Source organism: Sneathiella sp. D3-11 (genome assembly GCF_055809395.1).
In genome coordinates this window covers 1,733,874-1,789,614 of sequence record NZ_CM147911.1, presented here as the reverse complement: position 1 = coordinate 1,789,614, position 55,741 = coordinate 1,733,874, and the positions used below count along the sequence as shown (strand labels likewise).

Sequence of the window (55,741 nt, the reverse complement as noted above, 5' to 3'; positions counted from 1 at the left end):
CAAAGGCAATATTGAGTACGACATTCGCCGTTTTCCGGCCAACGCCTGCCAGTTTTTCAAGTTCTTCACGAGTCTGGGGTACTTCGCTGTTGTGATCGCGTATCAAAGCCTCACAGAGCTTGATGACGTTCTTCGCCTTGGTTTTATAAAGCCCGATGGTCTTGATATAATCGCGCAGCGTATCCTCGCCGAGGTCAAGAATTTTCTCTGGCGTGTCGGCAATGGCAAACAGTGGCCCTGTCGCCTTGTTCACCCCGACATCCGTCGCCTGCGCCGAGAGGACCACCGCGACAAGCAATGTGAAGGAGTTGACATAATTCAACTCCCCTTCCGGTTCGGGATTATTTTCTTCAAGGCGGCGAAAAAATTCGCGGATATCGGCTTTTTTCATCCTATGTTATTGGCATAGGTGGAATTTATGCGCAATAATCAATCTGGAGGATTGAGCGATGCCGACAGTGGATGACAGAATGGAAGAAGATGACGCGCAGACTGGCGCGGAAGGGTCTTTCTTTATGTCGCTTCATCCGAACCGCAGTCTGTCGCAATCTGGCTTTGTTATCCTGATGAGTAGTGTCGCCCTTATCAGCTTCGTTTCCGGGCTGTTGTTCCTATCAATGGGCGCTTGGCCGGTTTTTGGTTTTTTTGGACTAGACGCGCTATTGATCTATTACGCTTTCCGGCTCAATTTTCGTGCGGCCCGGCGCTATGAGACGATAAAAATTCACAAGGACCTGTTCACTATTACGCGCATTGCGCCCGATGGTGCAGAGAAAATAGAGGCGTTCGATGCCTATTGGTCGCGGACGATGATCGAGCGGGGGCAGCTATGTGTGACGAACCGGGGCAAATCCTACGAGATTGGCAATTTCCTCGGTGAGGATGAGAAGATCGAAGTTCAGGGGCTGATCGCGACAGCTCTTGATACGTACCGCAAGGGCGGCGTTCTTCAGTCGCCGAGCCCGAGCACGTCCATCATATCGTAATTTCCAGCTGGTTTGTCTTTCGCCCAGAGCGCCGCACGCACGGCACCACGGGCAAAGATGGAACGATCTCCTGCTTTGTGGGTCAACTCGATCCGTTCATTCTCGGCGGCGAAGATCACCGTATGATCGCCCACGACATTTCCACCGCGCAACACCGCATAACCGATGTCGCCGCGCTTGCGAGCGCCGGTGATACCGTCCCGGCCGCGATCAGCTACATTGTTATGCTGGACGCCGCGTCCGGCGGCGGCGGCCTTTCCGAGCAGCAAGGCTGTTCCCGACGGAGCGTCGACTTTGTGATGATGGTGCATCTCAAGGATCTCGACGTCAAACTCATCATCCAATATGGCGGCGACTTTCCGCGTGAGCTGGGCGAGTAGATTGACACCGAGGCTCATATTCGCACCCTGAACAATCACGGCACTGTCACCACAAGCGGTAATTTCCGCCTGCTGTTCATTGCTGAGGCCTGTTGTTCCGATGACAAGGATTTTACCGCTCTTTGCGGCGAGTTTCGCATGCGCGACAGAGGCGGCGGGCGCAGTAAAATCAATCACCGCATCGGCTTCACCAAAAAGATTTTCTGTGTTCTCAGCAATCAGAATGCCGGAGGGTTCCAACCCGGCGAGAGCATGGACATCCTTGCCAATGTCTGGGGAACCTGCAGGTTCTGTCCCGCCGCAAATCTCGCAACCTGCGGTTTCGCTCACCTGTTTCACCAGCATCCGGCCCATACGGCCTGCCGCGCCAACAATACCAATTTTCAAATCGCTCATGTCACAATACCCTTTTTATCGCGCCACAGGATGTAGCACAGTCGGACGATTGTGGCGAGATGGTATTGAAGTAGAGGTTCGCTAGTCTTTCAGGTCGGCAAGGAAATCCTTAACGCGGGAAAAGAAGCCTTCGGATTCAGGGCTATGGGCACCCTTGCCCTCTGCCTCGAATTCCTTCAACAACTCCTTTTGGCGTTTGCTTAGATTGACCGGCGTTTCCACGATCGTGTGGATATACATATCGCCATGGCTATGGGAATTCATGATCGGCATGCCCTTGCTGCGCAGCCGGAACTTGCGCCCTGACTGGGTGCCTGCGGTAATGCTGACCTTTGCGCGCGCGCCCTCCAGAGTTGGGACCTCAATATCGCCACCCAGCGCCGCGGTTGTGAGTGGAATGGGAACACGGCAATGTATGTTCTGACCATCGCGCTGGAAAATCCGATGATCCGCGACAGTCAGAAAAATATAAAGATCGCCGGGCGGTCCGCCACGCATGCCCGCCTCGCCCTCGCCGGAGAGGCGAATGCGGTTGCCGTCATCGACGCCGGCCGGAATATTGACTGAAAGGGTTTTTTCCTTGTTCACTCGGCCCTGTCCATGGCAAGTTTTACAAGGGTTCTTGATAACCTGCCCTTGCCCCTGACAGGTTGGGCAGGTCCGCTCTATGGTGAAGAAGCCTTGCTGCGCACGGATTTTGCCCATTCCCTGACAGGTATCGCAGGCTGCCGGTTCTGATCCAGCTTCCGCGCCCGACCCGTCACAGCTTTCACAAGGTGCGGTTGTCGGGATTTTCAGTTCCATTTTTTTGCCGTGATAGGCATCTTCAAGGGAGATTTCGAGGTTATAGCGCAGGTCAGATCCACGTGGGGCGCGGCTGCGGCCACTTTGCTGGCCGCCCATAAAATCGCCGAACAGGTCTTCGAAAATATCGCTGAACCCGCCGCCAAAGCCCTGAGCGCCACCGGGGCCGCCACCATTTTCAAAGGCGGCATGACCATATTGGTCGTAGGCACTGCGCTTTTGCGGATCTTTTAAAATTTCGTAGGCTTCATTGACTTCCTTGAAGGCGGCTTCTGCACTGCTATCACCGGGGTTGCGGTCCGGATGATATTGCATCGCCTTCTTGCGATAGGCGGATTTTATCACAGTGGCGTCAGCATTGCTTTCCACCTCAAGTATTTCGTAATAATCGCGTTTGGCCATTAGTATCAATCACTTAACGAATGCCGCCTCGATCCGGATTTTTGGGACCGAGGCGGTATGTTTGGAAGACAGGATTTTAGCGGTTTTCCTCTAATAAATCCTTATTTGTCTTTTTTATCTTCGTCGACCTCTTCGAAGTCAGCGTCGACGACATCATCATCGGAGGCTTCGCCTTGTTCCTGGCCTTCGGCACTCGCTTCGCCCGTCTCTCCACCCTCTTGCGATTGAGCATAGAGTGCTTCACCGAGCTTCATCGACGCTGCCTGTAACGCTTCCATCTTGGCCTTGATGGCCTCGACGTCGTCGGCTTCCTTGGCTTCTTTCAGCTCTTCGAGTGCAGTTTGGATCGGCGCCTTGACGTCGTCGCCTACTTTATCACCGGCCTCTTCAAGGGTTTTCTCCGTCGCGTGAACAAGGCTATCGGCCTGGTTCAAGACTTCGACTTTTTCCTTGCGGGCCTTGTCTTCGGCGGCATGCTCTTCGGCGTCCTTGACCATTTGGTCGATATCAGATTCGCTCAAACCACTGGAGGCTTGAATCTGGATCTTCTGTTCCCGACCCGTGCCCTTGTCTTTCGCCGAAACATTGACGATACCGTTCGCATCAATATCGAAGGTCACCTCGATCTGAGGCACACCACGCGGTGCCGACGGGATCTCGGTCAGGTCGAAGTTGCCAAGCAACTTGTTGTCGGCCGCCATCTCGCGCTCACCCTGGAACACCCGGATGGTCACGGCCTGCTGGTTGTCTTCGGCAGTTGAGAAAGTCTGGCTCTTCTTCGTCGGGATCGTTGTATTCCGGTCGATGAGACGGGTAAAGACACCTCCCAGCGTTTCGATACCGAGGGAAAGCGGTGTCACGTCGAGCAGCAGAACGTCTTTCACGTCACCCTGTAGAACGCCTGCCTGAATGGCGGCACCAATAGCGACCACTTCGTCTGGGTTCACGCCCTTGTGGGGTTCGCGACCAAAGAAGTTTTTAACGGTTTCGATAACCTGCGGCATACGGCTCATGCCGCCAACGAGAATGACTTCGTCGATTTCGCCTTTTTGCATTCCAGCGTCTTTCAGCGCTTTCTCACAGGGAGCGAGCGTGCGCTTGACCAGATCTTCGACTAGACGTTCGAACTGTGACCGGGTCAGTTTGAGCTGCATATGCTTCGGGCCGGAGGCATCCGCCGTGATAAAGGGCAGGTTAATTTCCGTTGACTGGGAGGATGACAGCTCAATCTTCGCTTTTTCGGCGGCTTCCTTCAGGCGCTGCAATGCCATCTTGTCAGAGCGCAGGTCAATGCCCTGCTCCTTCTTGAACTCATCGGCGAGATAGTCGACCAGTTTCAGGTCGAAGTCTTCACCACCGAGGAAAGTATCTCCATTTGTGGAGCGCACTTCAAAGACGCCATCACCGATCTCAAGGATGGATACGTCAAACGTACCACCACCCAGGTCATAAACCGCAACGGTCTGGTTCGCTTTGTCCATGCCGTATGCAAGGGCCGCGGCTGTTGGCTCGTTGATAATACGCAGGACTTCAAGGCCGGCGATCTTGCCTGCATCCTTGGTTGCCTGACGCTGCGCGTCGTTGAAATAGGCAGGAACCGTAATTACGGCCTGACTAACGGTTTCACCAAGATAGCTTTCTGCTGTTTCCTTCATTTTCTGAAGAATGAAGGCTGAAATCTGGCTTGGGGAGTATTTCTCGCCGCGGGATTCAACCCAGGCGTCGCCATTGTCGGCCTTGACGATCTCGTAAGGGACCATCGCTTTATCTTTTTGAGTAGTTTTATCGTCGAACCGGCGACCGATAAGCCGCTTGATCGCGAAGAAGGTATCTTGCGGGTTTGTCACCGCCTGACGCTTGGCGGATTGTCCGACGAGCTTTTCGCCGTCTTCCGTAAAGGCGACCATTGATGGAGTCGTCCGCGCGCCTTCTGAATTCTCAATGACCTTTGCATTCTTGCCATCCATAACGGCGATGCAGGAGTTGGTCGTTCCCAAGTCAATTCCGATTACTTTAGCCATCATATCCTCTTTAATATTGGCAGATCAAAATAGCCAACTTATGCACCATAGTGATCCCCAGGATTTAAAACGTGTAAGTCTGTTGCCGTGTATATAAGTTCGAAACAAATTCAGTGCAAGGGCCGGAGTGGCCGTGCATGGACATAAAGTTAAATTTGCGAAAAGTCGAAGCGGCCCAAAATGGCGGTATGTCTGCCATGCTTAATCCTCACTTTACCTTGTCACCGGGCTCTGATACGAGCAATAGAAGATATAATCAAAGATCATAACAGGGAATCCGTGTGACGTCCGAACCACCCAGCCGCGGCAATCGCGCTGCCTCCAGCTTATTTTCGCCGGATGAAACCCGCGGACTATTGAGTGCGTTTGGCGCCTTCCTCGTCTGGGGCTGGTCGCCGGTGTATTTTAAATGGCTCTCGCATGTTTCGCCGATAGAGATTATTTCCCATCGTATCATCTGGTCTTCGGTGCTGGTTCTGTTGCTAATTGCATCAACCCGCAAAATCGGCCAGCTTTTGGAAATCTACCGGGATCCGCGCCGGCTTTACGTCTTTGTGCTGACCACAGTGCTTATTGGGGGTAACTGGTTGACTTTCGTCTGGGCTATATCCAACGATCGCATTTTGGAAGGAAGTCTCGGTTATTATATTAATCCTCTGGTTAATATCGTGCTTGGCATGATTTTTCTGGGTGAGCGGGTCAATAAATGGCAGACGGTGTCTATTTTATGTGCTGTCGCGGCGGTAACCATCCTGACGATACAGGTTGGCTATCTGCCTTGGATTGCCCTTGTTCTCGCATTTTCCTTCGGGTTTTATGCCCTGCTTCGCAAGAAGGCCGGTGCGGACAGCGCCGTTGGACTGGTTGTCGAAACAACCTTGTTGTTTCCAGTGGCGCTCGGGTTTCTGCTTTATTTGACGTTTACTGCGGATCCCGCGACCTCAACGGAAACGCCAACAGGGTTTCTGTTTGATACGAACACTTTACTGTTGCTGATCGGGACAGGCGTGGTGACGGCAACACCGCTTATTCTTTTCACGACTGCGGCAAAATACCTGAAATTCACAACGATCGGCATATTGCAGTATCTCTCGCCGACCATGCATGTTTTTATCGCGATATATCTTTACAATGAACCGTTCGATCAGTCGCGGCTGTTTGCCTTTGCACTGATCTGGCTTGGATTGATTATTTACAGTGTGGATGGCTACCGGGGGCGGCGTCGCCCCGCGGCACAATAAGGTGTAACTTCTCGGCTACACCTTCTCATCGACATGGGCGTCGGTGCGTTTCTGGCCGCCCTTTGACACCCCGACCATGGCCGGACGCAGGAGTCGGTCAGCAATTACGAAGCCAGCCTGTGTCACCTGAAGGATGGTTCCCGATGGCACGGAAGGGTCTTCAATCTCATACATTGCCTGGTGCAGGTTCGGATCGAATTTTTCGCCTTTGGGATCGATTCTCCGGATTTGGTGTTTTTCCAGCGTGTTGAGAAGCTCTGATTCTGTCATTTCAATGCCGGGCAATACATTCTTCACATCCGGATTCTCGCGAGCGCTATCAGGAATGCTTTCAATTGCGCGCCGGAGGTTATCGGCAACCCCCAGAATATCACGGGCGAATTTTGTTACCGCATATGTGTGGGCATCCTGTTTTTCACGCTCTGCTCGGCGGCGCATATTCTCGACATCCGCCATTGCCCGGAGCAATTTGTCTTTTAAATCGGCTATTTCAGCATCTTTCTCGGCGATGATATCAACTTCGCCTGCTTCTTCGTGCATACCGGTTTCGGGGCTTGCGTCTTCCGCGCCCTGTGCCGAGGCGTCTGCCGCTGCTTGTGCTTCGTTTTTCATCTTTTCACTCTCCTCCTGATCGTTCAGGGGGGGCTGCTTCTGTTCGTTCATTCTGTCTGCTTCCTAATCCAGCAATTTACCGATTACCTTTGCGGTATAATCTACCATCGGAACGATACGCGCATAGTTTAAACGCGAGGGACCAATGACTCCAATGGCGCCAACGATCTGTTCCTGACTGTTCTGGTAAGGAGAAATAATCATTGATGTGCCTGAAAGCGAGAAAAGATTATTCTCCGACCCAATAAAAATTTTCACGCCGCTTCCCTGCTCAGCCAGTTCCAGCAGCTTTATCCGCTCTTTCTTGACTTCCAGTGTATCGAACAGGTCCTTGATTTTTTCAAGATCTTCAAGGGCCTGCACATTCTGAAGTAGGTTGGCGTGACCCCGAACAATGAGCGTCTCCCCACCTCCCCAGCTCGCAATATCATGGGCGATCAAATCCTGTGTTAATTCATCAAGTTGCGCCTGATGATTGTCGAGTTCACGCTGAATTTCCTGTTTGGTTGCCTGCAAGCTTCGACCGGAAAGTTTTGCATTGAGGTAATTGGCCGCCTCTCGCAGCCCTGAATCGGTAAGACCCGGCGGCAGTTCAATGGTCCGGTTCTCGACCATGCCATTTGCAGTCACAATAATCACGAGTGCCCGGTCAACTCCAAGCCGCACAAACTCTATCTGTTTGATTGAGCTATCACTTTTAGGGGCAATCACCAGCGATGCGCAGTTGGACAGGCCAGACAGCATAGAGGAGGCTTCGGTGAGCATTTCCTCCATGTTTCGTCCATCAACCGCACAGCGGGCCTTGATATCAGACCGTTCTGCCTCGGTCAGGTTGCCAATCTCCAGAATGCCATCGACGAAAAGCCTGAGGCCTTGTTGTGTCGGCAGGCGCCCAGCCGAGGTATGAGGGGAATAAAGAAGGCCCGCATCGGCGAGATCCGCCATCACGTTGCGGATCGAGGCCGGGGAGAGGTCCAGCTCGCTGATCCGTGACAGTGTGCGTGAGCCGACGGGCTCCCCGGTTTGCATATAAGTTTCCACTATATGCCGGAAGACATCTCGGCTACGGTCGTTAAGTTCCTGTATTGTCATGTCGATTTCGTCATGAAACGTCTAATCCCTTGTTGGTCTAGAATGTAGTGACGCGGGAGGCTTGCGTCAATCTGGCACAGCGGTTACAACAAGCGCCAATCTTATTTCATCGATTAAAGGAAGTCTTATGCGCCCTTCTGGCAGAGCCCCCGATCAATTGCGCGACATTGTTATGGAACCCGGTTATGCCAAGAATGCGGAAGGGTCTTGCTTCATCAAATGCGGCGATACTCATGTACTCTGTACCGCAAGTATTGAGGAGCGAGTGCCGCCTTTCCTGCGTAACACGGGAAAAGGCTGGGTGACGGCGGAATATGGTATGTTGCCCCGTTCCACCGGATCGCGCATGGGTCGGGAGGCAGCGCGTGGCAAGCAACAGGGCCGCACCGTTGAAATTCAGCGTCTGATTGGCCGCTCTTTACGGGCGCTGGTCAATTTCGAAGGCTTTGGTGAACGTCAGATCACGGTCGACTGCGATGTGATTCAGGCCGATGGTGGGACACGCACGGCGTCTATTACTGGCGCCTATGTTGCGCTCTATCAGGCCTTTGACAAGCTTGTCGAGCAGGGGAAAATTCTTGAAATCCCAATGAAAGGGCAGGTGGCGGCTGTTTCCTGCGGTATTTACAAAGGTACGCCCGTTCTCGATCTTGATTATCCCGAAGACAGCAATGCGCAGGCCGATGCGAACTTCGTCCTGACGTCTGGGGGGCAGATCATCGAAATTCAGGGTACGGCCGAGGAAGATCCCTTTTCCGAAGCCGAATTTGGATCTCTTTTCTCACTCGCCAAGAAGGGTGTGACGGAGCTATGTGCCCTGCAGCGTCAGGCCCTCGGCATTTGAGTGGCCACCGAAAATTTGAGGGCGGAAAACTGGTCGTTGCCAGCCATAATCCGGGCAAGGTGCGCGAAATCGGTGAACTGCTATCCGCCTTCGACGTGGAGCCGATCTCAGCGGGCGCATTAGGTCTGCCCGAACCTGTCGAGGATGGCGACACTTTTATCGCCAATGCCGAGATCAAGGCGCTTGCTGCGGCAAAGAGTGCGAATATGGTGGCGCTCAGCGATGATTCCGGTTTTGCGCTGGATGCACTTGATGGTGCGCCGGGCATTTTTTCCGCGCGCTGGGCTGGTCCAACGAAGGATTTTTCCGTTGCCATGCAAAAGGTTGAGGACGAACTCAAGAAACGTGGCGCCATGACGCCTGAGAGGCGCAAGGCCCAATTCATCTGCGCACTCTCGCTCGCCTGGCCGGATGGTCATGTGGAGAGTTTCGAGGGCCGGGTCGTCGGCACCGCTGTCTGGCCACCTCGCGGAGACCAGGGATTTGGCTATGATCCTATTTTCCTGCCCGATGGCTATCAGGTTACCTTCGCGGAAATGGAGCCGGAAGAAAAGCATGCCATGAGCCATAGGGCTGATGCCTTCCGACAACTGATAAATGCCTGCTTTAGCCGAGAATAGCACCCCCGATCCCGGATTTGGCCTTTATTTTCATTGGCCCTTTTGCCGGAAGAAATGCCCTTATTGCGATTTCAACAGCCATGTGCGCGAAGCAGTGGATCAGCACCGCTGGACGGCGGCACTTTTGCGGGAATTGGATTATTTCGCGGATCAAACGACGCAAAAATCGCTGACCAGTATCTTTTTTGGCGGCGGGACCCCTTCGCTTATGACGCCGGAGACAGTTGCGGCACTAATTGAGGGCGCGCGGTCGCGATTTACTTTTGCCGATGACATCGAGATCTCGCTAGAGGCTAATCCGACGTCCGTTGAGGCGTCTTCGTTCGCGGGATATGGTGATGCCGGTGTGACGCGCCTATCCCTCGGAGTGCAGTCGATGCGTGACGAGGCGCTAAAATTCCTCGGGCGGGAACATACCGCGGGGGAAGCTTTACAGGCGATCGAATTGGCGCGAAAGAGTTTTGCCAATATTTCCTTCGATTTAATATACGCACTGCCGGGACAGAGTGTTGCGGATTGGCGATCCGATCTTGAGCGGGCACTTATCCTTGCCGGGGACCATCTCTCGCTCTATCAGTTAACAATTGAGCCGAATACCGGCTTTGCCGGGGCGGTCAGGCGCGGTGAATTTGCTATACCGGTTGAAGAAAATGCCGAGGAACTGTTTGAGGTAACGCAAAACATTTGCGCTGATGCCGGACGACCTGCCTATGAAATATCAAACCATGCCCGACCCGGATATGAGTGCCGCCACAATCTCACTTATTGGCGATATGGTGAATATATCGGTGTCGGCCCCGGTGCGCATGGACGGGCGATGCGAGAGGGCGTGCGGACCGCATTTCAGCAGAAAAAACGTCCGGAAAGTTGGCTCGAAGCCGTAGAGACGGCAGGCCACGGCACCGATATAACCGAACCGCTCATTCACCGTCTCGAATGCGCGGAGGAAATGTTGCTGATGGGTCTGCGCCTTGACGAAGGAGTCTGGTTCGAAAATTTCAGCGCCGCTATCGGCGCGCCCATGCAAGAATTTCTACGACACGACAGACTGGCTTCCCTCGTCGAAGCAGGGTTGATGGAGATGGATGATCAGAAGCTCCGCGCCACAGAGCGCGGCCGCCTTGTCCTCAATAGCTTATTGCCGGAAATACTAGTTTAACGCAGGAGCGAAGCTTTCCGGTTCCGGCTCGAGAACCAGCTGCTTTTTCGGCCCGACTTCCAGAACGGCAAGGCCACGTTCCGCAATGCCATTCTCGGGAAAGCGGAAGATGCCGTCATATCCGGTAAAACCGCTCGGGTTTTCGATGGCATCCCGTGAAAAGCGAATATCGGCAGGATCAAGTGCCATTACCCCCGCCAGCGCCATGGCGTCATAGGCAAGGCTGGCAATGCGCGATGGTTGATAGCCATAGAGTTCAGTAAATCTTTTCTGAAAAGCGGCCGCTTTTTCAGGTGCTGGCGCGGAGAACCAGCCGCCGACCAGTGCCGGTTCTGCCGATAGGGACGGGTCTTCCCAAAGCCCGGTGCCGATGAACTGCACGACTTCCGGGTCGACGTCGTAATAAGAAACCAAGGACGCCAACTCTTTTAGCCGAGCGCCTCCTTCAGGGATGATTAAGGCATCGAATGTCACCTCGCCAAAGGTATCCAGTTTCTCTAGACGTTTGACATAGGCTTTTGATTCGGCATCTTCCTTGGCTGCGTATAGTTCGATTTCCTTTTCCAGCTGCTTTTGCCGTAGCCCGTAATCGCCCAGTATTTTAGCGATTTCATGCAGATCCTGTGATCCGGCGGGAACATCAGTCGGATAGCGCACCGTACGATCGAGGGAGAGGCCAAGTGCTGTACTTGTCTCGGTTACATTCTTGACCACCGCATCACCATAAGGAGAATTCGGGGCCAGAACCGCAAAATTAAACAGGCCTTGCCGATAGGCGAATTCCATCGCCCGTTTAATTTGCTGCCCGACCGTCAGGCCCATGACATAAACGCCATCCCCGGCCACCGTTGTGTCCGTGGAAAAGGTGATAACATTGACGCCGCGTTCGCGCGCGAGGGGGCGCACCGTCGCGACGGAGGAAGAAAAGAGGGGGCTCAGGATAAGCTCCGCACCTGACACCAGCGCTTCCGCCGCCGCGCTTTCCGCGCCGCGTGGCGTGCCTTTCGTATCGAGGGGGAGCAGTTCAAGCTGGCCATTTCCAAGATCGAAAAGGGCGATATTCGCCGCGCGCAACAAATCATTACCAACGGCGGCGGTCGGGCCAGAGAGCGGCAGCAGAATGGCAATCTTTATTTTCTCTTCCGTCAACGCCTCCGGAGCGCGCAGACCAATAACGGCGGGCGCAGGCTCAATCAGGCGGACAAGTGGGTCAACTGTCGGGGTGTCTGAAAGATCTTCGGTTGACGGTGTGCGTTCCGGCGGGAGCAGATCCTTCAGATCTTGGGTGGCGGTTGTATTTGTGTTATCTTTTGGCTCGATCTCGGCGATTTTTGCAGGCTGACATGCTGTTAGGATAAAAGCCAACAGGCTGACAAGGCCAACATAAGTCAGTGAGTTCCGGTTTCGTTTAAGACATGACGTCATGGCAGATTTCGCGGGAAACAATTTTTCACTCCGTATGTCTTTTTGTGAAATTCCTAGCCCAAAAGACTAGGTAACCCCTGTATGGGGAGCAAGCAAATTGTTGATTACGGCATTATAAACAGGATGATGAGGCGACATTTTGGCACATCTAACAAAAGAAGCGCTGAAACATAAACGCCGCCGTGCCTATTTCAGGGGCCGCACTGCCGAATATCTGGCGGCAACGGCGCTTCGGATGAAGGGATACCATATTGTCGCCCGAGGTTATAGAAAACCGTTCGGTGAAATAGATATCATCGCCCGGCGCAACAACCTTCTTGTCGCCGTTGAGGTCAAAGCCCGGCCGCGAATCGCGGAGGCAGCAGAAGCCATCAGTGCAAAACAGAAACGCCGTATTTCACGTGCGCTAGAGGCCTTTGTCATGGAACGGCCAAAATTCGATGGCTTTAATGTCCGCTTCGATGTGCTGCTTGTCACCTCCTTGTGGAAATGGCCGAGCCATATTGAAGGGGCGTGGGAATAGGGGTTGAAGAGACCCTTTAAACGGAAACGAATTGGATTTATAGTGCCGTGACAATCATAGTTAAAGGCGTATCGGAATGAAATTTGTTGCTTATGCTCTTCTTGTCTTATCGTCCTTAATAGCGCTGAGCGGTTGCACCCCAACGGTGATCCTGGGTGGGGCGGCAATCGGAGGCGTTGCGGTCGCGGAGGAACGCTCCGTTGGGACGGTGATTGATGATGCAACCATCAAAACGCAGGTCATGAACGCCATCTTCCAGAAAAGCGAACCGATGTTTACGTCGACTTCGACGACTGTCATTGATGGCGTCGTTCTGATCACGGGGGAGGTGCCGACGCCAGAGGATCGGGTGACACTGACGCGTCTGATATGGGGCGTTAAGGGTGTGAAGGAAGTGCATAATGAGGTCAAGGTTGCGGATAGTGAGACGGTTGGCAGCTTTGCCTCTGACAGCCTGATCACGACAAAACTGAAACTGCAGCTCTTGCGCGATCCGGAGATTTTGAACATCAATTATTCGGTCGAAACAGTGGATGGAACAGTCTACCTGATGGGGATTGCTCAAAACGAGGCAGAACTGCAGCGGGTGAAAAATCATGCGAAAGAAATTTCCGGTGTCCGCCGCATCGTCAGCTATGTCAAAATGAAATCAGAGCTGAACTCAGCTTGAACTGATTGTCCGGGCGGGATAGGGTCCCTCTCAACAAACCAAGCGGCGCATCACTTTATAAATAAAGGTCGGGAATAATGAGTCTTGCCGTAGCCATTCAGATGGATCCCATCGAGAACGTAGATATCAACGGGGACAGCAGTTTTGTCCTCGGCTTGGAAGCGCAAGCGCGCGGCCATGGCCTCTATCATTATGGTCCGCAGGATATGTCCTTCTCGCAAGGGCGTATTATTGCAAATGCCCGCCCGGTCCAGTTACGGCGTGAAGCGGGAAACCATTTCACCGCGGGAGAGGCGGAACGGATCGACCTTGCCACTGTAGATGTGGTGCTGATGCGGCAGGATCCGCCGTTTGACATGTCCTATATTACGGCGACCCATTTGCTGGAGCATATCCACCCGAAAACCTTGGTGGTGAATGATCCGGTGAGCGTCCGCAACGCGCCGGAGAAGCTTTTCGTCACCCATTTCGATGGTATCATGCCGCCAACGCTTATCTCCTCCAACCTTGAGGAAATAAAGGGATTTCGCGCCGAATTTAAAGATATCATCATCAAGCCGCTCTATGGCAATGGCGGCGCGGGTGTATTCCATCTCAAACCGGAGGATGAAAATCTGACGGCTCTTTGTGAGATGTTCACACAATTTTATCGTGAGCCGATGATCGTACAGAAATACCTTCCCGAAGTACGTGAAGGCGACAAGCGGATCATTCTTGTCGACGGCGAGCCGGTCGGCGCCATCAATCGTGTGCCACAAAAAGGTGAGGTTCGCTCCAACATGCATGTCGGCGGGCAGGCCGTTAAATCCGCTCTCACCAAGCGGGAAGAAGAAATCTGTAAAGCTATTGGCCCTGCGCTGAAGGAACAGGGCCTAATCTTTGTCGGGATTGACGTAATTGGGGACTACCTCACGGAAATCAACGTGACATCACCGACGGGACTGCAGGAGATCAATCGCTTCGACGGTGTGAAGTTGGAGGCAACCATTTGGGATTGCTTAGAAGAAAAGGTCAGCAATTCCGCTTCTTGCTAGTTTTCACAAACCTAAATTTTAACCATGAAGATTCTTTCGGCACATGCTATCGTTGTGCGCATAATGATATGTTGAACCGAAAGTTGACATGCAGGCGAAGATAAAGACCGTGGCCTTTCAAGGGCTGGAGGTGCGCGAAGTGGATGTGCAGGTGATGATGGCCTCTGGCCTGCCTGCCTTCACCGTTGTTGGCCTCGCGGATAAATCCGTTGCGGAAAGCAGGGAGCGGGTGCGCGCCGCGCTCACTTCCCTTGGTATTGGTCTGCCGCCCAAACGCATCACTGTCAATCTCGCGCCGGCTGACCTCCCAAAAGAGGGTGCGCATTATGATTTGCCGATTGCACTTGGCATCCTCGCCGCGATGGGCGTTCTCCCCGCTGAGGAACTTGATGATTATTATGTCTTGGGCGAACTCTCACTCGATGGCAGCTGTAATCCGGTAACTGGTATTTTGCCTGCTGCCGTCGCTGCGGTGGGAGAGGATAAGAATATCATCTGCCCGGAAGCCTCGGGACCTGAGGCAGCCTGGGCCGGTGATCTGAATGTGTTGGCGCCCGCAAACCTTCTCGCGCTCATCAATCATTTCAAGGGCACGCAGGTGCTTACCCCGCCTGCCCACGGTGATATTATTGATGAAGCACTGTCACTGAGACTTGAAGATATCAAGGGGCAGGAAACGGCGAAGCGCGCCCTCGAAGTAGCGGCGGCAGGTGGGCATAACTTGTTAATGACGGGGCCGCCGGGCTCCGGCAAGTCGATGCTGGCGGCGCGACTTCCTGGTCTGCTCCCACCGCTCGACGCGGCGGAGGCGTTGGAGGTTAATATGATCTCCAGTATCGCTGGTGAAATGAAGGAGGGTCGGCTTTCTCGCCGGCGTCCCTTTCGTGACCCCCATCATTCCGCGTCGGTTGCCGCCATGGTCGGCGGCGGGCGCGGAGCGAAACCGGGGGAGGTTTCGCTCGCCCATCTGGGCGTTCTGTTCCTCGATGAATTACCGGAGTTTAACCGGCAGGTTCTGGAATCCTTGCGTCAGCCGGTGGAAATCGGCCGGGCGGTGGTGGCGCGGGCCAATCTGCATGTCACTTACCCTGCGAGTATGCAGTTGATCGCGGCGATGAATCCTTGTCGCTGCGGTCATCTTGACGATGCGTCACAGGCCTGCGCCCGGGCGCCAAAATGCGCTGTTGAGTATCGTTCCCGCATTTCCGGTCCGATGCTCGACCGGATTGATATTCACGTGGATGTGCCCGCTGTATCTGCTGCTGATTTGACGTTACCATCTCCGACCGAGACAACCGAGATTGTTGCCGCCCGCGTGGGCCGGGCCCGCGAAATTCAACGCGATCGCTATCAGGGTATCGATCATGCGACGCCGATCCGCACAAACTCGGATGCGGAAGGTGAGGTGTTGGAACGTTTTGTCCAGCCGGATAAATCGGCGACCGCGCTTTTGCAGGATGCTATCGGCAAGCTAAAACTTTCTGCGCGCGGGTACCATCGGGTTTTGAAAGTCGCGCGTACCTTGGCCGACCTTGCCGAGAGCGAGCCCGTCACCCGATCCCATATCGCCGAGGCGCTGGAATACCGCCGCCGCCTCGCGATGAACGGCTAGCGCTATTTATCCTTATTGACGTCGAGGGCTTCCAGATGGCGGCGGGCTTCGTCGCCTGCGGGGGTGTTGGTCGCAATTTCCAGAACTCGCAGCCAATCTTTGCGCGCCAAATCCCGTTTTTCCGCCGCCTCATAGAGGATGCCACGTTCGATCAGGGCGTCCAGCTGATCAGGCTCCAGCGACAGGGCGAGTTCCACGTCCTCTAACGCACGGGCATTATCGCCCAGATGCCGCCGGGCGGCAGCTCGAAAAGTAAGTGCATCGGGGCGCGCTGGGTCAAGTTTGAGGGCAAGGTCAAGGTCATCGAACGCACGTTTGTAGTCGCCGACCTTCGCCATGATACGGCTTCGGTCGACAAGGAGGTTGATGTTTTCGGGTTCAATCTCCAGTCCCGTCGTGGCGACGGCGAGTGCGCGCTCATACTCTTCCGCCAGCAACCAGACATTGGTCGCCTGAGTTAGTACGGGAACGAGTAGAGGGGAGCCGGCCCCCTGCATATCCTCCGCCAGTTCCTCCAGTGTCAGGGCCGCATGGTCATATTTCTTCATCGCCACAAGCGCGAGCGCAACACAATGACGGGCCGGAAAACCACCGCCTGCATCGCGCCAGGCAAGGGCAGATTCAAAAGCTTTTTCCGGTTCTCGCCGGGTCAGGGTCAGGCAGGCTTCATACTCGCTTTCCTGCGTCCGCACACCATCAGGTGCCCCCGCTGCCGAAGTGAGAAGTGGCCGGGCGGCCAGGGATATGGTAAGTGCCATAAAAAGGGTTAAAAATCGCGCGAACATGAAATGCCTTAAATTGGTCTTGATTCGACCCTACATGCCGAATACAGGATTGATTACATTGGGAGTTCTACCATGAACAGACTGGTTGTTGCCACTATCGCTTTTCTAAGTTTCGTCCCCCTTGCGGCGGCGGAAATGCCTCATCGTTCCCATATGATGCAGGATCAAGTTGTTCTAAATTTGACGACGGAAGGGTGGGTCAAGACCGATACCGCCAGAGTGTCGGCCTATGTTGAACTTGTTCAGCAGGAAGAATCGGCAGATGCGCTAAAAAACCGTATTGATGGATCGCTGCAATCCCTCGCCAAGGATGTGGACTGGCGCATTACGTCTTCCCGTCAACAGCTTGATCAGACCGGGCTTAATCGCTGGTATGTAAGCGCGGAGGCGCGTATCCCCGAGGCGGCGCTGGCCGGTCTTCAGGATCGCGCAAAAAAAGCGAGTAGCCCGGGATATAAGGTGACGATCTCTAACGTGGATTTTACACCGTCATTGGCAGAGTTTGAGCAGTTGCGCGGGGACTTGCGAGCGCAGATCTATCAGCAGGCCCTTGATGAAGTGGCGCGACTGAACAAGGTAATGTCCGGCGGGGAGTATCATGTCCGCAAGGTCGATTTCGTTCAGACCTATCCAACACAAAACATGGATGCGTCCCCGCGGACAATGATGATGAAGTCCAATGCCGCGACAGAATCTTCCGGGTCGCAGGGTGGCGCGGAGCTTTTGGTCTCCGTCAAGCAATCGGTGTCGGCGCTGATCGTCCTTGGCCGGACTGACATGCCCAACCCGAAACAGGAGTAGCATGGACAAAAGGTTATTCTGCTTTGGCTTCGGCTTTACGGCCTGCCAGATCGCGACAGACTTTCCAAATTGGCGGGTGATGGGAACGGGCCGGTCCCCCGCTGATGACGCGACGCAGAGGGGCATTCCCCTCTACCCCTTCCGCCGGGATCAGCGGATAGAGAATTTCAATGATATTGCGGCAGATGTGACTCATATCCTCCTTTCCATCCCGCCCGACGAGATGGGAGACCCGGTCTATGATGTGATGGCGTCGGAACTCCTACGCCTTAAGAATTTGCAGTGGGTTGGATATTTGTCGACGACTGGAGTGTATGGCAACTTCAATGGTGGCTGGGTCGATGAAGAAAGTCCCTATAATCCTTCCGGGGAGAGAGGGGGAGGCGAATGCGGGCGGAGCAGGCTTGGCTCAGCCTATATGAGGCAAACGACTTGCCGGTTCATATTTTCCGCCTGCCTGGAATTTATGGCCCGGGGAGAAACCAGCTGGTGTCGTTGAAAAAAGGGAAGGCCCGGAGAATCGCCAAGCCGGGTCAGATATTCTCACGTATCCATGTGGCTGATCTGGCGGCGATTCTTATGACCTCAATGGAAAAGCCAAATCCCGGCGCAATCTACAATATTGCCGATGATGAACCGGCACCGCCGCAGGATGTTGTTGCCTATGCAGCTGAACTTTTGGGGATCGCTCCCCCACCTTTGATTGACTTCGAGGATGCTGACCTTAGCCCTATGGCGCGTAGTTTCTATTTGGACAGTAAGCAGGTCAGTAACGCAAAAATTAAATCAGAGCTTGGGATTTCGCTCAAATTTCCTACCTATAGGGAGGGTTTGGCGGCTTTGCTTGATGGTGAAATCGGTATATAACCATTCTCTAGACTGTTTTTTGACAGCCGTATGGATCGGTAAATGGCACGAACGAAATGCTTTAATCGCGACGAGGCGCTGGAAAAGGCCATGCAGGCTTTCTGGGCCAAGGGCTATGAAGCGACCTCCGTTCAGGACTTGGTTGACTGTATGGGCATCAACCGGGGCAGCCTTTATGATACTTTCGGTGATAAGCATCAGTTGTTTCTGGAGGCGCTGGATCAGTATGGCACAGGCGCGCTCTTAAGGACGGACGTCCTGCGTCAGGATGGCGATGCCCGCGAAATTCTGTCCAGGTTCATGTATGTCTTTATGCAAAAGCAAGTTATGGACCCGAAGCGCCGGGGCTGTTTCATGACCAACGCAGCGGTTGAGCTTTGCTCCCGCGATGATGAGTGCGCTGAACGTGTGCGTGTCTTTTTTGAGGACATGGAAGACGCCTTAAAAGAGCTGATCAGCCGCGGCCAGCGCGACGGAACTTTCAAGACAAAGCGCGACGCGGCCAGCCTTGCCGCCTTTTTTGTAGGTGTGATGCAGGGAATGCGGGTTGTTGGTAAAGTAAACCCGAACGAGAAAGTTCTCGGTCCCATGGTAGATGTTGCGCTGACGGTTCTGGATGGCGAATGACTGAATTCGGCATTAACCTGTGGGGCGCGACATTCCAGGCGATCTCGTTCCTCTGCCTCATGGCAATTCCTTGGACGGATGGTAAAATCCGGCTGATTGTGGCGTTGGTTGCGGCGGCAGGACTTCTCTCGATACTTGCTTTCCAGTTTTATATCGGTGTTGTAAAGCGTGATTATGGCTTGGGCATGGACCTGATGCTGGTCACCATTCTCAATGCCCTCCTGTATTTTGCAATCAGCTGGGGGCTGGAGCGTGTGTTCCGCCTTTATCTTCTCAAACGAAAGAAAGACCGGCAACCGCCCGTATCATGATCTGTTCATAATATGGGCTATTAGGGCCTTGGCTTCCGGGCTGTCCCATTCCGCCGGGCCGATAAGGCGGCCGACTTCTTCCCCTTCGGCATTAAGCAGTATGCTTGCCGGCAGGCCGAAAACCCCGGCATTGCGGCCGGACTTGACTGTTTTGTCGTTTAGCGCAGCCAAGTTTCTGATCTTGCGCTTTTCAAAAATCTCTTCACTTTTTCCATGCCTTGCAGGTCCTGACCGATCGCGAGCACTTCAAAATCCTCACCACCAAGTTCACCCTGCAGCCGATCGAGGCTTGGCATTTCCTTCTTGCATGGCCCACACCAAGTCGCCCAAAAATTGACAAGAAGAACCTTTCCCTGATAGTCGGAAATCTTTTCTTCTTTTCCCGCTGCATTCAGGAAGGTGAAATCCTTAAATGGACGCGGTGTCTCGTTCGGGGCGAAATTCTGCATCTCCCCGGTCAGCAAAGCGCTCAGATTTTCCGAGAAAGCTGTTGATGTTCCCGCCACAAGCCCTGTAAATGTAAGCAAGAACAGCAGGCCGGTGAATTTCATGGGTTTTGTCATCATATTTCTTAAACGTCCAATTGTTACAAAGCGAGCCCGAAAATGAGCGCAAATGAGCTTTGGGGTGGCAGATTTGCCAAAGGCCCCGCCGAAATTATGGAACGGATCAATGCCTCCATTGACTTTGACCGTCGGCTCTATGCCCAAGATATAATGGGTTCGATGGCGCATTCCAGTATGTTAATGGCCTGCAATATCATTTCCGAGGAAGATGGTAAAAAAATTCAGGACGGATTGCAGACAATTCTTCGTGAGATCGAGGCGGGGAATTTCAAGACCGACCCGGCGCTGGAAGATATCCACATGCATGTGGAGGCGCGTCTGCGCGAGCTGATTGGTGATGCAGCGGGACGGCTTCATACGGGGCGGTCGCGCAATGATCAGGTGGCGACGGATTTCCGGCTCTGGGTGCGTGATACCATGGATCATCTGGACGGAGAGCTGGTGGATCTAGTGGACGCCCTTCTTGAGCAGGCCGAGGCCGAAGCCGATACCGTCATGCCGGGCTTCACCCATTTGCAGGCGGCACAGCCGGTCACTTTCGGTCATCATATGCTCGCCTATGTGGAGATGTTCGCGCGTGATCGCAGTCGGCTTAAAGATGCACGGGTGCGCCTTAATGAGAGCCCGCTTGGCTCGGCGGCGCTGGCCGGGACATCTTTTCCCATCGACCGGGAGATGACGGCCAAGGCACTTGGCTTTGATCGACCAACTGCCAATTCGCTGGACGGCGTGTCGGACCGGGATTTCGCGCTGGAGTTTCTGAGTTTTGCCTCTATCTGCTCGATGCATTTGTCGCGGTTGGCTGAGGAAATCGTTATTTGGTCGAGTGCGCAGTTCCGCTTTGTTGAATGTTCTGACAGCTTCTCGACCGGCTCCTCCATCATGCCGCAGAAGAAGAACCCGGACGCGGCGGAGCTGATCCGCGGTAAAGCCGGGCGGAGCGCCGGCGCTTTTACTTCTCTTCTGATGATGATGAAGGGTCTGCCTATGACCTATGGCAAGGACATGCAGGAAGATAAGGAGCCGGTTTTCGATGCCGCCGACAATCTTCAGCTCTGCCTCGCCGCCATGAGCGGGATGATCCGTGATATCAAGGTCAATGGCGATGTGATGACCGCGGCGTCTGGAGCGGGCTTTACCACGGCCACCGATCTAGCCGACTGGCTGGTGCAGAAACTGGATATGCCCTTCCGTCAGGCGCATCATGTGACAGGCGCCCTTGTAAAGCTCGCCGAAGAGAACACATGTGGGCTTGAAGATTTGTCCCTTTCGCAGATGCAGTCGGTGGAGAGCGGCATTACGGACGATATTTATAAGGTACTCGGTGTTCAGAATTCAGTTGCCAGCCGCGTAAGCTATGGCGGCACTGCACCATCCCGTGTACGGGAACAAATCACGCGCTGGCGTGAAAAACAGGGCCAGGAAGGGAGCAAGAAATGAAACGTTCATTTATGATGATGCTTGTCGTCTTGCTGACCACCTTGTCGATTTCAGCCTGTGGTGTGAAAAGCGCCCCCAAGTACTCACCGGATACGCAAAAATCCGAACAGAAGAAAAGCTAAGTTCAGAAAAGATTGCCGACAAATGGATCATTTCACCTATAAGAATGGCGAGCTTTATGCCGAAGATGTTGCCCTTAGCGCCATCGCTGAGACGGTGGGCACACCGTTTTATTGCTATTCCACGGCAACGCTCGAGAGGCATTACAAAGTATTCTCCGGTGCGTTTGATGGGGCGAATGCGCTCGTCTGCTATGCGCTGAAAGCTAATTCCAACCTAGCCGTGATCCGTACCCTTGCGAATCTGGGGTCGGGTGCTGATGTCGTATCCGAAGGGGAGCTTCGCCGTGCGCTGGAAGCCGGTATTCCGCCCGAGAAAATTGTGTTTTCCGGTGTCGGCAAGAAGCCGGAAGAGATGCATTATGCGCTTGAGGTGGGTATTCATCAGTTCAATGTGGAATCAGAGCCTGAAGTTCGTATCCTGAGTGAGGTAGCGAGCAGCATGGGCGTCAAGGCGCCCATCACCTTCCGCGTCAATCCGGATGTGGATGCAAAAACCCATGCCAAAATCTCAACTGGCAAGGCCGAGAACAAATTCGGTGTGCCATGGCAGGACGTTTCCCGCATCTATGCTGAGGCGGCGGCGCTGCCCGGGATCGATATCAAGGGAGTGGATGTCCATATCGGATCGCAACTCACCGATCTTGAACCCTACAAGAATGCGTTCAATCGCGTACGGGAACTTGTGCAGCAGCTCAGAGCCGAAGGGCATGACATCTCCCGCGTCGATCTTGGCGGCGGGCTTGGCATCCCCTATGACAGTACTATTCCGCCGGCCCCGACGGCCTATGCCGCTGTTGCACTGGAGGCATTTGGTAATCTTGGCTGCCAGATAATCTTTGAGCCGGGCCGCCTTATTGTCGGGAATGCTGGTGTGCTGGTATCCGAGGTGATTTACATGAAGCAGGCGACGAAGCGCAAATTTGTCATTCTGGACGCCGCAATGAATGACCTTATCCGGCCGGCAATGTATGACGGCTTTCACCAGATCGACCCGATCCGGGAGGATCAGAAGCTTGGGGAATACTCCCTTGCCGATGTGGTGGGTCCGGTCTGTGAAACGGGTGATACATTCGCGCGGGAACGCGATATGCCGGATCTCGCGCGCGGTGATCTTGTTGCCTTTCGAAGTGCCGGGGCCTATGGCGCGGTCATGGCCTCTACCTATAATACGCGGCCTCTTGTGCCCGAAGTTCTGGTGAAAGGCGATCAATATGCGGTGATCAGAGCGCGGCCAAGCTTGGATGACTTGCTGAAACTTGATATACTACCGACATGGCTCGAGGGGTGAATCGAGGATGAATGCAGCGTCGCAGCGACACAAGTGATAGAGGGTATGGATTAGGGTTCGAAATCCGTATCCTGCTTGCGAAGGTCAACCTTCTTCTTGAAGGAATTTGGCGGCATGGACGGCTATTTTTTTGTCTCGTTGGGTTATTTCTCGGCCTGTCTCTCCTTGATATATGGTCCTTTAGCGCAGGGTGGTTGCACCTTCTCGCATTGATTCTTTTCTGTGTTGCGACCCTTTACAGCCTTTATAAGCTCGCGCGAAATCTGGAAGCGCCGACAAGAAGCCGTGCCCTTCAGTATCTGGAGCGCCGCAATCGGTTGGGCCACAGGCCGCTTCAATCTCTTGGCGCGCATTCCGAGGCGGAAAAATTCAACAATACCGAATCCAGTGCCATGTGGCGGGTTTATCAGAAGTCCTTACGCCAGTATTTGCGCGGATTGAAGGTTGGGCCGCCGCGCCTTGATATGGGAATAGAGGATACTTACGGCTTCCGGGCAATTGTGATCCTTCTTTTGGTGGCAGCCTTTGTGATTGCCGGACCAAATTCGACGGACCGACTTGTTGCGGCTGTCACGCCATCCATCGGCACGCCGTCGGTCCCGGTTGAGGTGACTGCCTGGATCACTCCGCCCGCCTATACTGGCCAGGCTCCGATATTGCTGACTAACTCGACAAGTGAAGAGGCAACTGCGCAAACATTTATTGTGCCGGCGCAAAGCAGTTTTATCGCCAATGTATTCGGCGGCGGGCGCGGTACACCGGCCCTGTTGGTCGGGGAAGAGCGAGAGGAATTCGGCGCCTCGGATGTGCGGAATTTCCAGATCGAGACCCGCTTTGATAAATCGACAAGCCTGAAAATCGAGAAGGATGGTGATGTCATTGCCAGTTGGCAGTTGACTGTTATTGCAGATGAGATACCGACGGCGGCGTTCCTCAATAATCCGGAAGTCACCGAAAGAGCCGCTTTCAAGATGCAGTATCAGGCACAGGATGATTATGGTGTGGAAAGAATTGGCGGCGAAATCACCCGTGATAGCAGTGACAAAAAGATCGAACTTGTGCTGCCGACACCGGGGCGAGGCTCGAAGAAAGTAATCAGCAAAAGTTATCATGATCTGACGGCGCATCCCTGGGCCGGACTTCCGGTTAAGCTGACACTATTCGCGGAGGATCAGATCGGGCAACGCGGATATTCAGATGCCATGTCCTTCACTCTTCCGGAGCGAAACTTCTTCCATCCGGTTGCTAAAGCGCTCATAGAACAACGTAAAAATCTGGTCAGCGATCCTGAGGGAAACAAGGAGAATGTCGCGATTGTATTGGAGACCCTCACCCTCCTGCCGGATAGTGTTAATAATGATGTGACCGTCATGTTATCTCTCTCTACAGCTCAATCAATTCTGGTGATAGGGAAGGACCAGAGCGACATTGACGATGTAGTGGATATGCTCTGGGATACTGCGCTTCGCCTTGAAAACGGCGATTTGTCGCTTGCCGAAGCGGCTTTGCGGGAAGCGCAGGAAGCCCTGATGGAAGCGTTGAACAACAATGCCAGCGATGCAGAGATTAAGCGCCTTGTCGAGGAACTGCGTGCCGCCATGGAGAATTTCCTTCAAGCTCTTGCGCAGCAGGCGCAGCCCATGGATGAGCAAGCGGCCGGCGATCCAAATAGCCAGGATCGGTTTATCGAGTCGCAGGATTTGCAGAAATTGCTCGATCAGATTGATCAGTTTGCCCGCGGTGGGGCCCGTGATGCCGCGCGGCAATTGCTGAGCGAACTTCAGGATATCATGGAAAACCTGAAGACAGCTGAAGCGCGGCAACCGTCCGCCAGTCAGCAGGCAGCGCAACAAATGCTCAATGAGCTTGGCAAATTGATGCAGAAGCAGCAAGAGCTGTTGGATGAGACTTTTCGGAAATCCCAAGGTAGTCAATCACAGCAGGAAAACAGAAACAGCCAACAGGGCCAATCTGGCCAACGGGGCAATCTGCAGGATTTAGCCGAAGTTCAGGAGGCGCTGCGCCAGATGCTGGGTGACTTGATGGGTCGGCTTGGCGAAGAAGGGGAGATACCGGGGGCACTTGGTCAGGCGGAACGATCCATGAACGATGCGCGGGATGCTCTGGGCCAAGGGCAGGGACAATCCGCCCTGCAATCCGAGAATAATGCGCTTGAAAGCCTACGCCAGAGGGCAGAATCGCTGGCGCAACAAATGATGCAGAACGGTCAGGGAGAGGGTACTCAGTCCGCCGGGCCCGGACAACCGGGTCAGGGCCGGGATCCGCTTGGCCGTTCGATGACGGAAGAGGATGGTCAAGGTCGGGACGCCGGTAATGCGCTGATGCGCGGCGAGGCGAATGGTTTGAGCAAAAGCCGCTCCATCCGTGATGAGCTACAGCGCCGGCTTTCCGATCCGGCGCGCAGCTATATTGAACGCGATTATCTGCAACGCCTGCTCGATATTTTCTAGGGCGCCTTGCAAATTCTGGTATAAATTCTCGCCATGACCCAAGATCATCCGTTTGCGCAATATGTCCGCATTCTCGGCAAAGGTCCGAAGATGTGGCGGGATATGACTTTTGACGAAGCGAGAGCCGCCATGAATATGGTGCTCTCCGGCGAGGTCGAGCCATTACAGCTTGGCGCGTTCCTGCTATTGCTGCGCCGCAAGGGTGAAACGGGCGCAGAACTCGCCGGTATGGTGGCCGCTGCACGCGATCATTTTCTGGAGCGGGATGTTGCGGCAAAAGTGGATTTTGACTGGCCATCTTACGCGGATCGTCATCGGCAGCAGCCCTGGTTTATCCTTTCCGCCATCCTTCTTGCTGATCAGGGGTACAAGGTATTGATGCATGGCATCGAAGGCTATACCGATGGTTATGCGCCGACACGACCGGGCCTCGCCGTATTTGGTGTGCCAGAGGCTGCTTCTCTTTCCGACGCGGCAGCATGTCTTAGTGATAACAACCTCGTGTATATTGGGTTGGAGAAATTCTGCCCCTCAGTACAGGCGCTTTTCGAGTTGCGCCCCCTGCTTGGTGTGCGGACGGCGGTGAATACATTCGGGCGGGATATCAATCCCTTCAGTGCGCCTTATCAGCTTCAGGGAGTATTCCATCCGCCTTACAAGGCCTTGCATCTTGGAACAGTAGAGACGCTTGACCAACCCAACAGCTTGATATTCAAGGGTGGCGGCGGCGAAGTACAGCGCAATCCGATGAAGCCTGTTCTCGCCGATGCGCTGGTGGGCGGCGAGGCGACGGTGCAGGAATGGCCGGCAATGACAGAAGAGAATGTCTATAAATGGCGGGAAGAAGATCTGTCGCCAGAGCGGCTCCTCCATCTCTGGCAAGGGAGTCTTGATTTGCCGGTGCCTATCCTTGCGGTCATCGGCACCCTTGCCTTTGCCTTGAAGCTTGCGGAGCCAGCCCTTAAAATCTGCGAGGCTGAGGCACATGCCCGGGAAATTTGGGAAAACCGCGATAAGAAACGGTTCGGCTAAGTCTAACTGTCCTTCTCATACCACCATAAATCGGCACTGGTTCCCCAGTAGGAGGGGACGGCCGGTAGTTTGATTTCCGGCCAATGCGCTAGCCATTTTTCATCCGTATAATAGAGCGGGATGACATAATGTCCGTTGAGCAATACGCGATCAAGGGCGCGCGCCGCATTAACCAGCGTCGCCCGATCCTGTGCGGTGGCAATCTGTTCGATCATGGCGTCAACGGCGGCGAGGCGGATGGCCGGATAATTCCGCGTGCCGGGCGTTTCAGCAGCGTTCCGGCTCCAGTAGAAAGCCTGTTCATTCCCGGGTGAGAGTGACTGGCCCCAGCTATTGATGATTATGTCGAACTCATACTCGGTCAGGCGGTTCTGATAACTTGCCGTATCGATCTGGCGGATATTACTCTGGATGCCAAGAAGTTCAAGATTCCGCTGAAACGGGGAGATCATCTTGACGTAGTCGGTATTATTGATCAGAAATTCGATCTCGAAGGGGCGACCAGTTTCCTGATGGGTTAGAATGCCATCTTTAATCTTGTAACCTGCAGACAGGAGTAATTGCCGCGCTATTTTGAGATTAACGCGCGCCCGGCCCGAACCATCCGTTTTGGGAAGGCTAAAAGCGTCGTTAAATACGGCCTCAGGCAGCTCATCCGCGAAGGGGGAGAGCACGTCCCGCTCGGCATCCTTGATTATGCCCTTTGCGGCAAGTGGGGAGTTTTCGAAAAAACTGTGCGTGCGCTTATAAAGACTATGCAGGATATTGGCGTTTACCCATTCGAAGTCAAAGGCGTGGGTCAGGGCCTTGCGGACACGCAGATCAGCAAATTTCTTATGCCGTGTGTTAAAGACAAAGGCGAGCATTGGTGCGGGTATGCTGAGCTTCGGGGTTGATCTCTTGTACTCAGCACCTGACTGCCAGCCATAGCTCGCGGTCCATTTGGCTGCATTACTTTCGAAGCGGGCATCAATATTGTGGGATTTGAAGGCCTCTAGCGCGACGTCGTCATCGCGGAAATAGTCATAAATTATCCGCCCGAAGTTATGTCGGCCTTTGTTTTGCGGCAGATGCCAGCCCCAGAAATTTTCGTTTCGGCGATAGATAATGCGCCGACCGGGTTCGATTTTCTCAACCAGATAGGGGCCTGACCCGATCAGGGGGGTGAGGGAGGTTTTATCAAAACTGGTCTCTAAAAGCTCCGATTTTGGCAATACGCTCATCAGCCCCATAATAAGTGGCATCTCGAAACGTCCTTCCTCCTCGAACGCAAATCGAACGGAGAGGGGGAAAGAATATCGGCCTTTGTCACCTTACGGTAATAGAGTTGAACATTCGGTCGCCCCTGTTCGCGAAGGGTTTCGTATGAACTCAGCACATCCTCCGCCGTGATGGGGGTGCCGTTCGAGAAGCGCGCTTTGGGGTTGATGTGAAAGGCAATCCAGCTGCGGTCCGGCGCGACTTCAATGGCTTCGGCAATATTTGCGTACAGGGTGAAGGGTTCATCGCGGGACCGTTCCAGTAAAGTCTGATAGACATCGCTGAGCCCGCGCGGGGTGACTCCTTTCAAAAGAAAGGGGTTAAGGCTATCAAAGCTGCCAATGTCGCTAAGGCGCAGTGTCCCGCCAATTGGAGATCCTGGATTGACATAGTCGAAATGCAAGAATCCGGCAGGATATTTCGGTTCTCCATGCATGGCGATGGCATGGTGTTTTTCAGCAGCTTGTGCCGGACCCGCACAACCGAAAAAAAGGGCTATCAGGAAGAGGAGGAGTGAAGAATGTTTTTTCATATGCAAACTACGTCGCCTTGCTGCGAATGATTTTGGCAAGCCTATCGATCAATTGTGGCATTTCTTTTTCCGCTGTGCCGGCAAAGCCAAGAATAAGACCGGTCTGGTCTGTCGGCAAATTGTAAAATCCGGAAAGGGCCCGTACAAGCATGCCCGCCTTGGCGGCGTCGCGCTCCACATCCTTATCATTGATGCCGGGCGGCAGATAGGTGACAAGATGCATGCCCGATTCCTGTGGTGCCACCATAATGATATCACCTAGTCTTTCATGTAGCAGCGAGAGTAGATGTTTCTGCCGTGCTTCATACAAAAGCCGGGTACGCCGGACATGGGCGGCGAGATAGCCCTCATTGATGAAGTCCGCAAGCGCTGCTTCGGGTACTGCAGGGGAGTGGCTGTCAATATTCTGGCGAAGACCGAGGAACACATCCACCAGATCCTCCGGTACCACCATATAGCCTACCCTTAGGCCGGAAAACATAACTTTGCTCATGGTGCCGACATAGAGCACCCGATTGTCATCATCGAGGCCTTGAAGTGAAGAGAGGGGTCGCCCCGCGTAACGATATTCGCTGTCGTAATCATCTTCCAGGATAAATCGCCCCTCCTCTTTCGCCCATTTCAGAATATCCAGCCGCCGGGCGAGCGACATTGTCTGGCCCAGCGGATATTGGTGGGAGGGGGAAATACAGGCAAGGCGGGCTGCGGGCGATCTTTCGCGCGCGCGCGTGAGGGAAAATCCCTCCTCATCAACGGGAACGGAGATTGGAACAGCCCCGGCGGAAAGGATGGCATCGCGAATGCCGGGATAGCCCGGCTCCTCCATCCAGACAGCCTCGCCCGGTTCGGCAAAGGCACGCACCACCAAATGGATAGCCTGCTGCGATCCGGAAAGAATGACTACCTGATCGGGATGGCAACGAACGGCGCGGGTCTGTCCAAGGTATGAAGCAAGGGCCTCGCGTAGAATTTTAGCGCCGCCAACGGGATTATCGACCAGATATTCGCGTCCTGGTCGCCGCCAGTGGCGAGAGAGAAGGCGTGCCCAGTCCTCAAACGGGAAGGTTTCAAGTGCGGGTAGCCCCGGGGAGAAAGGCAGGCCCCTTTTCTCTGAGGAACGTGTCTTGCCCAGGAAAGGCGCGGCCATTTTCGAAAGATAGATTTCCCGTGTCTGAACGCCCGGCGCTTGACCTTTCGTCTTGCGCTGCAGCAAATCGTCGGGAAGTTGATCCGACACGTAGGAGCCGGCTCCGATGCGGCTGATAAGATATCCTTCCGCCATCAGCTGATCATAGGCGCTCAGCACTGTATTGCGCGAAACATCGAGATCGGCGGCAAGAGACCGACTGGAAGGTAAGCGCGTGTCAGGCCTCAGCCGACCGTCAAGAATTGCCTGACGCAGCGCCAAAAAAAGCTGTTGATGCAGGGAAACGGCGCTCTTTGGGTCGAGGGTTAACGTCTGCAGCTGTGCATTCTTGAGGCGACGGGGCATGGGAACCATTTAAATTGGTTTGTAATTCATGGAAATTTTACAAAAATATCAGACCAATACCAAGTTATATTTCGGCGACGGCTTCTTTCTGATCAAGTTTTCTTGTCCGCGGTTGCATTCTTCAAAAAATGCGCGAAATAATAAACAGCGCCGATCTTGTGTATGAGGAGATGAAAATGACGGAAACAACAGAAATTGCTTATTTTGGCGCCGGTTGCTTTTGGGGTGTCGAGGCGGCATTTCGACAAGTATCGGGCGTGAAGGAAACCGTTGTTGGATATCAAGGCGGCAACACGGCAAATCCCACCTATGAAGATGTTTGCACTGGGCGCACACAGCATGCGGAAGTGGTTCAAGTAAGGTTCGATCCGGCCGTGGTGAGTTTTGAGGACCTCCTCAATGTTTTTTGGCAGAGCCATGATCCGACGACATTGAACCGGCAGGGGCCGGATATCGGCACGCAGTACCGCAGCGCGATTTTCTATCGAAATGACGACCAGAAGGCAATTGCCGAAGCCTCAAAAGAGGCGCAAGGAAGACACGGGCTGTTGCGTCGACCGGTCGTTACGGAAATTTCACCGGCGCTCGATTTTTATCCGGCGGAAGATTATCATCAACAATATCTGGAAAAGCGCGGGCTAGCGACCTGTCGTATCTAGGGGCTAAAGGCGTTTAGGCAATCCGTTCCGAATGACCCTCAAACCCGATTACTGTCGCGGTCAGGTTGAGACTGTTATCGTAGGCGGAGATGGCTTGGCGGTGGACACGTGCAGAATCACCCTCGATCGTTGCGTCATCCTGCTGGGCTAGCTGCTGTGCAAGAAATGGTGCTGAATATGGAGTGTGGGCAACAGCACCGGGGGCGCGGGATGATGTAAAGGTGCTGTGAATTTCCCGAAGCCTGACGGGGACCTGCGCCATGCCTTTTTCGGATCTAATCTCATCGCGGGCGTGACGCTGCTGTGCATTAACGGACGGTACTTCTTCAACGCGCACGTCATCTTGGTCCGCCGGAGTGCTTTTCCGGGCAAACTGCAGAGCGCCGCCATCATTACGTTTCGCTGGCGGTGGAAGAATATTTGAAATGGTCCGCGTAACGTCCATCAATATCCGGTCCCGGACAAGTTTAAAATTCAGAAGTAATCGGTCTTCATTCTGAAGCCAATGACAATGGGGGCGACTGATTCTCCGTCAGCCCAAACTAAGGCCGATTATTTTGAGGGTAAATCCGCAAAATAATCTTAACAAAACCTATAGTTATAAAAATAATTTAACATAAAACCGGCGAAAACACAACTCCCGGCGCTATTTCTTGTCGCCCATTTCATCAATGCGCTTTTGCATGGACTTCAACTGATCCTTGAGTTCCTGCATCATCTCGGCGGTTTGATCAGGTTTCTTTTGTGCAGAATCTGTTGGTTTCTCAGTTTCTGCGGTCCCCTCCGTACCGCCAAATAAAGTAGGGGGAGAGAACATACGCACCGCCTGGCTGAACATTTCCATATTCTTGCGCCCCATTTCCTCAAACTGCTGGAACATGGGATTGGCTGTCAGGTTCCCGGGCAGGACTTCCCGCATCTTGTCCTGATTGTCGGAGAAAGACCGCATGGACATTTCGAGATAGTCCGGGACCACGGTTTGCAGGCTGTCGCCATAATAGCTAATCAGTTGGCGAAGGAAGTTGATGGGAAGAAGATTCTGACCCTTGGCTTCTTCCTCGAAGATTATCTGGGTCAGGACTGACCGCGTAATATCATCATTCGTCTTCGCGTCAAATACAACGAATTCAGTCCCTTCCTTGACCATACGGCTCAAATGATCCAGCGTGACGTATGATGACGTGGCAGTATTGTATAACCTGCGGTTTGCATATTTTTTAATGACAATTGGCTTTTTGTCATCAGTCTTTTTTTCAACCACGGCGTCTCCTAACTTATGCTGGAAGATATTTATGCGCGTATTTTCACCTGTATTTGCTGCGCTGCGCAAGTTTATTGTGCAACGCCGTTGGTAAATAATGCATTATAAAGTCGAAATAAAGCATATCGCCAAGTGGCAACCCGACCGCGCTGGCATATATAAAGTAATATGATATGCAGCGGTGACGGCAGGAATGAGATCCCAGACTGTAACTATATTGCTGGAACAGGTGTTGGCGAATGAGTATTAACGCCCAGAATAATAACAGTTCGATAGCCTCGCGGACTGGTCCGCGCCCGTTGGCGCTCCATCTGGGGTTGGCGACCACATCTGTCGCAAGCTCCTTGGCGCTTCTTCCGCTTCGTCAGAAAGATACCGTCTCTCCGGCACCCGCTTCGTCTGCCGCGCGGGGTAGTTCGCTCGACTTCGGATCTATCGAATATGGACCTGAGATGCTCAAACAGCTTGCTGATCAGGGCAGTGAACAGGTGAAGGAAATGATCAAAGGCATTCGCCTATATCACGATCATCCCTACCACCGGGAACCACGCAATCGGCCAGTTATCTGGCAGTGCGGCACGACCCAACTGCTGGATGGCGCGCCTGATGCCCCAGATACTGCGCCGGTTGTGCTATTGGTCCCATCCCTTGTCAACCGGGCCTACATTCTAGATCTTATGCCCGGACGCAGCCTTGTAGATTATCTCGCGGCCCGGGGGATGCATCCGCTCCTGCTTGACTGGAATGCGCCCGGTGAGAGGGAGCATGGATTCGATACCGCCGATTATGTAACTGAGCGTATTTGCCCCGCGATAGACTTTGTGTCTGTAGCCTATTCGAAAGCCTCTCTTCATCTTGCGGGTTACTGCATGGGGGGACTCTGTCGGTCGCGGCGGCAAGGCGGCGGCAGGATAAACTTCAAAGCTTCATCGCCATTGCGGCGCCTTGGGATTTTCACGCGGAGTTTGGCGGTCAGGCAAAGGCACTTTTCGAACAGCGGGAAATGTGGGCCAATATTCTGGCAGGATTCGGAGAATTACCCGTGGATCTGCTGCAAACGCTTTTTGCCAGTCTAGACCCAAACCTTGGGCTTCGAAAGTTTAGCAAGTTTGTGAGTATGGACATGACGTCCGATCAGGCACAGGAATTTGTTGCCATTGAAGATTGGTTGAACGATGGTTATCCGCTCGTCCGACATGTGGCCGCGGATGTCTTTGATAAATGGTATGGTCGGAATGAGCCGAATTTGTTGCAATGGGCGGTTGACGGGAAAATTGTTCAGCCGCAAGATATTACCATAGCATCTCTTATCGCGGCTCCAAAAACTGACAAGATCGTTCCTCGACCCTCCGCGCTTGCGCTGGCGTCCGCTTTGCCATCCGCGACAGTTATCACCCCGCCGTCGGGACATGTTGGTATGATGGCGAGTGCGAAGGCACAGGATGGTTTATGGCGTCAATTAGGCGATTGGATCATGGCAAATTGAGTTTTTGAGTGATGAAATAAGAAAAAGGGTTGCGGTTCCGAAAAACTAAGGTTATTTCGTATGAGCAGGAAAAATGATTGGAAAATTTCTCATACGAAGTGATTTTTGAATTAAAATTACACATTCGAAACAGGAGAAATAAATTATGGACGTTGTCATTACTAGTGCGGTCCGCACCGCTGTTGGTTCTTTCAATGGTGCACTGGCGCCATTGGATGCTCATAAACTTGGCGAGATTGTTATTAAGGAATCGCTGGCTCGATCAAAAACGGATGCATCTGAAGTTTCCGAAGTTATTCTGGGCCAGGTGCTGAATGCAGGTGAAGGCCAGAACCCGGCACGGCAGGCCTCTGTCAATGCCGGTGTCCCTTATGAAGTTCCGGCATGGGGCGTAAACCAGCTTTGTGGTTCGGGCCTACGTGCTGTCGCTCTTGGTTATCAGGCTATTCTTAATGGTGATTCTGCAGGTTGTCGTTGCCGGTGGTCAGGAAAGCATGAGTCGGGCACCTCACTGTGCGCATTTGCGTAACGGTCAGAAAATGGGCCCACTCGAATTCACGGACACCATGTTGAAAGACGGACTGATTGATGCCTTTCATGGGTATCACATGGGCAACACGGCGGAGAATGTTGCCGCCAAATGGCAGATCACCCGGGAAGCGCAGGATGAATTTGCCGCGGAATCGCAGCGTAAAGCCTCAGAGGCTCAGGTCGCGGGCCGTTTTAAGGACGAGATCGTTCCGGTCACCATTTCCACGCGCAAAGGTGAGATTGTTGTGGATCAGGATGAATATATCCGCGGCGGAACGACGGCTGAGAAGTTGGGCGGACTGCGACCTGCTTTCGCGAAAGACGGCTCCGTTACGGCGGGCAATGCTTCCGGCATTAATGATGGTGCAGCTGCCGTTGTACTGATGACGGCAGAGGCCGCTGAAGCAAAAGGGCTGAAGCCCCTCGCGCGGATTGTTTCCTGGGCGCAAAGCGGTGTTGATCCCGCGATCATGGGCACAGGTCCTATTCCTGCGAGCCGCGCCGCGCTTGAAAAAGCGGGCTGGACGACCGACGATCTAGACCTTGTTGAGGCGAACGAAGCTTTTGCCGCGCAGGCTTGCGCGGTGAATAAGGATCTTGGCTGGGATACCAGCAAGGTCAATGTGAACGGTGGTGCCATAGCCATCGGACATCCGATTGGTGCATCGGGTGCTCGCGTGTTGGTCACGTTGCTGCATGAAATGCAGAAGCGTGATGCGCATAAAGGACTGGCAACACTTTGTATCGGTGGCGGTATGGGTATCGCCATGTGTGTTGAACGATAGCTAACTAGGGACAAAAGGGGGCAGAAAATGTCGAGAGTAGCAATTGTAACGGGCGGTACTCGTGGAATTGGCGAGGCCATTTCCATCATGCTGCATGAGAAGGGTTACAAAGTTGCCGCGAACTATGGAGGGAATGACGAGCGGGCGAAGGAGTTTTCGGACCGCACAGGCATTTCTTCCTATAAATGGGATGTATCAGATTTTGACGCCTGTACCGAAGGGGTGGCCAAAGTGAAGGCAGATCTCGGTCCGGTAGAGATAGTTGTCAATAATGCAGGCATTACCCGAGATGGAACACTGCATCGGATGACTCAGGAAAACTGGCAAAAGGTGATCGATACCAATCTTGGCTCCTGCTTCAATATGTGCCGGGTAACAATCGACGATATGCGTGCGGCAAAGTTTGGCCGTGTAATAAATATTGGGTCGATCAATGGTCAGGCCGGCCAGTATGGGCAGGTTAACTACGCGGCGGCAAAATCCGGTATTCATGGCTTTACCAAGGCCATGGCTCAGGAAGGTGCGGGGCAGGGCATCACAGTGAATGCCATTGCGCCGGGTTATATCGATACCGACATGGTGGCGGCGGTGCCGGAAAATGTGCTGGCTAAAATCGTTGCCGGTATTCCGGTCGGGAGGCTTGGCAAGGCATCTGAAATCGCTCGTGGGGTTTGCTTCCTCGCTGCGGACGACGCCGGCTTCATTACCGGCTCGACACTCTCGATCAACGGTGGTCAGCATATGTATTGATCCCTGATCTGTACGGTTGTAATTGAAAGTGGCATGGCGCCGGGAGACCGGAGCCATGCCATTTTCTTTTTCGGACAATTCGGACTAATTCAGGGGCGGTTATACGATGAGAGGACGAACGATAGCGAGCCTTTGCGGCCTTGGCGCAATCCTGCTGTGGGCACTTCTGGCCCTGTTTACGGCAGGTACAGCTCAGGTGCCGCCATTCCAGCTCACGGCGATGACGTTCGGAATAGCTTTTGTTAGTGTGTCCCTGAAATGGTTGTTCTATCGTCAGGATATCCGGCCATTGTTCAAGATACCGGCTGGCCTTTGGGTGCTTGGGGTTGCGGGCTTGTTCGGCTATCACTTTTTCTATTTTCTGGCACTTAAAAACGCTCCGGCGGCAGAAGCAGGCTTGATCGCTTATCTCTGGCCGCTGCTGATCGTCCTGTTCTCGACGCTGCTGCCGGGAGAGCGGTTTTACTGGTTCCACCTGGTTGGCGGGTTGATCAGCCTAGTGGGCGCAGGCTTGCTGATCACCAAGGGCGCCACATTGGAGATCAGGCCGGAATACAGCACGGGCTATCTCGCTGCCATTCTCTGTGCTTTTATCTGGTCAAGCTATTCGGTCTTGAGCCGGAGATATTCGGCGGTCTCTTCCGACGTTATCGGTCTTTTCTGCGGAATAACGGCGCTCTTATCGCTTGGCTGCCATGTCCTGTTTGAGGTGACGCTCTGGCCCGAGGGTGCTCTACAATGGTTGGCAGTTCTGGGCCTGGGTATTGGTCCCGTCGGCGGGGCTTTTTTCCTCTGGGATCGCGGGATGAAGCACGGAGATATCCAGACGCTAGGCGTACTGTCCTATCTCTCGCCCCTGCTCTCCACCCTGATCCTGTTGGCCGTCGGCGTGGCCAGCTTTTCCTGGTCCCTGATTTTTGGGTGCCTTCTTATTACTGTTGGCGCACTCGTCGGTTCGCTGAAAATACTGCGGGCGTTATGGACGCCGGCAAAACCTGACTAAATCGTAGGGGCCCAGTCTTTCGGCGCCATCTCGAACCCGTCAAACTCGAAACCCGGCGCAACTGTGCATCCGACAAGCGTCCAGTCCCCGTTTGAGTGGGCAGCCTGCCAGTAGCCTCGTGGAATGGTGATCTGTGGTCGCTGCTCATTGAAAAGGTCCGGGCCCAAAATCCAGTCCTCCGCCGGGGCGTCCTCCGCAGCCATGGAGAGTGTGAGCGATGCGCCCGCGTAATAATGCCAGATTTCCACGGCATCGACACGGTGCCAATGGGACCGATCTCCCTTTTCAAGCAGATAATAGATCGCCGTTGAAAGCGCGCGTTTGCTATCCGGCAGAGTCAGGTCATCACGGAAGGTTTCGACGAAATGCCCGCCCTCCGGATGGGGCTGCATATTAAGACGCTGGATGATATCGGCGGCGGTCAGGGTCATGATTTAGAAACTGTCCTTGCGACGGCGGGTTTCGGCGAATACCTCCACTGGATCGGCGCCGCTTAGCTCCAGTTCCGACGCCAGAACCGGGTCATCCGCGCGCATAAAGGGGTTGGTTTCCTTCTCCTCTCCAAGGGTGGAAGGGACTGTCGGAATATTCTTCTTTCGCATCTCGACAATCTTGGCAAAGCGTTCTTGCAGCGCTTCGTTCCTGGGGTTCACCGACACAGCAAAACGGCCGTTTGCTTCGGTATATTCATGGGCGCAATAGACTTTGGTTTCATCGGGAAGGTTGCGGAATTTGCTGATGCTCTGCCACATCTGCGCAGGTGTCCCTTCAAACAGCCGTCCACAACCGAGAGCAAACAGCGTATCCCCGCAGAAGAGCGCGTCTGACTCCTCAAACCAGTAGGCAATATGGCCGACCGTATGACCCGGCACCTCAAATACATGCGTCTTTTGGCTGCCGAATTCGAAAGTATCGCCTTCTTCCACTTTGATATCGATCCCCGGAATGCGCGCCGCATCATTCTTTGCGCCAACAATCGTGCAGCCCGTCTTCTCCTTAAGTTCCAGATTGGCACCTGTATGATCCGGATGATGATGGGTATTGATGATATGGGTTAGCGTCCAGCCAAGTTCTTTCAGCTTACCCAAGACCGGATCAGCGACAGCGGGGTCGACAACGCCAACCAAACCGCTTTCGGGGTCCCGAAATAAATAGACATAATTGTCACTTAGGACAGGAATTTGGTGAATTTCCAGTTTGCTCATCAGTTGTTCTTTCGAAATTGCGCTTTTTTGTTAAGTTTCCATTTCTATATTTTATGGCAGTATAACACCATGCTCAGACCCGATGTTATTGATTTGCGGAATTTTTACCACAGCTCTCTTGGGCAGATGGTCCGCCGCACGATTGGCCGCAAAATCCGGCTGATGTGGCCGGATCTGAAAAATTTCCGGGTTCTCGGCATTGGTTATGCTACGCCTTTTCTAAATCCGTTTCGCGCGGAGGCAGAACGGGTTATCTCCTTCATGCCGCTAGAGCAGGGGGTCATTCAATGGCCGCGTGAGGGCAAAAGCCTCGTCAGCCTTGTGGATGAGCACACTTTGCCACTCCCTGATTCTTCTATCGATCGTATCATCTGGGTGCATGGACTTGAAAATGCGACCGATGTTGATTTGATAATGCAGGAGCTTTGGAGAGTCCTCACTTCGACGGGAAAACTGATGGTCGTGGTGCCAAGTCGGCGCGGTCTTTGGTCGCGGACGGAAAACACACCCTTCGGCTATGGTCGCCCCTATAGTGACAAGCAGCTTAACCGTCTTCTGCGGGATAACAGCTTTACACCGGGTGAGCGGCAGGGCGCCCTCTATATGCCGCCTAGCAAATGGCGGCTTAATCTGCGCCTATCGAAAGCATGGGAGAATGTCGGTGAAAAATGGTGGGGGCATTTCTGCGGTGTCCGGATTATGGAAGCGGAGAAACAGATATACGCGCTGACAGAATTACCCGAACGTAAAACACGTCGGCGACCGGTTATCTTGCCGGCGGCCCGTCCTGTAATTGCCAGAAGGCAGTCCCGGCAGGCGAAATAAAAGATCTAGGAATTTTTTGAGAGCATAAAAATGCAGTCCGCGCCGAAGAAATTAGCGAAGCTGCCATAGGTCGAGCGGGTCATCACATCGCCCGATGCCTTGACGATGACCGATTGTTCGATTTTGACATCCATTTTTTCGCAAAGTGCGGTGAAATCCGTGAGCGTGCAGAAATGGATATTCGGCGTTTCGTACCACGGAATATCCAATGAATTCGTCATCGGCATCCGTCCCTTGACTGCGAGATAGGCCCGACAACGCCAGTAGGCGAAATTCGGGAAAGAGACAATGGCGCGCCGCCCGATGCGAAGAAGCTGTTCCAGTACAACATGCGGCTGATGCGTAGTCTGCAAGGTCTTGCTCAAAATCGCATAGTCGAAACTGTCGTCGGGATAATAAACAAGATCCGTATCGGCATTCCCCTGCACCACGGAAAGCCCGTTCGCGACACAGATGTTCACACCCTGCTGGCTAAGTTCAAGACCGCGACCTTCGACTTCCTTCGTTTCGGCGAGATGGGCAAGAAGCTGCCCGTCATCGCAGCCGACATCCAGAACCCGGCTGCCTGGCTCGACCATTTCCGCAATCAATTGCCAGTCAACGCGGATGTCCCGCTTGGGCACAAATTTGATAGGATCATTCATGAGACCAGGCCTCGGCTTTTTGCACTCGACTGCAGGAATCCATCAATTGTTTTGAACATTTCCGGTGTATCGAGCAGGAAGGCGTCATGGCCCTTGTCTGTCTCAACCTCTACAAAGCTGACATTCGCTGCTGCCGCGATCAGCGCATGGACAATATCCCTGTTTTCGGATGTCGGAAATAGCCAGTCACTCGTAAAAGAGACACTGCAGAAGCGGGTTTTCGTTCCTTCAAACGCATTGGCGAGCGCACCACCATTATCCTCCACCAGATCAAAATAATCCATGGCCCGGGTGATATAGAGATAGGAGTTCGCATCGAACCGGTCGACGAAATTGATTCCCTGATACCGCAGATAGCTTTCAACCTGGAAGTCCGCGTCGAACCCGTAAGTGAGATTATCTCGATCCTGCAAGTTACGTCCAAATTTCCGGTGGAGCGCTGCCTCTGAAAGATAAGTCACATGCGCGGCCATGCGTGCAACTGCCAAGCCGGCTGTCGGTTTCGTATCACTTGCGTAATAATCACCACTCTGCCAGTTGGGGTCGGCCATTACTGCCTGACGACCAACCTCATGGAAGGCAATATTCTGTGCACTGTGGCGTGCGGCACAGGCGATGGGAATCGCGCTGAATACCCGGTCTGGATAGGCGCTGGCCCATTGCAGGGTTTGCATACCGCCCATGGAACCGCCGATTACACTAAACCAGCTTCCGATTTCGAGATAATCCTGAAGCAGTGCCTGGGCGCGGACCATATCTCCGATGGTAATGATTGGGAAATTCAGGCCAAATGGTTTGCCTGTCTTCGGGTCGATATCGGACGGGCCTGTCGTGCCCATGCATCCACCAAGGACATTGCTGCAGACAATAAAGTATTTATCTGTATCGAGAACCTTGCCCGGGCCAATCATTATTTCCCACCAACCGTTCTTGCCGGTAACGGGTTGGCGACTGGCGGCAAATTGATCGCCGGTCAGGGCATGACAGACCAGAATCGCATTTGATTTCTCCGCATTCAGCTTTCCATAAGTGCAATAGGCCATATTGATGGCCTCCAGCGTCACGCCGCAGTCCAGCTTGAGCGGGGTCTCCTTTCCAAGGATAATAGTCTGATTATCCGACTGTGGAGGATTTATAGACACTTATGCTACTCTTTTCCCGCAAATGGATTAGAAAAATCTTTGTTTTGAATGACTTTGCTGTTAGCTAGTGCGGCGGGGTAAGGTATGTCAATATATTCTTTGCCAAATCCGGGGCTTTGTGGTCCAATTTTGACAAAACAGTCTGTAAGTTCAGGTAACGATAGTGACAATAAAAAATACAAAACTGGAAGCGCTGAGGGCTGAGATTGACCGGCTGGATGCGGAACTTTTGTCGGTTCTGGAAAAGCGGATCGCAATTGTCGAGGATATCGCCGCGGCGAAAAAAGGAGATGGCAAGGCTATTGCCTTTCGCCCGGGTAGAGAGGCATCCATTCTCCGTAATATATTGAAGGCGCATTCCAGCAAGCTGCCTGACACGGTTATTGCGGCGATTTGGCGAGAATTAATTGCAGCAGTTGGCTGGATGCAGCAGCCATACTCGGTTTCCATAACCGCGCCTGATAAATCCGTTGGCTACTGGGATTTGGCGCGGTTTCATTTTGGCTCAGCGACGCCAATGAAGTTGCATCAGCTGCCAACGGTTGTCCTGCGGGAGGTTTATGAAAACCCGTCGACTCTGGGCGTGCTTCCTTGGCTGACGCGGGAGCGCGATACCTGGTGGACACAGCTTGCGCAAGGCGGGGAAAATGTGCCCAAGATTCTGGCGGCGCTACCTTTCCTTGATAATCCGTCCGGCGGATTTGAGGATTTGAACTCCCTTGTCATCGGTCAGGCGGAACCGGAGCCCTCTGGCGATGATGTGACCTTGATGGCTCTGGCCACCAGTGAAGAGGTGAGCCGCGCGCGGCTCACAGAAAATCTTACGAAGGCGGGTCTCAGCGGTTATTGTGCGGATTCCCGCACGCCCGATGCGGGGGAAGGTGACTGGCTCCATCTTATCGAAATGCCCGAATTTGTTGCGAAAACAGATCCACGCCTGGTTACACTAGGGGAGATCGGTGGCGAAAGCTTTATTAAAGCCGTTATTCTTGGCGCATACGCCGTTCCCATCAAATAAAGAAATCCACTACCCGAGTTGAAAGAAGTTCAATGACGACACCGGTTCCACAGCCAGGTATTATGACTATCTCCCCCTATGTTGGCGGCAAATCCAAGGCGGGTGAAAATCAGAATGTTGCCAAGCTCTCTTCCAATGAATCGCCGCTCGGCCCGAGCCCGAAGGCGGTCGCTGCGATTGAGGCGGTTGTTGCAAATGCTCATCGATACCCCGATGGTGGCTCGCTCCTCATAACGGACGCGATTGCCGAAGTGCATAATCTGGATGCCGCCCGCATTGTCTGCGGAAACGGATCGGATGAACTTATTTCCCTGTTGAATACGGCCTATGTCGGACCCGGGGATGAAGTGCTGTTTCCGGAGCATGGTTTCCTGATGTATGCCATTTCTGCGGCCGCGGCGGGGGCAACACCGGTGAAGGCTCCGGAAATTGATCGCACTGCGGATGTGAACAATCTGCTTGCGGCGGTGACAGAGAAGACAAAAATTGTCTTTCTCGCTAATCCGAATAACCCGACAGGCACTTATCTGCCACATTCAGAAGTGGTGCGCCTGCGTGAATGTCTGCGCGATGACATTCTTCTCGTGCTAGATGCGGCCTATGCGGAATATGTTAGCCGTGATGATTATCGTGCAGGGGTCGAGTTGGTCGATACCCACGATAATGTGGTTGTGACCCGGACTTTTTCAAAGATCTACGGCCTTGCCGGGCTGCGCCTCGGTTGGGCCTATTGCCCCCCGGCGATCGTTGATGTGCTGCACCGCGTGCGCGGGCCGTTCAATGTTAATGCCCTTGCCCAGCGCGGGCGGAGTTGAAGCCGTTCGTGATCAGGCGCATATCGAAAAGGCGCGTCAGCATAATGATAAATGGCTGCCAATCCTGACACAAAGCTTTCGTGGAATGGGATTGGGTATTACCCCAAGCGTCGGTAATTTCCTGCTCATCGATTTTGAGGAGAGTGGAAAATCCGTTGCCGATGCCGAAGCGTATCTTGCGAAAAAGGGTCTGCTGCTTCGCGCGGTGGCCGGATATGGCCTGCCGACCTGCCTGCGGATGACAATCGGGCAGGATGATGAAAACCACGCAGTGATAGAGGCGCTGAGCGAATTTCTCGGCAATTAGAGTATGACGGAAGTAAAATTCAAACGGCTGGCTTTGATCGGTATTGGCTTAATCGGATCTTCGATAGCTCGCTCTGTGCGTCAGCATAACCTTGCAGATGAAATTGTCTGTGCGGCGCGCACGGCGGACAGTCGCCGAGTTGCGAAGGAACTCGGCATCGTCGATGCGGCCTATGAGAGCCCCAAGGAGGCCGTTAAAGGTGCGGATCTTGTTATCCTCTGCACTCCTATCGGCACCTATGAGGCACTAGCAAAAGAGATTGCGCCGATGCTCGAAAAGGGTGCGATTGTCACTGATGTGGGCTCTGTTAAGGGGGCCGTGGTAAAGGCTATCGGCCCTAATTTACCGAGCCATGCCGAATTTATCCCGGGCCATCCGGTTGCCGGAACAGAAAAGTCAGGCCCTGCAGCAGGTTTCGCCGAACTTTTTATCAATCGCTGGCTCATCCTGACGCCATGCGGGCAGGCAAGCGATGCGGCGGTCGCGAAACTGTCGGACTTCTGGGCAGCAATGGGCAGCAAGGTTGAGATTATGGACCCGGATCATCATGATTTGGTCCTCGCCATCACGTCCCATATTCCACATCTGATCGCCTATAATATTGTCGGGACGGCAGATGATCTGGAAGACGTCACTCAGTCTGAAGTGATTAAGTATTCAGCCGGTGGTTTCCGCGACTTTACCCGTATCGCCGCTTCCGATCCGACTATGTGGCGCGATGTATTCCTGCATAACAAGGAGGCTGTGCTGGAAATGCTCGGTCGCTTTACTGAGGATTTGACCGCGTTGCAGCGGGCAATTCGGCGCGATGACGGGGACACATTGTTCAATATCTTCTCGCGGACGAGGGCGATCCGGCGGCAGATTATTGACGCCGGACAGGAAACGCCGGAACCGGATTTCGGTCGTGTTCACACTTCTGTGGACACGCCAAAGAAATCCGAATAGCGTCTATTTGCTCCCGATAACGGCGCCGAGCCGCATCAAATAGACGGGTCCGAGATAAACGCCACCATCCCGCGCCGATAAAGGGAGCGAGATATAGCGTTTGCCGTCGTCCTCTTCTCTTGCCAGTAGCCCTAAGCCAAAACCGATAGTGCGGGCGGCCTTTGCATCTATCTGCCGTGTTTCCGTCAGTGCCGCGAGAATCTTCTCATACCCCGAAATTCGGGTCTTAAGCTCCCCCAGAGGGCGCATCCGGTCATCCAAGGTGAGCGCACCATTTCCGGTGATGGCGCCATGGCCCCAATCAATATTGAGCGCCTCTATGTCGATAAACCCGCCCTCATCGCGCCATTTGGTGAGGGTATCGGCGGCTGGAAGTCTCTGTACCTTGCCATAGAGAATGGAGGAAAGAGAGAAATCCGTTATTCGCTTTCCGAGCGGGAAATCATCCATCCCCTCTATCACCATGTTATCGGCGCGGACAGCAATCTGCTGGCCTTCCATTCTTTCGGTGCTGGTTTTTTCGTCTGAACTTTCAGGTCGTTTTGGGCGACCATGAAGCTGCAGTCGCTCTGCCGTGACCAGTGGCCGCCATGGACGGTGCTGCCTCAAGCTCCTTGATATCAATGGCGACGGTGCGCATTCGACCATCGATATTGAAAGTTGCACTGCCGAGTGCGGAAGCAGCCGTGAAATCAAGTCCTCTTTGCAGGCCTTTTTCCAGCCAATCGGCTCGGCCCGTGCCCTCTATACCGAAAATCACATGATTTATGCGCCATGGCTCTACCACGGCCCAGAAGGTTGGAACATTTATGCTTGGTGCTTGTTTATGGGATGGATTAGCGACAGAGAGCATCTCTGCCGTGACCCTCACCCGATAGGGGAAGCCCGATGTGACCAGCGGCTCGTGGCTGATTTCATAGCCTTCGCTGATCCGTTGTTCACGCCATCTGTCGGCAATTTCCACAAGCTTGTCCGCCACATGGTGCCACCAGTAGACATAACCACCGATAACAAGGATGAGGGCCAAAATTCCGCTATAGAGAATACGCATCGCCGGTCCGGGTTGATTGCTTGTGAAACGCTTATGCACTCTATATAGAAAGAACTTCAGCAGTTACAGAATTTCCTTACCTCGGCCTCGCATGCATCATGACAGATAATTCCAGTCAGCTTACTGACGGCCTGTTTATAAAGGCGATGCCAGTTATCTTCGTCTTTCTATGGAGCACGGGCTTTATCGGTGCGAAAATGGGTCTGCCCTATGTCGAGCCGATGACATTTCTCGCCCTGCGCTTCGGCATTTGCGTTGCACTGATGATCCCATTCGTGCTGATGACCCAGACACGCTGGCCCGCGCGCGGCATTGATTATTTTCATATTTCAATCGGGGGCCTCCTGATGCATGGCGGTTACCTCGGTTTTGTGTTCCTATCCATCTCAAAGGGGACGCCAGCGGGTATTTCCTCTCTTATTGTGGGGATACAGCCGCTTTTCGTGGCGGCGCTAGCCGGGGTTTTGCTAAAGGAGAGTGTTTCTTTACAGAAATGGGTTGGTCTTTTGCTGGGGCTCCTTGGTGTTTTTCTCGTGGTTTTTAACAAGCTTTCGATCGGGGAAGGAACGCTTTTTGGCATGAGCTTTTCCTTTATCGCGCTGATCAGCATTTCTGCGGGTACCCTCTATCAGAAGAAATTCTGCTCGCACATGAATATAAAAAGTGGGAACCTGATTCAGTTCATGGTCGCCGGAGTTTATTTTTATCTCATGTCTCTCTTGTTCGAAACAGGAGAAGTTATCTGGTCAGGAGAGTTGGTTTTTGCCCTGCTCTGGCTCGTCATTATTTTATCACTTGGCGCCATGACGCTTCTCTACATCCTGCTGCGAAGAGGAGCGGCGGCAAATGTGTCCAGCCTCTTTTACCTGACACCGCCCTGCACAGCGGTGGTTGCCTATTTCCTGTTTGATGAGACGTTGGGCGCACTTGCCTTGATCGGAATGGGGATTGCCGTGGTTGGGGTGGCGCTTGTTAATTTCCGGGTCAACAAGGCGAGAAAGACATGACGCGAAAATTTGATTTGGTATTGGAACCGGACCTTCCGCCCGTTGATTATCCGCTACCGGAACTGCCTGCGAATGAAGATCTCTGGATTTTTGGTTATGGCTCGTTAATGTGGCGGCCTGGTTTCGACCACCTTGGTATTCAGGATGCCCAGCTTTATGGTTATCACCGCGCTTTCTGTGTGACCTCCGTCGTGCATCGGGGAACGCGGGAGAATCCGGGGCTTGTGCTAGGGCTTGATCGTGGCGGCTCTTGCCGTGGGAAAGGAATCCTGTGCCCATCGGATATCCGGGAACCGGTAATCGATTATCTTTATCGGCGGGAAATGGTGACCAGTGTTTATCGACCCAAGACAGTGCGGATCAGGCTTTTGCAAGATGGCACTATGGCGTCCGCGCTTACTTTTGTTGCTGATCCGGGCCACGAGCAATATTGCGGCAAACCGTCATTGGGAGAGGCCGCAAAGATTATTGCCCGCGCCCATGGTCGAGGCGGCCCCAATGTAGATTACCTGAAAAGCACGCTGACGCATCTCGATGAATTTGGCATTGCTGACGGCCCGCTTCACCGCATTATGGCGTTGATCGAAAAGGACAGCTAGCTTGCGAACAGCTGGTCCATATTCTTGAACGCCTTTAACTCGATAGCATTTCCGGCAGGGTCGGCGAAGAACATCGTCGCCTGTTCGCCAGTCTCTCCCTGAAAGCGGACGTAAGGCTCGATAATAAAATTTACGCCCGCCTTGGTAAGGCGGTCAGCAGTGTTTTGCCACTTATCCATCGACATCACCAATCCGAAATGACGGCAGGGAACGCCATGGCCATCCACTGTACTGGTTCTGGCTGTGCCGAGTTCTTCCGGCGCGAGATGGGCGACGATTTGATGACCATGGAAATCGAAATCGACCCAATCGTCGGAACTACGGCCTTCAGCACAGCCCAGCAGTCCCTTGTAGAAACCACGCGCGGCCTCCAGATCATCGACGGGAAAGGCCAGATGAAAAGGGAAAATCGGTTTGTCCGTCATAGTTATCTCCGTTGCAGAATATCGCGCGTTAATAGCGGTCTTTACGCCATGTTGAAAGTGATATTACGGTCAGCTGCATTTGGAAAAGCCGCATGCCGTGCAGGTATCGCAGCCTTCGATCCTCAGTAATCCGGCCTCGCCACACTGCGGACATTGCCGGAGCAGACCTTCTTTCGGCTTGCTTGTACCTCCCGCGGCCATTGAGACAGCCTCGCTTGCTTCTTCTTTTTTGCCCTCTGGTGGTGGGAGAAAGCCGATCTGGATCATGTGGGTCTCGATCACCTCGCCGATCGCCGCAAGGAGGGAGGGGACATATTTGCCCTTCACCCAGCGCACCGCCGCGCGGATCAAAAACGGCCTTCAACTCACCCACAACGAAACTGACGTCGCCGCCACGGCGGAAAACAGCAGAAATCATGCGGGTCAGCGCGACCGTCCAGGCGAAATGCTCGACATTTTTGGAGTTGATGAAAATCTCGAACGGGCGACGGCGGCCGTCCTGAATGATGTCATTAAGTGTTATATATATGGCGTGATTACTCTCCGGCCAGCGGAGTTTATAGGTCTGACCGGGCAATGTGCCGGGCCGGTCCAGTGGTTTCGTCATATACACAATGCCACCCGCCTCGAAACTGTCGGAGGGTTTGCTATATGGTACATCGAGTGGCAAGTCAGGCTGCGCACTTGCCTTCGCATCATCCTTCTTTACTTCAAGCACTGCGCCGGTGATATCATTGGGTCGGTAGGTGGTGCAGCCTTTGCAGCCCTGCTCATAGGCTTGCAGATAGATATCCTTGAAATTCTCAAAATTGATATCCTCAGGGCAGTTGATGGTTTTCGAAATTGAGCTATCGATATATTCCTGCACGGCGGCTTGCATCCGCACATGATCTGGCGGGGTCAGCACTTGCGCATCGACAAAGTAGTCGGGAAGAGGCGTATTGGCACCCTTCAATCGCCGGAATAGGCGAAGGGCATAATCGGTTACTTCCTCAGATTTGCGCGTATCGTCCGGCATCAGAACATTGCGGGTATATGAAAAACTGAAAACCGGTTCAATCCCGCTTGAGATATTGTCCGCGAGAAGAGAGATCGTACCCGTCGGCGCAACGGAGGTAACAAGCGCATTGCGAATGCCTTTTTCCGCAATCGCTTCCTGAATATCCTTATCGAGGGCACTAATCGTTTCCCCGGCAAGATATTTTTTCTTGTCAAAGAGCGGGAACGCGCCTTTTTCCGCGGCGAGATCGGCAGACGCAAGATAGGCGGAGCGCTGGAGTTGCGCCATCCATTTGCGAGTGAGAGCCAGCGCCTTGTCTGAGCCATAGCGCACGCCGCACATGATAAGTGCATTGGCAAGACCTGTAATACCGAGGCCGATGCGGCGCTTCGTGCGGGCCTCATTTGCCTGCTCGGGAAGCGGATAACCGGAGACATCCACGACATTATCCATCAGACGGATTGCATCGCGGACAACGCCATCAAGTTTTTTAAGATCAATGGCAGCCTTCTTCTCGAATGGATGGGCGACCATTCTGGTGAGATTGACTGATCCCAGCAAGCATGCGCCATAGGCGGGCAGGGGTTGCTCCCCGCAGGGATTAGTACCGGTGATGGTTTCGGCATAATATAGGTTATTGCGGGCATTGATGCGGTCGATAAAGATAACACCGGGCTCCGCGAAGGCGTAGGTTGAGCGCATAATCTCGTCCCATAGCTCACGAGCCTGCACCGTCTTATAAAGGGTGCCGTCAAAACGAAGTTCCCACGCATCGTTCTTCTTGACCGCCTCCATAAAGGCATCTGTCACCAGAACGGAAAGGTTAAACATCCGGAGGCGACCGGGATCCTGTTTCGCCTTGATGAAGTCGAGAATATCTGGATGATCACATCTCATCGTCGCCATCATGGCGCCACGGCGGGAACCTGCGCTCATAATCGTGCGGCACATACTATCCCAGACATCCATAAAGCTGAGCGGGCCGGAGGCATCGGACCCCATACCATGGACCGGCGCGCCTTTCGGCCGGAGAGTCGAAAAATTATAGCCGATCCCACCCCCTGCTGCATGGTAAGCGCGGCTTCCTTCAGATTGTCAAAGATTGATGACATGTCATCATCGATATCGCCCATGACGAAGCAATTAAACAGGGTAACCTGCCGTTCTCGTTCCGGCGCCGGACAAAATGCGCCCTGCGGGAAGAAATTTATAGTCTTCTAGGAGGGCGTAAAAGCGATCTTCCCATTTTTCCCGATTTTCTTCTTTTTCTGCGGCGGCCATGGCGCGGGCGACACGCCGCCAACTATCCTCGATTGAGCGCTCCTTGACGCTATCATCGGCGGATTTGAAGCGATACTTCATATCCCATATCTGTTGAGAGATCGGGGCGACAGGCGACATTGTGCACCTTCATTTTAGAAAAAACTCATCCTAATAAATATAGTAGCAAAGGGGTCTTACGTAAAATTTAATATGAGGACCGATACTTATCAAAGATATTTCTCGCGCCCCTCTGCGACCATGGCCTCGGTTTTATCTTCAATGCGGGATTTAAGTTCCTTCATGAAGGTTTTGCGGTCTATTCCGGCGGCGATTGGTGGTAGAAACTCGATCACCATGACGCCGGGCCGACAGAAAAAGCTCTTGCGCGGCCAGAAAAGCCCCGTATTGAGAGCAACGGGCGTAACTGGCTGCTGCAGTTTCGTATAGAGTGCGGCGATGCCGGGCTGGAAAGGAAGGTCCTCATCCAGCGGGGAACGTGTCCCTTCCGGGAAAATAACGATGGGGCGGTCATCCTCAATTGCTTGCTGAGCTTGCGATAACATGGATTTCAGCGCCGCCGCATGACCCTTGCGGTCCACAGCAATCATCTTTGTCTTGCGGCAATACCAGCCATATACCGGAATGCTAAGGAGCTCTTTTTTCAGGATAATCGCCGGATCGTCCGTGATGAGGTGAAATATCATGGTCTCAAACGCAGATTGATGCTTGGCTGCAACAATCGCGGCTCCCTTGGGAAGATATTCCTCTCCCTGATTTCCAGCTTGAGGTTACATAGGGTGCGAAGGAGAAACACAATGCCGCCAGACCAGATCCGCTGACCCAGTACAATCCACTTCCGGTCAAAGGGAAGAAAGGGCAGGAAGGCCAGGTTCATGACCGTAGACCACGCAAAAAAGCAGATAAAGAAGGCTAGGGATCTAATTTGGGTCAATCTGTCCTCTTTCGGTGCCTAATCGTCAAGCCTTGCCCGGACAAGGCTAAAGACATATTTGTTGAATTCTCCAGCGAGTACCATAAAGGCTCGCGGGTTTTTCCACCAACCGGTCAACTCAAGCGTATCACTGGCGACGGGATAGGCAATCAGATTAATATCCGGCATCTGGCGTTTCAGCTCCACAAGGCTGCGGGGCATATGATACGCGCTGGTGACAATGGCCAGACTGTCGAAACTATTCGACTTGGCCCAAAGAGACGTTTCATACGCATTACCCTCCGTATTCCGGGCAAGGCGACCTAGATCGACACAGCAGTTCATTAATTCCGAGCTTTGCCCCGTAGCCTGCCGCAATGTTTCACGTGTAACTTTCGAGTTCACGCCGGATACCAGCAATCGCGCGCCCTCATTTTCCTTCAGGAGATCAAATCCTGCCGTCAGCCGAGCTGGTGTGCCAGTCAGGACGACAATGCCGCCGATGTTATGAGGGAGCGAAGGCGGTCTATTTTCAACATCTTCCATGAAAGTGAGAAAGGCACCTGTCCAGAGGCAGAGGAAGATAAAGACAAGGGCGAATATTATTCTCCAGCGAAAGGGCATATATTAGAACCTTCCCTCAAGAATGAAATCTGCGGCCTCATCAAGGTCGTTCGCGACATGGACAGGCATAAGATCACGCGATAGCCCTTCTGCTAAAGTTTTTTGACCCTTTCCGGTCCGGACAAGGACCCGATGGCAGTCCGCAGATCGAGCCGCCTCGATATCACGTGCGCTATCCCCGATAAAGATACTTTCTTTAGGAGAAACCTGATACTTCCTCATCGCTTCGAAAAGCATTCCGGGGCCGGGTTTGCGGCGATCGGTCGCAGCCCAGGGAGCATCAGGCGCGAATAAGATATCGTCCAGCTCCCCGGATAGCTTTGCCAGATGATCGCGTAGCTTACCATGAATGGCCGTTAGTTGCTCTTCATTGATTATTCCACGGCCGATACAGGACTGGTTGGTGACAATAACCAGCCTGTGTCCATGCGCCTTAAGCCGGGCTATTGCTTCCAACGCTTTTGGAATGAAGATCAGCTCTGCCGGGGATTTTACGAAATCCGCGCGGTCTTCATTGATCACACCGTCTCTGTCAAGCAATACAAGCATACTACATCATCCGACGAAGCGACTTTAATACAACCCGTCGGACGGTATATTTCGTCAGCAAGGCCACCAATAAGGGGAGTAACAGCAGGGCAATCGCTCCTTCGATACCAACTGTGAGCGGGGGTAGCATCGACGCCTCCAGCGATCCAACAAGAAAATTAAAAATAAACATGACAATGATGGCGACGATAAGGCCCGGCACGGCCCCGAGGAGGCTCAGCCTGGAAAAATAATTCTGGAATTGTTCAGCGATGTAGTTGTCGCGCGCACCGATCAAATGCAGAACCTGAATAACTTCCGCATGCATAATTAACCCCGTGCGGACGGCAAAAATCACGATAATCACGGTTACGCAGCCGATCAGCAGCATAATTCCCGCCGCCAGAAACTGAATGGAGCGGCCGAGAAGGACCATTTTGTCAAGCCAGGGCCGGTGTATGTCAAGCCTTGCTCCCGGAACAGCCTCGGCCAGTTTTTTGTTAAGCGCGGCAAGATCGATGGCGCTGTCCTCTGCGATAATCACCTCGATCAGGCGGGGAATGGGCAGATCGCCGAGCGATGCATTTTTGCCAAGGAATGGTTCCAGCAGTAGCAGTGTTTCTTCCTGCTCGATCGCCCGGGCAGTGGCAACGCCCGGCGTGTTTGAAAGAAGGGCAACGGCATCGGCAACCTTCTTATCAAGATCTGCGACGGGATCGAACGCGATTTCCACAGTCAGGTTGTCCGTCAGGGTTTCAGACCAGTCGCTGATCGCGTTACTTAAAGAGAACAGCCCACCGATGGAAAGAGCCGCAAGAAAGATCATGGCGGAGATCACGACGGGCAGATACCGCGTCGATACATCTTTTTCCAACTGCAATTCCGCGGATTTACCGAAAAACTGTATCATGCCGGATCCTTGCTGAACTGCGAGGGAAGTTCGTCCTGCGCGCGGGTGGTCAGCATACCGTCTTTGAGGATCATGACCGGGTTACCAAATCGCTTGATCAGTTCCAGATCATGAGTGGCAACAACAACCGTAGTGCCGATTTTATTAAGCTCCTGAAAGAGATACATAAGCCGTAATCCCATTTCAGCGTCCATACTGCCGGTCGGTTCATCGGCGATGAGGAGCTGTGGCCGGTTGATCACGGCACGCGCGATGGCAACCCGTTGTTTTTCTCCGCCGGAGAGGGTCGGGGGTTTTGCATCCACCTGGCGGCCAAGGCCCACCCATTCCAGCAGTTCGGCCACATGCTGGTAAACCTGATCGTTTTTCGCACCGGCAATTTTGAGCGGTAAGGCCACATTCTCGAGTGTTGAAAGATGATCGAGTAGCCGGAAATCCTGGTAAACCACCCCAATTTTTCGCCGCATTCCGGGCAGGTCTTCGCGGCTGAGCGTAGAGACTTCCTTATTGAAAAGCGTCACCAGACCGCGACTCGGCCGATGTGACAGGGCAAGCAATTTCAGGAGGGAGCTTTTACCGGCTCCCGTGGGTCCCGTCAAGAAGTGAAAGGACCCGGGCCGCAGGTGAAAGTTGATATCGCGCAATACTTCAGGTCCCAGCCCATAGCGCATGCCGACATTTTCAAACCTGACCAAACTGTCCTCCCAAAATTACGCGGCAGAATATAAACTATGATAGATTTATCAGCCAGTCTTGTGCATGTCCAAGCAAACGCCTATAAAAAAGAAACTTTAATTCGTGAGCTGGTGTCCCTGGCCGATGATTCTAACCTGTTCTAGTTGCGCAACCCGTTATTCGATTGACCCGACGACGATCGGTCCGGAAGGCCGTGCGGTTAAGTGCGCCAAATGCGGCCATAAATGGCGCGAGTTCCCACCAGAGGACACGCCCAAGAAAGTGGTCGCTGACCCTGCCCCTGAAAAACCGGAAATTGAAGCTCCTGTTGCTGTGCCGGATCAGGGGATGAGTATCGAACAGATGACAGCGGCGAAGGCTGGTGCGGCTGTCGCTGGAAGTCCCGGCAGGAAGCGGCGTTGGATCGCTTGGGCTCTCCTCCTTCTGGTTTTGGTCGGACTTGTTTGTGGAGCCTATTTTGCCCGTAATTATGTGGTGCAAATTTGGCCCGGATCCGCCGCCGCTTATCAATATCTGCAGATAGATGTAGAAACCCAAAACATGCTAGGCCTTGAAATACATGACTTGAAAACGAAGTCGGTATTGCAAGACGGCGTGACGACGCTGACTGTGTCGGGCGTGATAAAAAATGTTACCGAGAGCCCTCAACCTGTGCCGCGTATTAAGGTCGCCCTCATTGATGAGGTGGGGCAAAGCGTTTATAGCTGGACGACAACTGTTGAGGATCCAGTGGTTCCACCCTGGGGCCAGATTGAGTTCTCCAGCAGTATGAACCAACCGCCGGAAGAGGCAAAGAATGTTAAGGTCGATCTGGTCGACCCCGAGAATTAAATCCGTCACGATCTTTTGTTTGAATGCGGGTACACATTGATCGCGTATTGAAAGGGCTACCATGAATATCGCTGATCCCAAATCAGATATTGAAATCCTCTTTGCGAGTGCGGATATCGCCAAGCGGAATGAAGAATTGGCGGAGGAGATTGCCAAGTCCATGGGTCCGGATATCCTGGTTATTGCCGTGCTGAAGGGAAGCTTTGTGTTTGCGGCGGACCTGATCAGGGCATTGCATCATGCGGGGGTCAAGCCGCAGATTGACTTCATGGCGCTTTCCTCTTACGGCGATAAAACCGTCAGCAGCGGAAATGTGATGATTACCCGCGATATCGTGGATACGGTCAAGGGCCGCAAGGTGTTGCTGATCGACGATATTCTGGAGTCTGGTCGAACTATGGCGTTCGCGACTCAGGAGCTTCTCGATCGTGGGGCGGATACGGTAAAAACCTGCCTGATGCTGGACAAAAAAGGAAAAAGAGTTTCCGGGTTCGAGGCAGATTTCGTTGGCTTCGACTGTCCTGACCTATTCGTTGTCGGATATGGTCTTGATTACGCTCACTATTACAGGGAGCTCCCTTACATAGGCCATATCGTCAAGCATTGAACGGAATATAAAGATGGCGCGAATATTGATTGCAGAGGATGAGGCCGCTCTTCGGGAGTTTGTCAGTCGCGCCTTGACCCATCATGGGCATGATGTCGTCGCTGTGGCAGACGGCGCGGAGGCGCTGGCGACCCTGCAAAAAGGGGAAATGTTCGACCTTCTGCTCTCAGATATTGTGATGCCGATAATGGATGGCATTGCACTTGCGCTTAAAGTGACCAAGGACTTCCCCGATCTCAAGGTTCTCATGATGACGGGATATGCGGCCGAAAGACAGCGGGCCTATAACCTTGAGATGCTGATCCATGATGTCATCGCAAAGCCTTTTACGCTCGATGAGATATGTGAGAAAGTCAGCGAAGCACTTAAGAGTGATCGGGCGGTTCTGAAACCCGCCACGACGAGCGATGAAGGACTTCGGTCCAAAAAATAGCCGCCTCTGTCTCTTTCTTGCAGACTGGGAACTCTTGCCGGGCGGATATAGCTAAATATCCTGCCTCGCCCTTCCTTTTTGTTAAGGTTTTTGATGTAACTTTCACATTACAAAGCCGCGTCAATTGGCATCAAGGAATTATCTGTGACCGTCGAACGTGTAGTAATGTTTTGTCTGCTTTGGCTGACTTGCTTTGTGATTCTGCCAGTGCAGATCGCATCGGCGCCGAATGCGTTTCAACCCGAAGGGCCGGATGCGTTTATGCGCTTGGAACGGGTGAATTTGCTGGTAGAGACTGGCGACTGGTATGATGGCCATATCGCCCGTGCCGCCGGTGAAGGTGGGGCAGATATTCACTGGACGCGGCCAATGGATCTTCTCATCATTGGTGCAGCAGCGCCGATCATGCCATTTATGAGTACTCATGATGCCATCGAAACGGCAGGTGTTGTTCTACCGGCGCTGATGTCACTGTTACTCGTCCTGGTATGTATATGGGCGGTTATCCCGTTAATGCAGCCGGGAAACCTGTTCTCGATCATCATTCTTCTCGCCGTTCAGCCGGTTATTCAGAACTATTTTCACATCGGACGGGCGGATCATCATATGGTTCTGGCGGTGCTGACGGGGGCTGTTCTGGGCTGCATGATCCGGCTTAACGCCCATTACGGATTGTCTCGCGACGCGTTCATTGGCGGGATGTTGAGCGGCCTTGGTTTATGGATCAGCCTTGAATTCCTGATAGTCTTCGTTCCGGTTACGCTGGGCGTTGGTCTTTGCTGGCTCATCTGGGGGAAAGAATGGCGCCGCGTTAACAGAGACTTCGCAATGGGTACGGTTCTCGTGTGTTTGGCGGCAATGGCGACGGATGTAATGCCGGAAAGCTGGCTGATTGCGCACTATGACCGGATATCGATTGCCCAGCTATTCTTGGTGGTGTGCCCCTTTTTCTTCTGGTCCGTGATTGCCGAAATTTGTGACAGAAGGGGCCAGACTATCGGACGGATTACCGGGGCCGGAGTATTTGCTATTGTATGCCTTAGCCTGATTCTGTTTTATTTTCCTGATCTTCTTGTCGGACCAGTGGCGGAGGCGGATCCACGTATCGGACCAATATGGCACGATAAAGTAAGCGAAATGCTGCCTTTGCTAGGCAATACCCGGATGATCATACTCAATTGCCTTTTGCCATTTATTGCCATTGTTTATGGCTGTTTCGTTTTGTTTGGAAGAAAACATCTGGAGCGTCGACAAATGTGGATGCGGTTGTTGCCGGTATTGATCTGTACAGGCGCCCTCGCGCTTTTTCATATGCGGGCATCGCTTTATCTCGCGGTGGTCGGTGTGATTGCTGCGGGCCCGCTTCTGGAATACTCCCTGAGCCGCGTCGCCAGCCACTATAGCGGATGGAGAAAAAGTGCAACGGGACTTCTGGTTCGCGCCGCCATTATTCTGGGGCCGTTTTTCCTGGCCGTATTGGTCGGAACGGTGAGCAATGGTCTGAAACCTTCAGAGGCAATTGCTGCAGTAAAACCAACAGCAGCAAAATGTAAAGCGGCGGAAATTGCGACATTTCTAAGTGACGATGGGTTTATCCGTGGACGCGGCGTTCTCAAATTTGCCAACAATCTTGATTATGGTCCAGAGCTCATATATCGCACGCCGCATCATTTTCTTGCTGTCCCCTATCATCGAAATGGCGATAGTATTTTCGACACCCATGCTCTTTTAACCGCGAAAGAATATTCGAAAAGTGACAAAATTCTTCGAAAGTATGACATTGACTATATCTTAATATGTCCGGATGATTCCTCGCAATCCTATTTTCAGGAGTCAAATTCGCAGGAAGTTCTCTATAATCGCCTACTTGCCGGGAGTTTCCCAGATAACCTAACGGAGATTGATGTGCCGTCTCCTTGGAGACTGTTCGAAGTTAGGAATGGTAAAGAATGAACAAGACCGATTTGATCGAAAAGCCAGAGATGGCAATGCCGATACTGGAGCATAGGGTGACCGGGGCGTTGGCTGTCATGATCCCCTGC

The 55,741-nt window shown here is 53.3% G+C and carries 59 protein-coding genes and 4 pseudogenes (2 of these 63 only partly in view); 36 read left to right on the top strand and 27 right to left on the bottom strand.

The annotated features are described in order from the left end of the window. Positions 1–391: the 5' portion of an endonuclease III gene (gene nth, locus AC0L73_RS09200; RefSeq protein ID WP_227948541.1), read on the bottom strand. The gene continues 245 nt to the left of window position 1, outside the view; only the first 391 of its 636 coding nucleotides appear in the window; it begins with the start codon at positions 389–391; its stop codon lies off the left edge, out of view. Between the two features lie 58 nt (positions 392–449). Here nth and AC0L73_RS09195 point away from each other — a divergent pair, with 58 nt between their 5' ends. After that, positions 450–986, top strand: coding sequence for a DUF2244 domain-containing protein (locus tag AC0L73_RS09195; protein WP_227948543.1), 537 nt, complete (start codon positions 450–452; stop codon positions 984–986). On the opposite strand, the gene dapB is transcribed toward AC0L73_RS09195, so the two are convergent. From dapB to dnaK, 3 genes are all read right to left on the bottom strand, one after another. Beyond that, positions 950–1,753, bottom strand: a complete 804-nt coding sequence (gene dapB, locus AC0L73_RS09190) for a 4-hydroxy-tetrahydrodipicolinate reductase (protein ID WP_473655433.1) — start codon at positions 1,751–1,753, stop codon at positions 950–952. The genes AC0L73_RS09195 and dapB overlap by 37 nt on opposite strands. Before the next feature lie 90 nt (positions 1,754–1,843). After that, the gene (gene dnaJ / locus AC0L73_RS09185; protein WP_227948547.1) at positions 1,844–2,968 is read right to left on the bottom strand and encodes a molecular chaperone DnaJ; all 1,125 of its coding nucleotides are present in this window, start codon (positions 2,966–2,968) and stop codon (positions 1,844–1,846) included. A 101-nt stretch (positions 2,969–3,069) separates the two neighbouring features. Beyond that, the gene (dnaK, locus tag AC0L73_RS09180; RefSeq protein WP_227948549.1) at positions 3,070–4,989 is read right to left on the bottom strand and encodes a molecular chaperone DnaK; all 1,920 of its coding nucleotides are present in this window, start codon (positions 4,987–4,989) and stop codon (positions 3,070–3,072) included. A gap of 281 nt (positions 4,990–5,270) precedes the next feature. Between dnaK and rarD the strand changes: the two genes are divergently transcribed. After that, positions 5,271–6,230, top strand: coding sequence for an EamA family transporter RarD (gene rarD / locus AC0L73_RS09175; protein ID WP_227948552.1), 960 nt, complete (start codon positions 5,271–5,273; stop codon positions 6,228–6,230). Between the two features lie 15 nt (positions 6,231–6,245). On the opposite strand, the gene grpE is transcribed toward rarD, so the two are convergent. Together grpE and hrcA are read right to left on the bottom strand one after the other, a co-directional pair. Further along, positions 6,246–6,893, bottom strand: coding sequence for a nucleotide exchange factor GrpE (gene grpE / locus AC0L73_RS09170; RefSeq protein WP_227948554.1), 648 nt, complete (start codon positions 6,891–6,893; stop codon positions 6,246–6,248). A 12-nt stretch (positions 6,894–6,905) separates the two neighbouring features. Further along, positions 6,906–7,934 carry a heat-inducible transcriptional repressor HrcA gene (gene hrcA / locus AC0L73_RS09165; protein ID WP_227948556.1) on the bottom strand — a complete coding sequence of 343 codons (1,029 nt, stop codon included), beginning with the start codon at positions 7,932–7,934 and terminating at the stop codon, positions 6,906–6,908. 127 nt (positions 7,935–8,061) lie between these two features. Between hrcA and rph the strand changes: the two genes are divergently transcribed. Genes rph through hemW form a run of 3 tightly spaced genes read left to right on the top strand, consistent with a single transcriptional unit; the run spans position 8,062 to position 10,557 of the window. After that, positions 8,062–8,778, top strand: a complete 717-nt coding sequence (gene rph, locus AC0L73_RS09160) for a ribonuclease PH (protein WP_227948558.1) — start codon at positions 8,062–8,064, stop codon at positions 8,776–8,778. Continuing rightward, positions 8,775–9,398 (top strand): RdgB/HAM1 family non-canonical purine NTP pyrophosphatase, encoded by a 624-nt coding sequence (rdgB, locus tag AC0L73_RS09155; RefSeq protein WP_415776481.1) that lies wholly within the window; start codon positions 8,775–8,777, stop codon positions 9,396–9,398. Before rph ends, rdgB begins: the two co-directional genes overlap by 4 nt. Next, positions 9,376–10,557: a radical SAM family heme chaperone HemW gene (gene hemW, locus AC0L73_RS09150; protein ID WP_227948560.1), complete on the top strand. Its 1,182-nt coding sequence runs from the start codon at positions 9,376–9,378 to the stop codon at positions 10,555–10,557. Before rdgB ends, hemW begins: the two co-directional genes overlap by 23 nt. Here the strand turns inward: hemW and AC0L73_RS09145 are convergent. Continuing rightward, on the bottom strand, positions 10,549–11,982 hold the full coding sequence (locus AC0L73_RS09145) for a penicillin-binding protein activator (RefSeq protein ID WP_473655375.1): 1,434 nt from the start codon (positions 11,980–11,982) through the stop codon (positions 10,549–10,551). The genes hemW and AC0L73_RS09145 overlap by 9 nt on opposite strands. A gap of 139 nt (positions 11,983–12,121) precedes the next feature. Here AC0L73_RS09145 and AC0L73_RS09140 point away from each other — a divergent pair, with 139 nt between their 5' ends. The 4 genes from AC0L73_RS09140 (at position 12,122) to AC0L73_RS09125 (ending at position 15,821) form a co-directional block, all read left to right on the top strand. Beyond that, complete coding sequence (locus tag AC0L73_RS09140) at positions 12,122–12,505, top strand: YraN family protein (protein ID WP_473655374.1); 384 nt, start codon at positions 12,122–12,124, stop codon at positions 12,503–12,505. A 76-nt stretch (positions 12,506–12,581) separates the two neighbouring features. Continuing rightward, entirely contained in the window at positions 12,582–13,175 is a 594-nt protein-coding gene (locus AC0L73_RS09135) for a BON domain-containing protein (RefSeq protein WP_227948567.1), read from the top strand. A gap of 77 nt (positions 13,176–13,252) precedes the next feature. Further along, the gene (gene gshB / locus AC0L73_RS09130; protein ID WP_227948569.1) at positions 13,253–14,209 is read left to right on the top strand and encodes a glutathione synthase; all 957 of its coding nucleotides are present in this window, start codon (positions 13,253–13,255) and stop codon (positions 14,207–14,209) included. An 88-nt stretch (positions 14,210–14,297) separates the two neighbouring features. Further along, positions 14,298–15,821: a YifB family Mg chelatase-like AAA ATPase gene (locus tag AC0L73_RS09125; RefSeq protein WP_473655373.1), complete on the top strand. Its 1,524-nt coding sequence runs from the start codon at positions 14,298–14,300 to the stop codon at positions 15,819–15,821. A gap of 2 nt (positions 15,822–15,823) precedes the next feature. Here AC0L73_RS09125 and AC0L73_RS09120 read toward each other — a convergent pair whose 3' ends face one another. Continuing rightward, the gene (locus tag AC0L73_RS09120) at positions 15,824–16,579 is read right to left on the bottom strand and encodes a tetratricopeptide repeat protein (protein WP_473655372.1); all 756 of its coding nucleotides are present in this window, start codon (positions 16,577–16,579) and stop codon (positions 15,824–15,826) included. A 99-nt stretch (positions 16,580–16,678) separates the two neighbouring features. Here AC0L73_RS09120 and AC0L73_RS09115 point away from each other — a divergent pair, with 99 nt between their 5' ends. The 5 genes from AC0L73_RS09115 to AC0L73_RS09095 are packed head-to-tail and all read left to right on the top strand — an operon-like array spanning position 16,679 to position 19,212. After that, positions 16,679–17,407 carry a hypothetical protein gene (locus tag AC0L73_RS09115; protein WP_473655371.1) on the top strand — a complete coding sequence of 243 codons (729 nt, stop codon included), beginning with the start codon at positions 16,679–16,681 and terminating at the stop codon, positions 17,405–17,407. Position 17,408: 1 nt separating this feature from the next. Then, entirely contained in the window at positions 17,409–17,906 is a 498-nt protein-coding gene (locus AC0L73_RS09110) for a Rossmann-fold NAD(P)-binding domain-containing protein (RefSeq protein ID WP_473655370.1), read from the top strand. Then, entirely contained in the window at positions 17,897–18,274 is a 378-nt protein-coding gene (locus AC0L73_RS09105; RefSeq protein ID WP_473655369.1) for a hypothetical protein, read from the top strand. Before AC0L73_RS09110 ends, AC0L73_RS09105 begins: the two co-directional genes overlap by 10 nt. A 42-nt stretch (positions 18,275–18,316) precedes the next feature. Then, positions 18,317–18,901, top strand: a complete 585-nt coding sequence (locus AC0L73_RS09100) for a TetR/AcrR family transcriptional regulator (protein WP_227948588.1) — start codon at positions 18,317–18,319, stop codon at positions 18,899–18,901. Next, positions 18,898–19,212 (top strand): hypothetical protein, encoded by a 315-nt coding sequence (locus AC0L73_RS09095; protein ID WP_227948591.1) that lies wholly within the window; start codon positions 18,898–18,900, stop codon positions 19,210–19,212. The genes AC0L73_RS09100 and AC0L73_RS09095 overlap by 4 nt, the downstream gene beginning before the upstream one ends. Here AC0L73_RS09095 and AC0L73_RS09090 read toward each other — a convergent pair. Both AC0L73_RS09090 and AC0L73_RS09085 read right to left on the bottom strand, forming a co-directional pair. After that, positions 19,207–19,383, bottom strand: coding sequence for a TlpA family protein disulfide reductase (locus AC0L73_RS09090; RefSeq protein WP_473655368.1), 177 nt, complete (start codon positions 19,381–19,383; stop codon positions 19,207–19,209). The genes AC0L73_RS09095 and AC0L73_RS09090 overlap by 6 nt on opposite strands. Further along, complete coding sequence (locus AC0L73_RS09085) at positions 19,371–19,778, bottom strand: TlpA disulfide reductase family protein (protein WP_473655367.1); 408 nt, start codon at positions 19,776–19,778, stop codon at positions 19,371–19,373. Before AC0L73_RS09085 ends, AC0L73_RS09090 begins: the two co-directional genes overlap by 13 nt. A gap of 39 nt (positions 19,779–19,817) precedes the next feature. Here AC0L73_RS09085 and argH point away from each other — a divergent pair, with 39 nt between their 5' ends. Genes argH through AC0L73_RS09060 form a run of 5 tightly spaced genes read left to right on the top strand, consistent with a single transcriptional unit; the run spans position 19,818 to position 26,131 of the window. Continuing rightward, complete coding sequence (gene argH, locus AC0L73_RS09080) at positions 19,818–21,218, top strand: argininosuccinate lyase (RefSeq protein WP_473655366.1); 1,401 nt, start codon at positions 19,818–19,820, stop codon at positions 21,216–21,218. Continuing rightward, positions 21,215–21,340, top strand: coding sequence for a lipoprotein (locus AC0L73_RS09075; RefSeq protein WP_227948597.1), 126 nt, complete (start codon positions 21,215–21,217; stop codon positions 21,338–21,340). The genes argH and AC0L73_RS09075 overlap by 4 nt, the downstream gene beginning before the upstream one ends. Before the next feature lie 22 nt (positions 21,341–21,362). Beyond that, entirely contained in the window at positions 21,363–22,628 is a 1,266-nt protein-coding gene (gene lysA, locus AC0L73_RS09070; RefSeq protein WP_473655365.1) for a diaminopimelate decarboxylase, read from the top strand. Positions 22,629–22,639: 11 nt separating this feature from the next. Beyond that, a complete protein-coding gene (locus AC0L73_RS09065) occupies positions 22,640–25,099 on the top strand; it encodes a TIGR02302 family protein (RefSeq protein WP_473655364.1) in 2,460 nt (819 codons plus the stop codon). A 33-nt stretch (positions 25,100–25,132) separates the two neighbouring features. Next, on the top strand, positions 25,133–26,131 hold the full coding sequence (locus AC0L73_RS09060; RefSeq protein ID WP_227948604.1) for a glycosyl transferase family protein: 999 nt from the start codon (positions 25,133–25,135) through the stop codon (positions 26,129–26,131). Between the two features lie 2 nt (positions 26,132–26,133). Here the strand turns inward: AC0L73_RS09060 and AC0L73_RS09055 are convergent, their stop codons facing one another. From AC0L73_RS09055 to pdxR, 3 genes are read right to left on the bottom strand one after another with little or no spacing between them, the layout of a single operon-like run. Then, positions 26,134–27,375: an extracellular solute-binding protein gene (locus AC0L73_RS09055; RefSeq protein WP_473655363.1), complete on the bottom strand. Its 1,242-nt coding sequence runs from the start codon at positions 27,373–27,375 to the stop codon at positions 26,134–26,136. Then, positions 27,354–27,923 carry an ABC transporter substrate-binding protein gene (locus tag AC0L73_RS09050; RefSeq protein WP_473655362.1) on the bottom strand — a complete coding sequence of 190 codons (570 nt, stop codon included), beginning with the start codon at positions 27,921–27,923 and terminating at the stop codon, positions 27,354–27,356. Before AC0L73_RS09050 ends, AC0L73_RS09055 begins: the two co-directional genes overlap by 22 nt. Before the next feature lie 7 nt (positions 27,924–27,930). After that, on the bottom strand, positions 27,931–29,415 hold the full coding sequence (pdxR, locus tag AC0L73_RS09045; RefSeq protein ID WP_227948608.1) for a MocR-like pyridoxine biosynthesis transcription factor PdxR: 1,485 nt from the start codon (positions 29,413–29,415) through the stop codon (positions 27,931–27,933). A gap of 170 nt (positions 29,416–29,585) precedes the next feature. On the opposite strand from pdxR, the gene msrA reads away from it, so the two are divergent. Next, the gene (msrA, locus tag AC0L73_RS09040) at positions 29,586–30,074 is read left to right on the top strand and encodes a peptide-methionine (S)-S-oxide reductase MsrA (protein ID WP_415776498.1); all 489 of its coding nucleotides are present in this window, start codon (positions 29,586–29,588) and stop codon (positions 30,072–30,074) included. Between the two features lie 13 nt (positions 30,075–30,087). Here the strand turns inward: msrA and AC0L73_RS09035 are convergent, their stop codons facing one another. Then, positions 30,088–30,519 carry a hypothetical protein gene (locus AC0L73_RS09035; RefSeq protein WP_227948612.1) on the bottom strand — a complete coding sequence of 144 codons (432 nt, stop codon included), beginning with the start codon at positions 30,517–30,519 and terminating at the stop codon, positions 30,088–30,090. 201 nt (positions 30,520–30,720) lie between these two features. Further along, a complete protein-coding gene (phaR, locus tag AC0L73_RS09030) occupies positions 30,721–31,335 on the bottom strand; it encodes a polyhydroxyalkanoate synthesis repressor PhaR (RefSeq protein WP_227948614.1) in 615 nt (204 codons plus the stop codon). A gap of 239 nt (positions 31,336–31,574) precedes the next feature. On the opposite strand from phaR, the gene AC0L73_RS09025 reads away from it, so the two are divergent. The 5 genes and pseudogenes from AC0L73_RS09025 to yddG all read left to right on the top strand — a co-directional run bounded on the left by AC0L73_RS09025 (position 31,575) and on the right by yddG (position 35,890). Next, a complete protein-coding gene (locus AC0L73_RS09025; RefSeq protein WP_473655361.1) occupies positions 31,575–32,411 on the top strand; it encodes a hypothetical protein in 837 nt (278 codons plus the stop codon). Between the two features lie 47 nt (positions 32,412–32,458). Continuing rightward, a complete protein-coding gene (locus AC0L73_RS09020; RefSeq protein WP_473655360.1) occupies positions 32,459–32,821 on the top strand; it encodes a hypothetical protein in 363 nt (120 codons plus the stop codon). Between the two features lie 145 nt (positions 32,822–32,966). After that, positions 32,967–34,137 (top strand): annotated as a pseudogene (locus tag AC0L73_RS09015) (acetyl-CoA C-acetyltransferase). A 27-nt stretch (positions 34,138–34,164) separates the two neighbouring features. After that, positions 34,165–34,887: an acetoacetyl-CoA reductase gene (gene phbB / locus AC0L73_RS09010; RefSeq protein WP_227948616.1), complete on the top strand. Its 723-nt coding sequence runs from the start codon at positions 34,165–34,167 to the stop codon at positions 34,885–34,887. A gap of 106 nt (positions 34,888–34,993) precedes the next feature. Then, positions 34,994–35,890: an aromatic amino acid exporter YddG gene (yddG, locus tag AC0L73_RS09005; protein WP_227948617.1), complete on the top strand. Its 897-nt coding sequence runs from the start codon at positions 34,994–34,996 to the stop codon at positions 35,888–35,890. Here yddG and AC0L73_RS09000 read toward each other — a convergent pair. Further along, entirely contained in the window at positions 35,887–36,321 is a 435-nt protein-coding gene (locus AC0L73_RS09000; protein WP_227948618.1) for a cupin domain-containing protein, read from the bottom strand. The genes yddG and AC0L73_RS09000 overlap by 4 nt on opposite strands. A 3-nt stretch (positions 36,322–36,324) precedes the next feature. Next, complete coding sequence (gene gloB, locus AC0L73_RS08995; protein WP_473655359.1) at positions 36,325–37,095, bottom strand: hydroxyacylglutathione hydrolase; 771 nt, start codon at positions 37,093–37,095, stop codon at positions 36,325–36,327. Between the two features lie 69 nt (positions 37,096–37,164). Between gloB and AC0L73_RS08990 the strand changes: the two genes are divergently transcribed. Beyond that, positions 37,165–37,920, top strand: a complete 756-nt coding sequence (locus AC0L73_RS08990) for a class I SAM-dependent methyltransferase (protein ID WP_227948620.1) — start codon at positions 37,165–37,167, stop codon at positions 37,918–37,920. A gap of 5 nt (positions 37,921–37,925) precedes the next feature. Here the strand turns inward: AC0L73_RS08990 and metW are convergent, their stop codons facing one another. Together metW and metX are read right to left on the bottom strand one after the other, a co-directional pair. Then, on the bottom strand, positions 37,926–38,564 hold the full coding sequence (gene metW, locus AC0L73_RS08985) for a methionine biosynthesis protein MetW (RefSeq protein WP_227948622.1): 639 nt from the start codon (positions 38,562–38,564) through the stop codon (positions 37,926–37,928). After that, positions 38,561–39,706: a homoserine O-acetyltransferase MetX gene (gene metX, locus AC0L73_RS08980; RefSeq protein WP_227948625.1), complete on the bottom strand. Its 1,146-nt coding sequence runs from the start codon at positions 39,704–39,706 to the stop codon at positions 38,561–38,563. Before metX ends, metW begins: the two co-directional genes overlap by 4 nt. Positions 39,707–39,869: 163 nt before the next feature. Between metX and AC0L73_RS08975 the strand changes: the two genes are divergently transcribed. The 3 genes and pseudogenes from AC0L73_RS08975 to AC0L73_RS08965 all read left to right on the top strand — a co-directional run bounded on the left by AC0L73_RS08975 (position 39,870) and on the right by AC0L73_RS08965 (position 42,794). Further along, positions 39,870–40,724 carry a chorismate mutase gene (locus tag AC0L73_RS08975; protein ID WP_227948627.1) on the top strand — a complete coding sequence of 285 codons (855 nt, stop codon included), beginning with the start codon at positions 39,870–39,872 and terminating at the stop codon, positions 40,722–40,724. Positions 40,725–40,756: 32 nt separating this feature from the next. Next, positions 40,757–41,846 (top strand): annotated as a pseudogene (hisC, locus tag AC0L73_RS08970) (histidinol-phosphate transaminase). Between the two features lie 3 nt (positions 41,847–41,849). Further along, the gene (locus AC0L73_RS08965; protein WP_473655358.1) at positions 41,850–42,794 is read left to right on the top strand and encodes a prephenate/arogenate dehydrogenase family protein; all 945 of its coding nucleotides are present in this window, start codon (positions 41,850–41,852) and stop codon (positions 42,792–42,794) included. A gap of 3 nt (positions 42,795–42,797) precedes the next feature. On the opposite strand, the pseudogene AC0L73_RS08960 reads toward AC0L73_RS08965, so the two are convergent. Next, a pseudogene (locus AC0L73_RS08960) lies at positions 42,798–43,845 on the bottom strand (DUF2125 domain-containing protein). Positions 43,846–43,943: 98 nt separating this feature from the next. Here AC0L73_RS08960 and AC0L73_RS08955 point away from each other — a divergent pair. Beyond that, positions 43,944–44,852: a DMT family transporter gene (locus AC0L73_RS08955; protein WP_473655357.1), complete on the top strand. Its 909-nt coding sequence runs from the start codon at positions 43,944–43,946 to the stop codon at positions 44,850–44,852. Further along, positions 44,849–45,451 carry a gamma-glutamylcyclotransferase gene (locus AC0L73_RS08950; RefSeq protein WP_227948637.1) on the top strand — a complete coding sequence of 201 codons (603 nt, stop codon included), beginning with the start codon at positions 44,849–44,851 and terminating at the stop codon, positions 45,449–45,451. Before AC0L73_RS08955 ends, AC0L73_RS08950 begins: the two co-directional genes overlap by 4 nt. Here AC0L73_RS08950 and AC0L73_RS08945 read toward each other — a convergent pair. The 7 genes and pseudogenes from AC0L73_RS08945 to ftsE form a co-directional block, all read right to left on the bottom strand. Further along, positions 45,448–45,876: a VOC family protein gene (locus AC0L73_RS08945; protein ID WP_227948640.1), complete on the bottom strand. Its 429-nt coding sequence runs from the start codon at positions 45,874–45,876 to the stop codon at positions 45,448–45,450. The genes AC0L73_RS08950 and AC0L73_RS08945 overlap by 4 nt on opposite strands. Before the next feature lie 69 nt (positions 45,877–45,945). Further along, a pseudogene (locus tag AC0L73_RS08940) lies at positions 45,946–48,277 on the bottom strand (adenosylcobalamin-dependent ribonucleoside-diphosphate reductase). Between the two features lie 89 nt (positions 48,278–48,366). Further along, a complete protein-coding gene (locus tag AC0L73_RS08935) occupies positions 48,367–48,879 on the bottom strand; it encodes a lysophospholipid acyltransferase family protein (protein ID WP_473655432.1) in 513 nt (170 codons plus the stop codon). A gap of 230 nt (positions 48,880–49,109) precedes the next feature. Then, complete coding sequence (locus tag AC0L73_RS08930) at positions 49,110–49,694, bottom strand: YdcF family protein (RefSeq protein ID WP_227948646.1); 585 nt, start codon at positions 49,692–49,694, stop codon at positions 49,110–49,112. A gap of 3 nt (positions 49,695–49,697) precedes the next feature. Then, a complete protein-coding gene (gene gmhB / locus AC0L73_RS08925; RefSeq protein ID WP_227948648.1) occupies positions 49,698–50,243 on the bottom strand; it encodes a D-glycero-beta-D-manno-heptose 1,7-bisphosphate 7-phosphatase in 546 nt (181 codons plus the stop codon). A gap of 1 nt (position 50,244) precedes the next feature. Beyond that, positions 50,245–51,132, bottom strand: a complete 888-nt coding sequence (locus tag AC0L73_RS08920; RefSeq protein WP_473655356.1) for a cell division protein FtsX — start codon at positions 51,130–51,132, stop codon at positions 50,245–50,247. After that, positions 51,129–51,827, bottom strand: a complete 699-nt coding sequence (ftsE, locus tag AC0L73_RS08915) for a cell division ATP-binding protein FtsE (RefSeq protein ID WP_227948653.1) — start codon at positions 51,825–51,827, stop codon at positions 51,129–51,131. Before ftsE ends, AC0L73_RS08920 begins: the two co-directional genes overlap by 4 nt. A 124-nt stretch (positions 51,828–51,951) precedes the next feature. Here ftsE and AC0L73_RS08910 point away from each other — a divergent pair, with 124 nt between their 5' ends. The 5 genes from AC0L73_RS08910 to AC0L73_RS08890 all read left to right on the top strand — a co-directional run. Next, entirely contained in the window at positions 51,952–52,659 is a 708-nt protein-coding gene (locus AC0L73_RS08910; RefSeq protein ID WP_227948655.1) for a DUF3426 domain-containing protein, read from the top strand. Positions 52,660–52,726: 67 nt separating this feature from the next. Next, entirely contained in the window at positions 52,727–53,266 is a 540-nt protein-coding gene (gene hpt / locus AC0L73_RS08905; RefSeq protein WP_415776499.1) for a hypoxanthine phosphoribosyltransferase, read from the top strand. Positions 53,267–53,279: 13 nt separating this feature from the next. Continuing rightward, the gene (locus AC0L73_RS08900) at positions 53,280–53,699 is read left to right on the top strand and encodes a response regulator (protein WP_473655355.1); all 420 of its coding nucleotides are present in this window, start codon (positions 53,280–53,282) and stop codon (positions 53,697–53,699) included. A 144-nt stretch (positions 53,700–53,843) separates the two neighbouring features. Then, a complete protein-coding gene (locus AC0L73_RS08895; protein ID WP_473655354.1) occupies positions 53,844–55,652 on the top strand; it encodes a hypothetical protein in 1,809 nt (602 codons plus the stop codon). After that, positions 55,649–55,741: the start of a glycosyltransferase family 2 protein gene (locus tag AC0L73_RS08890; protein WP_473655353.1), read on the top strand. Its footprint extends 912 nt past the window's final position; the window shows 93 of its 1,005 coding nt (coding positions 1–93); its start codon is at positions 55,649–55,651; its stop codon lies off the right edge, out of view. Before AC0L73_RS08895 ends, AC0L73_RS08890 begins: the two co-directional genes overlap by 4 nt.

Bases quoted from the DNA above. Each gene is read 5' to 3' on its own strand.
- AC0L73_RS09195 (WP_227948543.1), top strand. From the start codon at position 450: ATGCCGACAGTGGATGACAGAATGGAAGAAGATGACGCGCAGACTGGC.
- dnaJ (WP_227948547.1), bottom strand. From the start codon at position 2,968: ATGGCCAAACGCGATTATTACGAAATACTTGAGGTGGAAAGCAATGCT.
- dnaK (WP_227948549.1), bottom strand. From the start codon at position 4,989: ATGGCTAAAGTAATCGGAATTGACTTGGGAACGACCAACTCCTGCATC.
- grpE (WP_227948554.1), bottom strand. From the start codon at position 6,893: ATGAACGAACAGAAGCAGCCCCCCCTGAACGATCAGGAGGAGAGTGAA.
- hrcA (WP_227948556.1), bottom strand. From the start codon at position 7,934: ATGACAATACAGGAACTTAACGACCGTAGCCGAGATGTCTTCCGGCAT.
- rph (WP_227948558.1), top strand. From the start codon at position 8,062: ATGCGCCCTTCTGGCAGAGCCCCCGATCAATTGCGCGACATTGTTATG.
- hemW (WP_227948560.1), top strand. From the start codon at position 9,376: ATGCCTGCTTTAGCCGAGAATAGCACCCCCGATCCCGGATTTGGCCTT.
- AC0L73_RS09145 (WP_473655375.1), bottom strand. From the start codon at position 11,982: ATGACGTCATGTCTTAAACGAAACCGGAACTCACTGACTTATGTTGGC.
- AC0L73_RS09135 (WP_227948567.1), top strand. From the start codon at position 12,582: ATGAAATTTGTTGCTTATGCTCTTCTTGTCTTATCGTCCTTAATAGCG.
- gshB (WP_227948569.1), top strand. From the start codon at position 13,253: ATGAGTCTTGCCGTAGCCATTCAGATGGATCCCATCGAGAACGTAGAT.
- AC0L73_RS09125 (WP_473655373.1), top strand. From the start codon at position 14,298: ATGCAGGCGAAGATAAAGACCGTGGCCTTTCAAGGGCTGGAGGTGCGC.
- AC0L73_RS09120 (WP_473655372.1), bottom strand. From the start codon at position 16,579: ATGGCACTTACCATATCCCTGGCCGCCCGGCCACTTCTCACTTCGGCA.
- AC0L73_RS09115 (WP_473655371.1), top strand. From the start codon at position 16,679: ATGAACAGACTGGTTGTTGCCACTATCGCTTTTCTAAGTTTCGTCCCC.
- AC0L73_RS09110 (WP_473655370.1), top strand. From the start codon at position 17,409: ATGGACAAAAGGTTATTCTGCTTTGGCTTCGGCTTTACGGCCTGCCAG.
- AC0L73_RS09100 (WP_227948588.1), top strand. From the start codon at position 18,317: ATGGCACGAACGAAATGCTTTAATCGCGACGAGGCGCTGGAAAAGGCC.
- AC0L73_RS09095 (WP_227948591.1), top strand. From the start codon at position 18,898: ATGACTGAATTCGGCATTAACCTGTGGGGCGCGACATTCCAGGCGATC.
- AC0L73_RS09085 (WP_473655367.1), bottom strand. From the start codon at position 19,778: ATGATGACAAAACCCATGAAATTCACCGGCCTGCTGTTCTTGCTTACA.
- argH (WP_473655366.1), top strand. From the start codon at position 19,818: ATGAGCGCAAATGAGCTTTGGGGTGGCAGATTTGCCAAAGGCCCCGCC.
- AC0L73_RS09075 (WP_227948597.1), top strand. From the start codon at position 21,215: ATGAAACGTTCATTTATGATGATGCTTGTCGTCTTGCTGACCACCTTG.
- lysA (WP_473655365.1), top strand. From the start codon at position 21,363: ATGGATCATTTCACCTATAAGAATGGCGAGCTTTATGCCGAAGATGTT.
- AC0L73_RS09065 (WP_473655364.1), top strand. From the start codon at position 22,640: ATGCAGCGTCGCAGCGACACAAGTGATAGAGGGTATGGATTAGGGTTC.
- AC0L73_RS09060 (WP_227948604.1), top strand. From the start codon at position 25,133: ATGACCCAAGATCATCCGTTTGCGCAATATGTCCGCATTCTCGGCAAA.
- AC0L73_RS09055 (WP_473655363.1), bottom strand. From the start codon at position 27,375: ATGCCACTTATTATGGGGCTGATGAGCGTATTGCCAAAATCGGAGCTT.
- AC0L73_RS09050 (WP_473655362.1), bottom strand. From the start codon at position 27,923: ATGAAAAAACATTCTTCACTCCTCCTCTTCCTGATAGCCCTTTTTTTC.
- pdxR (WP_227948608.1), bottom strand. From the start codon at position 29,415: ATGCCCCGTCGCCTCAAGAATGCACAGCTGCAGACGTTAACCCTCGAC.
- msrA (WP_415776498.1), top strand. From the start codon at position 29,586: ATGAAAATGACGGAAACAACAGAAATTGCTTATTTTGGCGCCGGTTGC.
- AC0L73_RS09035 (WP_227948612.1), bottom strand. From the start codon at position 30,519: ATGGACGTTACGCGGACCATTTCAAATATTCTTCCACCGCCAGCGAAA.
- AC0L73_RS09025 (WP_473655361.1), top strand. From the start codon at position 31,575: ATGAGTATTAACGCCCAGAATAATAACAGTTCGATAGCCTCGCGGACT.
- AC0L73_RS09020 (WP_473655360.1), top strand. From the start codon at position 32,459: ATGACGTCCGATCAGGCACAGGAATTTGTTGCCATTGAAGATTGGTTG.
- phbB (WP_227948616.1), top strand. From the start codon at position 34,165: ATGTCGAGAGTAGCAATTGTAACGGGCGGTACTCGTGGAATTGGCGAG.
- yddG (WP_227948617.1), top strand. From the start codon at position 34,994: ATGAGAGGACGAACGATAGCGAGCCTTTGCGGCCTTGGCGCAATCCTG.
- AC0L73_RS09000 (WP_227948618.1), bottom strand. From the start codon at position 36,321: ATGACCCTGACCGCCGCCGATATCATCCAGCGTCTTAATATGCAGCCC.
- gloB (WP_473655359.1), bottom strand. From the start codon at position 37,095: ATGAGCAAACTGGAAATTCACCAAATTCCTGTCCTAAGTGACAATTAT.
- AC0L73_RS08990 (WP_227948620.1), top strand. From the start codon at position 37,165: ATGCTCAGACCCGATGTTATTGATTTGCGGAATTTTTACCACAGCTCT.
- metW (WP_227948622.1), bottom strand. From the start codon at position 38,564: ATGAATGATCCTATCAAATTTGTGCCCAAGCGGGACATCCGCGTTGAC.
- AC0L73_RS08965 (WP_473655358.1), top strand. From the start codon at position 41,850: ATGACGGAAGTAAAATTCAAACGGCTGGCTTTGATCGGTATTGGCTTA.
- AC0L73_RS08955 (WP_473655357.1), top strand. From the start codon at position 43,944: ATGACAGATAATTCCAGTCAGCTTACTGACGGCCTGTTTATAAAGGCG.
- AC0L73_RS08950 (WP_227948637.1), top strand. From the start codon at position 44,849: ATGACGCGAAAATTTGATTTGGTATTGGAACCGGACCTTCCGCCCGTT.
- AC0L73_RS08945 (WP_227948640.1), bottom strand. From the start codon at position 45,876: ATGACGGACAAACCGATTTTCCCTTTTCATCTGGCCTTTCCCGTCGAT.
- AC0L73_RS08930 (WP_227948646.1), bottom strand. From the start codon at position 49,694: ATGCCCTTTCGCTGGAGAATAATATTCGCCCTTGTCTTTATCTTCCTC.
- gmhB (WP_227948648.1), bottom strand. From the start codon at position 50,243: ATGCTTGTATTGCTTGACAGAGACGGTGTGATCAATGAAGACCGCGCG.
- AC0L73_RS08920 (WP_473655356.1), bottom strand. From the start codon at position 51,132: ATGATACAGTTTTTCGGTAAATCCGCGGAATTGCAGTTGGAAAAAGAT.
- AC0L73_RS08910 (WP_227948655.1), top strand. From the start codon at position 51,952: ATGATTCTAACCTGTTCTAGTTGCGCAACCCGTTATTCGATTGACCCG.
- AC0L73_RS08900 (WP_473655355.1), top strand. From the start codon at position 53,280: ATGGCGCGAATATTGATTGCAGAGGATGAGGCCGCTCTTCGGGAGTTT.